Annotated in this window: 42 protein-coding genes (1 of these 42 running past the window's edge); 15 read left to right on the top strand and 27 right to left on the bottom strand. The window is 60.5% G+C overall.

Annotated features, from left to right (window positions below):
• The first annotated feature begins 22 nt into the window (after positions 1-22).
• The 3 genes from lptC to QZ460_RS00685 all read left to right on the top strand — a co-directional run bounded on the left by lptC (position 23) and on the right by QZ460_RS00685 (position 4,334).
• Positions 23-874 (top strand): LPS export ABC transporter periplasmic protein LptC, encoded by an 852-nt coding sequence (lptC, locus tag QZ460_RS00675; protein ID WP_290539658.1) that lies wholly within the window; start codon positions 23-25, stop codon positions 872-874.
• Between the two features lie 5 nt (positions 875-879).
• Positions 880-2,142 (top strand): hemolysin family protein, encoded by a 1,263-nt coding sequence (locus tag QZ460_RS00680; RefSeq protein ID WP_290539659.1) that lies wholly within the window; start codon positions 880-882, stop codon positions 2,140-2,142.
• A gap of 161 nt (positions 2,143-2,303) precedes the next feature.
• On the top strand, positions 2,304-4,334 hold the full coding sequence (locus QZ460_RS00685; RefSeq protein ID WP_290539660.1) for a peptidylprolyl isomerase: 2,031 nt from the start codon (positions 2,304-2,306) through the stop codon (positions 4,332-4,334).
• 965 nt (positions 4,335-5,299) lie between these two features.
• Here QZ460_RS00685 and QZ460_RS00690 read toward each other — a convergent pair.
• The 4 genes from QZ460_RS00690 to panC form a co-directional block, all read right to left on the bottom strand.
• Complete coding sequence (locus QZ460_RS00690) at positions 5,300-8,200, bottom strand: insulinase family protein (protein ID WP_290539661.1); 2,901 nt, start codon at positions 8,198-8,200, stop codon at positions 5,300-5,302.
• A gap of 12 nt (positions 8,201-8,212) precedes the next feature.
• Positions 8,213-8,725: a DUF456 domain-containing protein gene (locus QZ460_RS00695; RefSeq protein ID WP_290539662.1), complete on the bottom strand. Its 513-nt coding sequence runs from the start codon at positions 8,723-8,725 to the stop codon at positions 8,213-8,215.
• Between the two features lie 324 nt (positions 8,726-9,049).
• Positions 9,050-9,409 (bottom strand): aspartate 1-decarboxylase, encoded by a 360-nt coding sequence (panD, locus tag QZ460_RS00700; protein ID WP_290539663.1) that lies wholly within the window; start codon positions 9,407-9,409, stop codon positions 9,050-9,052.
• A complete protein-coding gene (gene panC, locus QZ460_RS00705) occupies positions 9,406-10,245 on the bottom strand; it encodes a pantoate--beta-alanine ligase (protein WP_290539664.1) in 840 nt (279 codons plus the stop codon). Before panC ends, panD begins: the two co-directional genes overlap by 4 nt.
• A gap of 399 nt (positions 10,246-10,644) precedes the next feature.
• Between panC and QZ460_RS00710 the strand changes: the two genes are divergently transcribed.
• The 6 genes from QZ460_RS00710 (at position 10,645) to QZ460_RS00735 (ending at position 23,354) form a co-directional block, all read left to right on the top strand.
• Entirely contained in the window at positions 10,645-12,642 is a 1,998-nt protein-coding gene (locus tag QZ460_RS00710; protein ID WP_290539665.1) for a dihydrofolate reductase, read from the top strand.
• A gap of 548 nt (positions 12,643-13,190) precedes the next feature.
• The gene (locus QZ460_RS00715; protein WP_290539666.1) at positions 13,191-14,492 is read left to right on the top strand and encodes an MFS transporter; all 1,302 of its coding nucleotides are present in this window, start codon (positions 13,191-13,193) and stop codon (positions 14,490-14,492) included.
• Between the two features lie 9 nt (positions 14,493-14,501).
• On the top strand, positions 14,502-16,550 hold the full coding sequence (locus QZ460_RS00720; RefSeq protein WP_290539667.1) for a family 20 glycosylhydrolase: 2,049 nt from the start codon (positions 14,502-14,504) through the stop codon (positions 16,548-16,550).
• 10 nt (positions 16,551-16,560) lie between these two features.
• Positions 16,561-17,568: a glycoside hydrolase family 130 protein gene (locus QZ460_RS00725; protein ID WP_290539668.1), complete on the top strand. Its 1,008-nt coding sequence runs from the start codon at positions 16,561-16,563 to the stop codon at positions 17,566-17,568.
• A complete protein-coding gene (locus QZ460_RS00730) occupies positions 17,568-19,820 on the top strand; it encodes a GH92 family glycosyl hydrolase (RefSeq protein ID WP_290539669.1) in 2,253 nt (750 codons plus the stop codon). Before QZ460_RS00725 ends, QZ460_RS00730 begins: the two co-directional genes overlap by 1 nt.
• Entirely contained in the window at positions 19,821-23,354 is a 3,534-nt protein-coding gene (locus QZ460_RS00735; protein WP_290539670.1) for a GH92 family glycosyl hydrolase, read from the top strand. It abuts the gene before it with no gap.
• A 271-nt stretch (positions 23,355-23,625) separates the two neighbouring features.
• Here QZ460_RS00735 and rd read toward each other — a convergent pair whose 3' ends face one another.
• Genes rd through QZ460_RS00755 form a run of 4 tightly spaced genes read right to left on the bottom strand, consistent with a single transcriptional unit; the run spans position 23,626 to position 26,470 of the window.
• Positions 23,626-23,790 (bottom strand): rubredoxin, encoded by a 165-nt coding sequence (gene rd / locus QZ460_RS00740; protein ID WP_290539671.1) that lies wholly within the window; start codon positions 23,788-23,790, stop codon positions 23,626-23,628.
• A gap of 56 nt (positions 23,791-23,846) precedes the next feature.
• The gene (locus QZ460_RS00745) at positions 23,847-24,380 is read right to left on the bottom strand and encodes a PH domain-containing protein (protein ID WP_290539672.1); all 534 of its coding nucleotides are present in this window, start codon (positions 24,378-24,380) and stop codon (positions 23,847-23,849) included.
• On the bottom strand, positions 24,364-25,161 hold the full coding sequence (locus tag QZ460_RS00750; RefSeq protein ID WP_290539673.1) for a 2-C-methyl-D-erythritol 4-phosphate cytidylyltransferase: 798 nt from the start codon (positions 25,159-25,161) through the stop codon (positions 24,364-24,366). Before QZ460_RS00750 ends, QZ460_RS00745 begins: the two co-directional genes overlap by 17 nt.
• Positions 25,162-25,174: 13 nt before the next feature.
• Complete coding sequence (locus tag QZ460_RS00755; protein WP_290539674.1) at positions 25,175-26,470, bottom strand: peptidoglycan DD-metalloendopeptidase family protein; 1,296 nt, start codon at positions 26,468-26,470, stop codon at positions 25,175-25,177.
• Between the two features lie 369 nt (positions 26,471-26,839).
• Here QZ460_RS00755 and lpxK point away from each other — a divergent pair, with 369 nt between their 5' ends.
• The 3 genes from lpxK to ssb are packed head-to-tail and all read left to right on the top strand — an operon-like array spanning position 26,840 to position 29,182.
• Positions 26,840-27,883, top strand: coding sequence for a tetraacyldisaccharide 4'-kinase (gene lpxK, locus QZ460_RS00760; protein WP_290539675.1), 1,044 nt, complete (start codon positions 26,840-26,842; stop codon positions 27,881-27,883).
• Entirely contained in the window at positions 27,867-28,673 is an 807-nt protein-coding gene (locus QZ460_RS00765; RefSeq protein WP_290539676.1) for a purine-nucleoside phosphorylase, read from the top strand. The genes lpxK and QZ460_RS00765 overlap by 17 nt, the downstream gene beginning before the upstream one ends.
• 5 nt (positions 28,674-28,678) lie before the next feature.
• Positions 28,679-29,182 (top strand): single-stranded DNA-binding protein, encoded by a 504-nt coding sequence (gene ssb / locus QZ460_RS00770; protein WP_290539677.1) that lies wholly within the window; start codon positions 28,679-28,681, stop codon positions 29,180-29,182.
• A gap of 178 nt (positions 29,183-29,360) precedes the next feature.
• Here the strand turns inward: ssb and QZ460_RS00775 are convergent, their stop codons facing one another.
• From QZ460_RS00775 to QZ460_RS00835, 13 genes are all read right to left on the bottom strand, one after another.
• Complete coding sequence (locus tag QZ460_RS00775; RefSeq protein ID WP_290539678.1) at positions 29,361-30,113, bottom strand: LytTR family DNA-binding domain-containing protein; 753 nt, start codon at positions 30,111-30,113, stop codon at positions 29,361-29,363.
• A 91-nt stretch (positions 30,114-30,204) separates the two neighbouring features.
• The gene (locus QZ460_RS00780) at positions 30,205-31,575 is read right to left on the bottom strand and encodes a RagB/SusD family nutrient uptake outer membrane protein (RefSeq protein ID WP_290539679.1); all 1,371 of its coding nucleotides are present in this window, start codon (positions 31,573-31,575) and stop codon (positions 30,205-30,207) included.
• A gap of 13 nt (positions 31,576-31,588) precedes the next feature.
• The gene (locus QZ460_RS00785) at positions 31,589-34,963 is read right to left on the bottom strand and encodes a SusC/RagA family TonB-linked outer membrane protein (RefSeq protein WP_290539680.1); all 3,375 of its coding nucleotides are present in this window, start codon (positions 34,961-34,963) and stop codon (positions 31,589-31,591) included.
• Between the two features lie 150 nt (positions 34,964-35,113).
• The gene (locus tag QZ460_RS00790; protein WP_290539681.1) at positions 35,114-37,744 is read right to left on the bottom strand and encodes a zinc-dependent metalloprotease; all 2,631 of its coding nucleotides are present in this window, start codon (positions 37,742-37,744) and stop codon (positions 35,114-35,116) included.
• A 131-nt stretch (positions 37,745-37,875) separates the two neighbouring features.
• The gene (locus QZ460_RS00795; RefSeq protein WP_290539682.1) at positions 37,876-39,408 is read right to left on the bottom strand and encodes a histidine kinase; all 1,533 of its coding nucleotides are present in this window, start codon (positions 39,406-39,408) and stop codon (positions 37,876-37,878) included.
• A gap of 77 nt (positions 39,409-39,485) precedes the next feature.
• Entirely contained in the window at positions 39,486-40,220 is a 735-nt protein-coding gene (locus QZ460_RS00800; protein ID WP_290539683.1) for an SDR family NAD(P)-dependent oxidoreductase, read from the bottom strand.
• Positions 40,221-40,591: 371 nt separating this feature from the next.
• Complete coding sequence (locus QZ460_RS00805) at positions 40,592-41,029, bottom strand: dCMP deaminase family protein (RefSeq protein ID WP_290539684.1); 438 nt, start codon at positions 41,027-41,029, stop codon at positions 40,592-40,594.
• 234 nt (positions 41,030-41,263) lie between these two features.
• The gene (gene secA, locus QZ460_RS00810; protein ID WP_290539685.1) at positions 41,264-44,557 is read right to left on the bottom strand and encodes a preprotein translocase subunit SecA; all 3,294 of its coding nucleotides are present in this window, start codon (positions 44,555-44,557) and stop codon (positions 41,264-41,266) included.
• A gap of 66 nt (positions 44,558-44,623) precedes the next feature.
• Positions 44,624-45,574 (bottom strand): DUF2851 family protein, encoded by a 951-nt coding sequence (locus tag QZ460_RS00815; protein ID WP_290539686.1) that lies wholly within the window; start codon positions 45,572-45,574, stop codon positions 44,624-44,626.
• 1 nt (position 45,575) lies between these two features.
• On the bottom strand, positions 45,576-45,896 hold the full coding sequence (locus QZ460_RS00820; protein WP_290539687.1) for an iron-sulfur cluster assembly protein: 321 nt from the start codon (positions 45,894-45,896) through the stop codon (positions 45,576-45,578).
• Positions 45,897-45,929: 33 nt separating this feature from the next.
• The gene (locus QZ460_RS00825) at positions 45,930-46,346 is read right to left on the bottom strand and encodes a SufE family protein (protein WP_290539688.1); all 417 of its coding nucleotides are present in this window, start codon (positions 46,344-46,346) and stop codon (positions 45,930-45,932) included.
• 22 nt (positions 46,347-46,368) lie between these two features.
• Positions 46,369-47,934: an alkaline phosphatase family protein gene (locus QZ460_RS00830; RefSeq protein ID WP_290539689.1), complete on the bottom strand. Its 1,566-nt coding sequence runs from the start codon at positions 47,932-47,934 to the stop codon at positions 46,369-46,371.
• 24 nt (positions 47,935-47,958) lie between these two features.
• Positions 47,959-48,924: a GSCFA domain-containing protein gene (locus QZ460_RS00835; protein WP_290539690.1), complete on the bottom strand. Its 966-nt coding sequence runs from the start codon at positions 48,922-48,924 to the stop codon at positions 47,959-47,961.
• Positions 48,925-48,960: 36 nt separating this feature from the next.
• Here QZ460_RS00835 and ispE point away from each other — a divergent pair, with 36 nt between their 5' ends.
• On the top strand, positions 48,961-49,773 hold the full coding sequence (gene ispE / locus QZ460_RS00840) for a 4-(cytidine 5'-diphospho)-2-C-methyl-D-erythritol kinase (RefSeq protein ID WP_290539691.1): 813 nt from the start codon (positions 48,961-48,963) through the stop codon (positions 49,771-49,773).
• 378 nt (positions 49,774-50,151) lie between these two features.
• Here the strand turns inward: ispE and QZ460_RS00845 are convergent, their stop codons facing one another.
• Positions 50,152-50,595, bottom strand: a complete 444-nt coding sequence (locus QZ460_RS00845) for an RpiB/LacA/LacB family sugar-phosphate isomerase (protein ID WP_290539692.1) — start codon at positions 50,593-50,595, stop codon at positions 50,152-50,154.
• A gap of 94 nt (positions 50,596-50,689) precedes the next feature.
• On the opposite strand from QZ460_RS00845, the gene QZ460_RS00850 reads away from it, so the two are divergent.
• Positions 50,690-51,055, top strand: coding sequence for a YbaN family protein (locus QZ460_RS00850; protein WP_290539693.1), 366 nt, complete (start codon positions 50,690-50,692; stop codon positions 51,053-51,055).
• Between the two features lie 186 nt (positions 51,056-51,241).
• On the opposite strand, the gene QZ460_RS00855 is transcribed toward QZ460_RS00850, so the two are convergent.
• Positions 51,242-51,556: a hypothetical protein gene (locus QZ460_RS00855; protein ID WP_290539694.1), complete on the bottom strand. Its 315-nt coding sequence runs from the start codon at positions 51,554-51,556 to the stop codon at positions 51,242-51,244.
• A gap of 12 nt (positions 51,557-51,568) precedes the next feature.
• Positions 51,569-53,371 carry a translational GTPase TypA gene (typA, locus tag QZ460_RS00860; protein ID WP_290539695.1) on the bottom strand — a complete coding sequence of 601 codons (1,803 nt, stop codon included), beginning with the start codon at positions 53,369-53,371 and terminating at the stop codon, positions 51,569-51,571.
• Between the two features lie 89 nt (positions 53,372-53,460).
• Here typA and aroB point away from each other — a divergent pair, with 89 nt between their 5' ends.
• On the top strand, positions 53,461-54,474 hold the full coding sequence (gene aroB, locus QZ460_RS00865) for a 3-dehydroquinate synthase (RefSeq protein WP_290539696.1): 1,014 nt from the start codon (positions 53,461-53,463) through the stop codon (positions 54,472-54,474).
• A gap of 80 nt (positions 54,475-54,554) precedes the next feature.
• Here the strand turns inward: aroB and QZ460_RS00870 are convergent, their stop codons facing one another.
• From QZ460_RS00870 to QZ460_RS00880, 3 genes are all read right to left on the bottom strand, one after another.
• Entirely contained in the window at positions 54,555-55,835 is a 1,281-nt protein-coding gene (locus tag QZ460_RS00870; RefSeq protein ID WP_290539697.1) for a malic enzyme-like NAD(P)-binding protein, read from the bottom strand.
• Between the two features lie 330 nt (positions 55,836-56,165).
• Positions 56,166-57,173, bottom strand: coding sequence for a Holliday junction branch migration DNA helicase RuvB (ruvB, locus tag QZ460_RS00875; protein WP_290539698.1), 1,008 nt, complete (start codon positions 57,171-57,173; stop codon positions 56,166-56,168).
• 204 nt (positions 57,174-57,377) lie between these two features.
• A protein-coding gene (locus QZ460_RS00880) for a NigD-like N-terminal domain-containing protein (RefSeq protein ID WP_290539699.1) crosses the window boundary here: on the bottom strand, positions 57,378-57,671 show its end. Its footprint extends 438 nt past the window's final position; the window shows 294 of its 732 coding nt (coding positions 439-732); its start codon lies beyond the right edge, outside the window; its stop codon occupies positions 57,378-57,380.

Genomic DNA, 57,671 nt, shown 5'->3' on the forward strand with positions numbered 1-57,671 from the left:
GAGGTTTCCGATGGGAAAACGCATGACAAGAACGATCAGGGTAGCACTCTCCGTGATGGGGAGTGCTATCTTGCTATTCTCGTGTGCGGACGGGGATGCGGACCGAAGCACGGCTTCCGAGGAGACGATGATGACCGTATATGTCGAGGATCTTTCGGTCGTGATGTCGCAAAACGGCCGCCGGTCGTACCATTTCACCGCGCCGCTGCTCGAAGGTTATTCGCTGGCCCGCGAACCCTACCGTGAATTTCGCAAGGGTCTGAAAATCACTACCTACCAGAACGATTCGCTGACTAAGGTGGACGCCGTGCTGACGGCCAACTACGGCATCTATTACGAGAACCGCGAACTGTGGGAGGCCAAGGGCAACGTCGTCGTCGAGAAATCCGACGGCAAAACCCTCTACACCCAGCAGTTGTTTTGGAATGCGCAGACCAAGAAAATCTATTCGAACGTCGATTCGAAAATCGTGCAGAACGACGGACGAGATGTCTTCATTGGCGAAGGCTTCGAATCGGACGAAGAGTTCAAGGACTGGCGTTTCCGCCGGATGAAGGGGCGCATGGAGGTCGAGATGAAGCAGAGAGCCGACTCCGCGGCCACGGATTCCACGGCCGTGCGTCCGGTTGCGGAGCCCTCCGGCCGCCGATCAGCCGCCCGGGCATCCGAATCCGGGAGACGGACTGAAGCGCCTGCGGCCGTTCCGGCGCGGGGAAGTTCCGCCGGGAGGGCTGGACAGTGGGCCGAAAATCCCGCAGGTCCCGAAGGCGCGAATCTTCGCCAGCCTCTGAAAATTTCGGGCGACCTCCGGGAGGAGCCGCGCCCGATTCCGCGGGAGGAACAGCTCTTGGCCGAACCCAACCTCAAAAACTGAATGCGATGCTTACCACCGTTGTCCTGATCGTCGTCATGTTGCTGCTGTCGGCTTTCTTCTCGGGAATGGAGATTGCCTTTACGAGCAAGAACCGTCTCAAGTTGGAACTCGACCGCAAGCAGAACCGCATGTTCGATCGCATTGCCGAGGTTTTCGCCCGCCATCCGGGCCAGTATATCACCACGATCCTCGTGGGCAACAACATCGCGCTGGTTGTCTACTCGCTGTCGATGTCGCTGTTTCTGCGCAGCATCTACGCGCTGCTGGGCTGGGAGGAGCTTGCCCGGAGCGGCTCGGTGGCTGTGGATACCGCCGTTTCGACGCTCATGATCATCTTCTTCGCCGAGTTTCTTCCCAAGTCGATTTTCCGGAACAACCCCAATTTCTATTACCGCGTGCTGGCGCCGGTGATCTATTTTTTCTACATCGTCCTCTACCCGGTGGCACGTTTCACGACGCTGCTCTCCCACGGGATTCTGTTCCTTCTGGGGCGCCGTGTCGAGGAACGGGACATCACCCCGAGTTTCGACCGCGAGGACCTCGCGGCGCTGCTCGACACGAACAGCCCCGAGCCCCATTCGGAGCCGGACAACGAGCTGAAACTCTTCCAGAACGCACTGGATTTCGCCGACCTGCGTGTCCGGGACTGCATGGTTCCGCGTGTGGACATCGAGGCCGTGGACATCGACGACACCACGATCGAGCAGCTCACGGCGCGTTTCGTCGACTCGAAATATTCGCGTATCTTCGTCTGGAGCAAGTCGATCGACAACATCGTGGGCTATGTCAATTCGAAAAGCCTCTTCACGCGGCCCCGGCAGATTGCCGACGTGATGATGGAGGTCAATTTCGTGCCCGAGACCATGCCCTTGCAGCTGATGCTGGAGAATTTCATCAAGCACCGTTCGAACATTGCCGTCGTGATCGACGAATTCGGCGGCACGGCGGGGGTCATTTCGCTCGAAGACGTCCTGGAGCAGATTTTCGGCGAGATCGAGGACGAGCACGACATCCCGGACCTGACCGAAAAGCAGGTCGGTCCCGACGAGTATGTTTTCTCGTGCCGCCTGGAGGTGAAATATCTGAATGAAAAGTACAACCTCGGTATCGAGGAGAGCAAGGAGTACGACACGCTGGCCGGTTTCATCATCTTCAATTACGAGGGCATTCCCACGGCCGGGGAGACGGTTTTCATCGGCAGTCTGCAATTGCGGATCCTCCGGACGACGCGTTCGCGCATCGAACTGGCGCGGGTGAAGAAATTGTAATGCCGGGCAGCTTCCGCCCCGTTTGGTGTAAATTCCCGTTTCGGCGGGGATCAGGGCGGTCGAGCGATCGTATATTTTTACTTTTATTCTGTTCTTTTTCCAATTAATTTTTACTATCTTTGGCTGATAATTCGAAACAATACGAATAATTAACAATTTATATGGCAAGTTTAAACACTTTACGAACCAAGTTCGGCATCGTGCTTTCGATCATCATCGCACTGGCCCTCTTGGCATTCATCCTCTCTCTGAAGACAGAAATGGGCTTCTCGGGCAACGACCCGCGTGTCGGCGTGATCGACGGCGAGAAGATCAACTATTCGGAGTACTACGACCAGTATGAGCAGATCAAGACGCAGAACAACGTGCAGGAGAGCGGCGAGCAGCAGTCGGCCATGCTGGCCAATGCCGCCTGGCAGGCGTTGATCGCCAAGCATGTGCTGACGCCCGGCTTCGACCGGATGGGCCTTTGCGTCACCGAGCCGGAGCGCCTGGCAATGGTCAGCGGCGAGCACCCCTCGCAGGCTTTCTACAACGCGTTTGCCGATCCCCGCACGGGAGAGTATAACGTTGCGGCCATCAGCCAGTTCCTCACGCAGGCCGAGACCAATCCCGAGGCGGCTCACGCCTGGGCCCAGCTCAACGAGCAGGCCCGCCTGGAGCGCGAGGTACAGAAGTATTTTGGGCTGGTGAAGGGCGGCGTTTACGTCAATTCGCTGGAGGTTGCCCGCGGAGTCGAGGCTGCCAACAAGTCTTTCTCGGGCAAGTGGGCCGGCAAGAAGTTCTCGTCCGTTCCCGATTCACTCGTCAAGATCTCGTCGGGAGACGTGAAGTCTTACTACAACAGCCATAAGAACCAGTTCAAGCAGGCTCCGTCGCGTACGATTTCGTATGTCGTGTTCGAGGTGTCCCCCACGGACGACGACCTGCTGGCCCTCGAGAAGAGTGTGGCGGAAGTCGGCCGGGAGTTCGCCGCCGCCGAGGAGGTGAAGACTTTCGTCCGCGCCAACCGCAACGGCAAGATCGCCGACAGCTACGTTTCCGCCGCACAGCTTTCCGATGAGGAGGCCAAGATGCTGATGGCGGGCGAAATGTACGGTCCCGTGCTGAAGAACAACGAGTGGACGATGGCGCGCGTGCTCGATTCGAAGATTGTTCCCGACTCGGTGGGTGTACGCCACATCGTGCTGCCCTATACGCAGGAGGCGCTTGCCGACAGCCTGCTGACGGTGCTGAAGCAGGGAGGTGATTTCGCACAGACCGCTTCGCGCTATTCGGTTTACGACGCTACGGCCGCCAACGGCGGTGATGTGGGCGTGCTGCCTTTCTCGGCCTTCTCGGGTGAGTTTGCCGCCGCTTTGGCCAACGCCAGACAGGGCGACATCGTGAAGGTCGCTTCGGGCGATGCCATCCAGCTGATGCAGGTGTACCGCGCCGACAAACCTTCGAAGCACGTGCAGGTGGCCACGATCACCTATCCCGTGGAGGCTTCGTCCGCCACGCGCCGCGACGTGCACAACCAGGCCGGTTCGTTCATGGTCAACGCCAAGGGTTCGGCCGCTGCATTCGCTGATGCCGCTTCGACGGCAGCCGTGACGCCCCGCGTGGCCGTGATCGCCCAGGGTGACCGTACGATCCGCGGCCTTGAGGATTCGCGCGAGGTGGCTCGCTGGGCCTATGGTGCCGAGGAAGGCGAACTTTCGGCGATCTTCAACGTGGGCAAGGACTACGTGATCGCTACGCTGACCGAGATTGACGACAACGAATATGCTCCGCTGGACAAGGTCTCGGCGCAGATCCGTTCGCAGCTTCTGCGCGACAAGAAATACGATTATATCGTCAAGAACCTTTCGGGCTCGACCCTCGCCGAGCAGGCTGCAAGCCTCGGCTCGGAGGTGGAAGACTTCTCCGACGTGACTTTCGGCTCGTTCTATGTAAATGGCGTGGGCATGGAGCCTCGTCTGGTCGGCTCCATCGCGTCGGCCGAGAAGGGCGCCCTGTCGGCTCCCGTGAAGGGCCTTTCGGGTGTCTATGTTTTCGAGGTTGAGGACATCAAGACCGACGAGAAGCAGACCTCCGAAGGAGAGAAGGTCCGTGCCCAGGCCATGGCCGAGGGTATGGCCCAGCAGTTCGCCGTTCCGGCTATCCAGCAGATGGCCAAGATTCAGGACCTGCGCGGCAAGTACTTCTAACCGACTGCTTTTGCTTCCGATCCCTGCGCACCCGCGGGACCGTAAGAAGGGGGGGGAGGCACTCCGGTGCCGTCCGGTGCTACAAATAGAGTTGTAACTTTTTAAGTTACAACTCTATTTGTATTTGTATATCTCGGGCAAGGCCCCGGAGCATAATGTAAACATCCCATCTGCTCCGACCTGTCGCCGACACCCGCACCGACCTGCCGCCGACATCTGCACCGACCGCCGATCCTCGCGCCGGCCATCCGGTCTTTTGCCGGGGAGCAGTGATGTGGCTATCTGCTGTGCGCGCTTTTCCGCCGGTCCGGGATCGTTGATTCGATCTCCATCCGCACCAACCTGCCGCCGACCATCCGCATACTCCATCCGAATGAGGCCGTTGACAAGGCGATTTTCCCGAGTCTGTCCCAGACTTCCCGTCGCCCTGACAGCGACGGCGACAATGGGGACTTGGGAGGTGCAACGCCCGTATGACCACGGGTTTTTCTTGAGGGAGGGTCGGATTTTGTAAGGAGGTCCGGTCCCCGGGGCGGACTGGACAGGCGAAATGAGCTTTTCATCGCACAACCTTTTTCGATGTCACCGAATCTGATGGAACCGCTACAGTCTGCACGAAGGTGCAAGTCCGATGACCCCCAATCGGATGGACCCACTGCAGTCTGCCCGAAGGCGCAGGGCCGTTGAAATCCAATCGGATGAACCCGCTGCAGTCTGCACGAAGGCGCAAGGCTGTTGAAATCCGATCGGGTGGATACCTCCGTAAAGCAATTCGACGGGGTTGCGGCTTGGTAGCGCAACTCCGTCGAATTCTGCTTGCTCAGGCCGGGGAGCCTGAAATCCATGCACAGGGCCTGTTTCAAATCTGCTGCTTATCTGCGACTGGCGCTTTCTGCAGCCCTCAGTCCTCAGCCCCCCCCCATCCCGCGAAGGCGGGAGGGGCTGCAAGGCCCCTTTGGGGCGGGTTAATACCCGAATATCTCCTCCAGCGAAACGGTCCGGATCGGCCCGAGTGTCTTGAGGTAGTTGAGGTCGAGATCCTGAATGTCGCCCAGGATGCTGTAGACGTATCTGCGGTTCTTGACCCACTTCTCCTGTGCGGCCTTCACGTCGGCAAACGTCATCGCCTGCACCTTCTCGAAAATCCGCTTGTCGCGGTCCTCCTCAAGACCCAGGTCGCGCAGCCTGAGGAAACTCCACAGCACCTGTTCCTTCACCGTGCGGTCGGTGCGCAGACGCGAGATCAAGCCCTCTTTGGCGATTTTGAATGCGGCCTCTGATTCGGGCATGTTGTTGATGATTTCGTCGAAGGCTTCAACAGCCATCCGCATCTTGTCGTTCTGTGTGGCGATGAAGGCGATGTAGCTGTAGTTCGTGTCGGCGTAGCTCGGCTGTATGATGCTGGCCTGCGCGGAGTAGGCCAGGCCGCGGGCCTCGCGCATCTCCTGGAAGACTATCGAGTTCATGCCTCCGCCGAAATATTCGTTGTAGAGCGTGATCTCGGGGTCGGCCGCGACGTCGAACTGCTTGCCGAGATTCGAATATTGCATGTAGTAGAGCTGCTTGGCTCCGTATTGTGCCATCAGCACCTTGCTTTCGTCCGTGGGCAGCATTTGCAGGTGCTTCTTCTCGAGCGGCAGAAGGGCTTCCGGCGTTTTGTGGTGCATGGCCAGCGCTTCCTTCACCTCCTGCTCCGATTGCGGGCCGTAGTACAATACCTTGTGTTGCTTGCCCATCAGATCGGCGATCTTCGCCAGCAGCATTTCGGAACTCATCGCTTCGAGTGCCGGATTGGTGAGCGTCGTGCGGCTGATGAAGTCGGGCCCGTAGACCATGTAGTTCTGCAAGGCTCCGAAACAGCGGCCCTGGTTGAGTTTTGCGTCGGCGCGGCTTTTGATCATGTCGGCCTTGAGGTTGGCGAGAATCTCCTCGTCGGGCTCGGGGTTGTTCAGCAACTCCCCGACGATTTCCATGGCCTCGGTCATATTCTCACCCAGTCCCTCGATCGTGATGCGGCACGAGGAGGCCGTTGCCTGCATCCCGAACGAACATGCTATGGCGTACATCTTCGAGGCGATCTGCTCGGCCGTCAGCGACCCGGAACCGAGATAGCCCAGGTAGTCGAAGGCCAGATTGAGCGCCGGATCGTTCTCCGTGCCCGTGTCGAACACATAGGAGAGCGTGAAGATGTCGTTCGATTCGTTTTTCTTGTAAAGGACGTCGATTCCCTTGCGGGCTTCGAATTGTGACATCTCCGTTTTGTAATCCACGAACACCGGTTCGATGGGTTTCACCACGCTGTTCTGTATTTCGCTCAGGAAGGCGCTCTGCGCATTGCGGTTGGTGGCTATGGGCGTGATCTTCGGGGCTGTGATCTTCTGCTCGCCGGGATCCTTGCCCTCGCGTTTGTAGACGATGGCGTAGCTTTCGGGTCCGAGGTACTTGTTGGCCCAGTCCACCACATCCTGCTTGGTGATCTTCTCCATGCGCTCCAGCCTGCCGACCTCGTCGGCCCACTCTCTGCCGTAGATGAACGAGTAGACGAAGAGCATGGTGCGCCGGTCGTATGCATCAGCCTCGTTCATCATCTGCATCTTGTAGTTGTTGACCGAAGCCGCGATCAGCCCTTCGTCGAAGGCTCCGGTGCGAATCTTCGCCGCTTCCTCCAGCAGCAGGTCGCGCACTTCGTCGAGCGACTGCCCGGCCTTCGGGCTTCCCGCCATGAAGAACGTGCCGTAGTCGGGCTGCGACGAGGTAAAGGCGTATGCCGAGAGCACCTTCTGCTGCTGATTCAGGTCGAGGTCGATCAGTCCGGCCTGCCCGTTGTAGAGGATCGAGCCGACGATGTCCGCCACATCGGTCGAGGGGGCCGTTGTGGCCGGCAGCCGCCAACCCAGCATGACGCGCTCGGCTTCGGGACCATAGACCTCCCTCACCACCGGGGTTGTGATCGGCTCTTCGGGTTTGAATTCCAGCTTCGGCAGGTCGGGGTTGGGCTGCATGCCGCCGAAGTACTTGTCGATCGTTGCGATCATCTCGTCGGGGTCGAAGTCCCCCGAGACGCAGACGGCCATGTTGTTGGGCACGTAGTAGGTCCTGTGGTAGTTCTTGACATTGGTGATCGACGGATTCTTGAGGCTCTCCTGCGTTCCCAGCACGGTTTGCGTGCCGTAGGGATGGTGGGGGAAGAGCGCGGCGTCCATCGCCTCCCCGATTTTGCGGTTGTCCTGCGTCAGCGACATGTTTTTCTCTTCGTAGATGGTCTCCAGCTCGGTGTGGAAACCCCGGATCACGGGATTCAGAAAGCGGTCGGCCTGAATTTTCGCCCAGTTGTCGATCTGGTTCGAAGGGATGTCTTCGACGTAAACGGTCATGTCCTGCGACGTGAAGGCATTGGTTCCATTGGCGCCGATGGCTGTCATCAGCTTGTCGTATTCGTTGGGGATTGCGATCTTCGACGCCTCGTAGCTTATCGAGTCGATGCGGTGGTAGATCGCCGCGCGCTCGGCTTCGTCCCCGGTTCTGCGGTAGATCTCGAAGAGTCGTTCGATTTCGTCGAGCAGGGGTTTCTCGGCGGCGTAGTCGGACGTTCCGAACTTTTCGGTTCCCTTGAACATCAGGTGTTCGAAGTAGTGGGCCAGTCCGGTCGTTTCGGCAGGGTCGTTCTTGCCGCCGACCCGCACGGCGATGGCCGTCTGGATGCGTGGCTGCTCCTTCATGACGCTCATGTAGACTTTCAGCCCGTTGGGAAGGGTATAAATCCGGGTTTTAAGCGGATCGCCCGACACCGTTTCGTACTTGTATCCGGAACAGGACGAAGCGAGCATCGCGAGGATGGCTGCAGTTAGCAGTAGCAATCTTTTCATGTGTGTTATGTTTTAGAAAGTGGTTAAGAACCAGTCCCGAATAGCGGGGTAGGTGTCGGCCGTGACATGGATCAGCATGCCCGCCGATGCGGCGAGCTTGACACCCGTTCCGACGACGAAGGCGAGGAACGAACCGAATCCCACGAGGAAAGCCTTCGGGACATCGTTCCTGTCGTTGATCAGTTCGCCCAGCACGGCCCCCGCGAACGGACCGAGGATGATGCCCACAGGGGGGAAGAGGAAGAACCCGGCGAAGACGCCTGCGGTGGCCCCGATGGCCCCCGAACGGGATCCTCCGAAGCGCCGTGTCATCCATGCGGGCAGGAAATAGTCGGCGGCGCTCACGGCCACGGCCACGGCGAGCCACAGCCAAATCGCCCCGGAGCTCATCTGGGAGTAGGAGGTGAACCAGGCGCATAGAAGTCCGGCGTAGCTCAGTACCACGCCCGGCAGGGCCGGTACGATGCAGCCGATGATGCCCAGTATCGAGAGCACGAAAGCTGCTATGGAGAGGGTTATGTCCATCGAAGCGAGTTTTACCCTGCGGCGGCGGATCCGGGCGGCGATCCGGGCGAATCTGTCCGGACCGGCCGGGGGCTCGGCCTTTGCAGAGGGATTATCTACGGCAAAGATAACGGATTAAACGAAAAAATCTCCCTTTTCGGGGAGATTTTGTGTCGTGACGGTCTGCCGCCGCACCTCTTTGTATCACTGCGTCGCTAAGCCGCATTACTGTGCTTCTCGCACCTCCTTGCTGCTGCGCCAGGGTTCCTGTGCGCCGGGCCGCTGTGCTATTGCTCTGCCGGCCATGCGCGCCGCGCCTCTCTGCGCCGCCGCTCTGCCGGGGGATTATTCCACGAGCCGGTTGGTCGCCGTGTCGGGGAAGATGATCCACGGGCGGAATTGCTTGGCGTCCTCGAAATCCATCAGCGCATAGGATGCGATGATGATTACGTCGCCCACCTGCACCTTGCGTGCCGCGGCGCCGTTCAGACACACGCAGCCGCTGCCGCGCTCGCCCTTGATCGTGTAGGTTTCGAAACGCTCTCCGTTGTTGATGTCCATGATCTGGACCTTCTCGCCTTCGATCACATTGGCCGCTTCCATGAGCGCCTCGTCGATGGTGATGCTTCCCACGTAGTTCAGGTCGGCCTGTGTGACCGTTACGCGGTGAATCTTCGATTTGATGACTTCAATCTGGAATTTCATGGTCGAATACGGATATTATCGATTAAACGGATCTCCCCGGCCTGTACGGCGATGCAACCCTGTATGCGTTCCGAGTCGCTCCATGCGGCTACCTCCTGCATCGTCAGCGCGTCGACCGACTGGTAGTAGATGACCTTGAGCAGCGGGTTGCGCTCCACTTCGGTCGTGACCCAGGCCTTCAGCTCGGCAGGGGCCATTTCGTGTGCCTTCTCCACGGCCTTGCGCAGCGTGGCGTAGATGTGCGGCGCAGCGGCGCGGTGCGCCTCGTCGAGCAGCGTGTTGCGCGACGAGAGGGCCAATCCGTCCTCTCCGCGGACGATGGCGCATTCGACGATCTCCACCGGCAGCTTCAACTGAGCCACCATCGCCTTGATCACGGCGATCTGCTGGAAATCCTTCTCTCCGAAGTAGGCGCGTGCCGGGCGCACGATATCGAACAGGCGGCTGACGACCTGCGCCACGCCGTTGAAGTGTCCGGGACGCGTTGCGCCCTCCATCACCTTGTCGATCTGTCCGAAGTCGAAAATCCGGGTGTCTTCTTCGGGATATATCTCTTCGACCGAAGGCATCAGCACAAAATCCGCTCCGGCCTCTTCCAGCAGCTGCCGGTCGGCCTCCGGGGTGCGGGGATAGTGCCGCAGGTCATTCTTGTCGTTGAATTGCGTGGGGTTCACGAAGACGCTCACGACGACCGTGTCGTTCTCCCTGCGGGCACGCTCCACGAGCGAGCGGTGCCCTGCATGCAGGGCGCCCATCGTGGGTACGAAGCCGATTCCCGACTGTTCCGTCCGGTCCAGTTCGGCGCGGAGTTCCTTGACGCTTGTAAATACTTTCATCTCTTTTTTGAAACGAGTTGCGGGGCAAAGGTAGAAAAGATAATTAAGATTGGAAAGTGAAAAATGAAAAATTATGAAAGCTCCGCAGGCTATTCCGAAAGGTTTGTGCTATCTTTGTAAGCGATATGGACTGTTGGGCGTGCCTGCATCCTGACCGGTAACGGCCGTTTTTGCCGGAAACCCGCCGCCGTCCGGATCGGACTCCGAATCGGGGCGCATGCTCCGGCTGCCAGATCCCTGCCAGCACGGCCCGGACCCGCACTCGGGCGAGCCGCCCGGCGGCAGGACCTTCGCAACGTCCGCTTTCCTGCGCTGCGATGCGGCTCCGCGGTCCGATTTGCACCGTTTTTGACGAATTAATTTTATACTATTATGAAAAGGCCTTTAATCCTTGCATCCATGACATTTCCCATTTTCGCACTGACCTCGTGCGGCAACGGCCCCGGCGGCGAGGCGCCGTGGATCGTCGACCGTTTCGACGACATCAAGGTCATCCGTTACGAAGTTCCCGGCTTCGAGAGCCTGCCGCTCGAAGAGAAGGAGCTGATCTATTACCTTTCCGAGGCTGCCAAATGCGGCCGCGATATTCTTTTCGACCAGAACTGCCCGGCAAATCTTCCCGTGCGCCGTACGCTGGAGACGGTTTACGAGCACTATAAGGGCGACCGCACGACCTCCGAGTGGAAGGCGTTGGAGAAATACCTCAAGAAGGTGTGGTTCGCCAACGGCATCCACCACCACTATTCGAACGACAAGTTCGTGCCCGAATTCAGCGAAGGCTACCTGCTTGACGTCATCGAGACGATCCCCGAGGATAAGTTCGGTCCACTGAATTCGCTGCGCGGCGACGTCTGCCGGGCGATCTTCGATCCGGCGCTCTACCCGACGAAGCTCAATCAGAAGGCGGGTGACGACCTGCTGCTCACCTCGTCGAGCAACTACTACCGCAACGTGAGCCAGGCCGAGGCCGAGCGCTTCTATGGCGACATGGCGGCCGCCGATGCGGGCAATCCCGAGCCGGCCTCCTACGGCCTGAACTCGCAGCTGGTGAAGGATGAGACGGGACGCATCTTCGAGCGGGTCTGGAAGCTGGGCGGCATGTACTCGCCGGCCATCGAGCGCATCGTCTACTGGCTCGAAAAGGCCCGGGACGTGGCCTCCGAACTGCAGAAGACCAACATCGGGGCGCTGGTCGACTATTACAGGACGGGCGATCTGAAAGCGTTCGACCGCTATAACATCGGTTGGGTGAAGGATACGGTTTCGAACGTCGATTTCGTCAACGGCTTCATCGAGGACTACGGCGATCCGCTGGGGCGCAAGGCTTCGTGGGAGGCCAACGTCAACTTCATGGACAAGGAGGCTTGCCACCGTACGGAGGTGATCTCCGACAATGCGCAGTGGTTCGAAGACCATTCGCCCGTGGCCGAATCCTTCCGCAAGCCGGTCGTGAAGGGAGTATCGGCCAAGGTCATCACCGTGGCGATGCTCGGCGGCGACTGCTATCCCGCGACGCCCATCGGCATCAACCTGCCCAATGCCGACTGGATCCGCAAGGAATACGGCTCGAAATCGGTCACCATCGACAACATCACCTGTGCCTACGACATGGCCGCCCACGGCAACGGTTTCAACGAGGAGTTCGTGCTCCGCGCCGAGGACCGCGAGCGGATGGACCGCTACGGCAAGCTGGCCGACGACCTGCACACCGATCTGCACGAGTGCCTGGGGCACGGCTCGGGACAACTGGCTCCCGGGGTCAAGGGCGGTGAGCTGAAGAGCTACGGCTCGACGCTCGAAGAGGCCCGGGCCGACCTGTTCGGGCTTTACTACCTGGGCGATCCGAAACTGGTCGAACTGGGGCTGACACCCTCATTCGACGTTGCCAAGGCGGGTTATGCCAAGTATGTCCTCAACGGCATGATGACCCAGCTGGCGCGCATCGAGCCGGGCAAAAACGTCGAGGAGTCGCACATGCGCAACCGCAAGCTGATCTGCGAGTGGTGCTACGAGCGCGGCAAGGCCGACAAGGTGATCGAACTGGTGAAGGAGAACGGCAAGACCTACGCCGTGGTCAACGACTTCGGCAAACTGCGCGAGCTGTTCGGGCAGATGCTCCGCGAGGTGCAGCGCATCAAGTCCGAGGGTGACTACGAAGCCGGCAAGGCGCTGGTCGAGCAGTATGCCATCACGGTCGATCCCGAGTTGCATCGTGAGGTCCGCGACCGCTACCAGGCGCTCCACATCGAGCCCTACGGCGGTTTTGTCAATCCCGAATACGAACTGGTGGAGCAGGACGGCAAGGTCGTCGACGTGAAGATCTCCTATCCGGCCGACTACGTGGCCCAGATGCTCGGCTATGCGAAGAATTATTCGTTCCTGCCCAATGTCAATTAGCGCTTGATTTTCGCGGGCATCCTGCCCCTGTCTTGTCCGGCCCGGACGGGAGATACGCCATCGTATTCCCCGCTCCGGGCCGGATTGCGTCGGGGCTTTGTCTGCTGCAATAACCTGCAATCATCTGCGACGTCCTGTGCCCCGCTCCGCCACTCGTTCCGCCCGCTGCCGTCCGCCCGGCTTGCTCCTGCTCGCCGCCTTCCGCGCACGTCCTGCCCGGTGCCGCTTGGCGGTGCCGGAAAAAACGCCTTAAGTGCTAAATTTCCGTGCTCGTTGGCTAAATTCCCTGCAATCTGTTTGCAGATGTCGGGATATTTTGCGAATATTGCATTCGGGTTGTGCATGTGAAAATTGGACACCAACGGACTGGATGCCTTAATGTGTTGATATTAAGCTATATGATGGTTTTTTGCCCGTCGCGCGTCGTCTGTTGCTTCCGTTTCGCCAACGGGTTCTCCTGCAAAAAGTGGGACTCCCGGGCACGACCGCCAGTATGATATGAAATTTTTGCATTCCACATTCCGTATTTCAAAAAAATGTAAAACCCGATGACGGATAAATTACGTTCCCCCCTCCGCTGGGTCCCGAGTTTGTATTTCGCTATGGGCCTGCCGTTTGTCGTTCTGAATATGGTCTCCGCGGTCCTGTACAAGGATCTGGGCATTTCGGACGCTCAGATCGCATTCTGGACCTCTTTGATCATGTGGCCCTGGACAATCAAGTTCCTGTGGAGCCCTTTTCTGGAACTTTACCGCACAAAGAAATTCTGGGTCGTGGGGACCCAGTTGCTGAGCGGCATCCTGTTCGGCGTTGCGGCGCTGTCGCTGCACCTGCCGATCTTCTTCGCCGTTAGTGTTGCGGTCTTTGCCGTTGTCGCTTTCAGCGGGGCTACGCACGACATCGCGGCCGACGGTGTCTACATGTCGGAACTCTCGCCCGCCTCCCAGGCGAAATATATCGGTTGGCAGGGTGCGTTCTACAATCTTGCGAAACTGGTCGCCACGGGCGGCCTGGTGTGGTTTGCCGGGTGGCTCTGGGAGGGCTTCACGGCGGACGGTGCGGCTGCTTACGACGCCTCCGTGCGTGCGTGGACGGTCGTCCTGTCGATCCTGTGCGCCACGCTCATCGCTTTGGGGCTTTACCATAGCCGGGCGCTTCCTTCGGAGGGCTCCGCAGCCGGAGGTCACTCGCTGCGGGAGGGCCTTTCGGGTCTGCGCGAGGTCATCGGAGCGTTTTTCACGAAGAAACATATCTGGTATTATATCGCCTTCATCATCCTCTACCGCCTGGGCGAGGGCTTCGTGATGAAGATCGTGCCGCTGTTCCTTAAGGCCGACACGGCCTCGGGCGGTCTGGGGCTCACGAACCAGCAAATCGGACTTTACTACGGTACGTTCGGTGCGGGGGCCTTCCTGCTGGGATCGCTCCTGGCGGGCTACTACATCGCCCGTCGGGGCCTGCGGCGCACGCTTTTCACCTTGTGCTGCATCTTCAACCTTCCGTTCGCGGTTTACGCACTGCTGGCCTGGTTCCAGCCTTCGAACATGTGGCTCGTGGGCGGCGGCATCGTCGTGGAGTACTTCGGCTACGGCTTCGGCTTCGTGGGCCTTACGCTGTTCATGATGCAGCAGGTGGCCCCGGGACCTCACCAGATGGCACACTACGCCTTCGCTTCGGGCATCATGAACCTCTCGGTGATGGTGACAGGCATGGCTTCGGGTTTCTTGAGCGATCTGATGAGCTACCGGATCTTCTTCATCGCGGTCATGCTGGCCACCGTTCCGGCGTTTGTGATCACCAAGCTGGTGCCCTTTACCTATGACGACCGCAAACCCAACGACGTCCAATAAGTGAACGCCATGTTTCTGCAACGTATTTCGGTCCTTTTCCTGCTGACAGTTTGCGGCATGTCCTGCTGCCGGACGCCGGATTTGCCGGCTGTGATCCCCTGTCCGGTGTCGGTGGAGCCCGGTTCCGGGACGCTCGACCTGACCACGCCGCTGACCCTTGCCGCCGACCTTCCGGATTCCGTGGCGCGCCCCCTCTCGGACTTTCTGCTGGCCTCGCCGCTTCCGCTTCGGACCGACGCGGACGATTCTCGGACACATTACCTCCGGTTAAGCCTCGGGGATGCCGCGACGCTTCCCGCCTCGGAGGAGGGCTATTGCCTGACGGTCGGTTCGTCGGGTGTCGATCTGCGCTCCCGGGGTGTTCCCGGACTGTTCTACGGTCTCCAGACCCTTCTGCAGCTGCAGCATCAATACGGGGAGCGTCTCCCGGGGCTGCAGATAACCGATGAACCCCGTTTTTCATGGCGGGGACTACACCTGGACGTTTCGCGCCATTTCTTCGACAAGGAGTTTGTCAAAAAGCAGCTCCGGATGATGGCCTCCCTGAAACTCAACCGCCTGCATTGGCATCTGACCGACGGAGCCGGATGGCGTGTGGAGATCGACCGTTATCCGCTGCTTACCCAGGTCGCGGCGTGGCGTCATGGCGCGACCTGGCGCGAGTGGCGCAATCAGGGCGGGCGTTATTGCCGTTTCGACGATCCGAATGCTTCGGGAGGCTATTATACGAAGTCCGACATCCGCGAAGTCCTCGCCTGCGCCGATTCGCTGCATATCACGGTTGTCCCCGAGATCGAGCTGCCGGCCCATTCGGAGGAGGTGCTGGCAGTCTATCCGGAGTTGTCCTGCCCGGGGCATCCCGCTGCGAACGGCGATTTCTGTATCGGCAACGAGCAGACGTTCGAGTTTCTCGAAAACGTGCTGACCGAGGTGATGGAACTCTTCCCTTCGGAATACATCCATATCGGGGGCGACGAGGCTTCGAAACAGGCGTGGGCCACCTGCCCGAAGTGCAGGTGGCGCATGAAGCGCGAAGGGCTGCGGACGCTCGACGAATTGCAGTCCTATGCCGTGGGGCGTATCGATCGTTTTCTGAATGCGCACGGGCGCAAATTGATCGGATGGGACGAGATTCTCGACGGGGGGCTGACCCCCGGGGCCGCCGTCATGTCGTGGCGCGGCGAGGAGGGCGGCCGCCGAGCTGCAGCCTTGGGACATCCGGTGGTGATGACGCCGGGGGCCTATTGCTATTTTGACGGTTATCAGGATAACCCGATGACCGAGCCGCAGGCCTTCTCGGGCTACCTTCCCCTGTCGAAAGTCTATGGCTACGATCCCGCTCCGGCCGATATGCCGGGCCGTGAATTGGTGCTGGGCGTGCAGGCAAATCTCTGGACCGAGTATATCTCCACCCCGGAGCAGGCCGAATACATGCTTTACCCGCGCCTGTATGCCCTGGCGGAGGTCGCCTGGAGCCCTGCCGGGAGCCGGAATTACCCGGATTTCCACCGACGGGCCCTGATCCGCAACGCGTCGGCCCGCCAGCGAGGATACCATACGTTCGACCTGACCTCCGAATTCGGCGAGCGCCCGGAAGCGTCAGCTCCGGCCCGACACCTGGCCGTCGGCTGTCGGGTTGCCTATGCCACCCCCTGGCATGCCTCCTACCCGGCTGACGGGGCGGCGGCGCTTGTCGACGGCGTGCGCGGCTCCTGGAGCTACAAGGAGCGCTGGCAGGGATTTCTGGAGAGCGACATGGAGCTGACGCTCGACCTGGGATCGGTCCGTCCGATCCGGTCGGTCGTGGCCGACTTCATCCAGTGGCATTCGGCGTGGATCTGGCTGCCTTCGCGGGTGGAGATCGAGATTTCGGACGACGGGCAGACCTTCCGCAGCCTGTGCACGGTCGGGAACGACTACCCGGAAGAGGCCGAGCGTCCCGAATACCGTGCTTTCGGCTGGCAGGGCTCGGCCGAGACCCGTTACGTCCGCTACCGGGCCGTATCCAACGGTCGGCCGGGAAGCTGGCTTTTTACCGATGAAATTATTATCAACTAAATTTACCGATATGAGTACACTGAAAATTGCGGGCGCGAATCTGCCCGATATGCCGTGGGAGGATCGTCCTTCGGGAAGCAAGGAAGTTCTGTGGCGTTACAGCGCCAATCCGATCATCGGGCGCGATGCGCTTTCGACCTCGAATTCGATCTTCAACTCGGCGGTCATTCCCTTCAAGAAGGGTCCGTATAACTACGCCGGAGTCTTCCGCTGCGACGACACGAACCGGCGCATGCGTATCCACACGGGCTTCTCGGTCGACGGCCTGAAGTGGGATATTTCGGAAGAGGATTTCCGCCTGACGGGCGGCGACGGCGAGATCGGGGAGTGGGTCTACGGCTACGATCCGCGCGTTGCGAAGATCGGCGACAAGTATTATGTTACGTGGTGCAACGGCTACCACGGACCGACGATCGGCATCGCGTGGACGGATGATTTCGAGACGTTCCACCAGCTTGAAAACGCCTTCCTTCCCTATAACCGCAACGGCGTGCTGTTCCCGCGCAAGATCGGGGGCAACTTTGCGATGCTGTCGCGCCCGAGCGATACGGGACATACGCCTTTCGGTGATATCTTCTACTCCGAATCGCCCGACATGGAGTTCTGGGGCCGCCACCGTCATGTGATGTCTCCCGCAGCGTTCGAGGTTTCGGCCTGGCAGTGCATGAAGATCGGCGCAGGTCCCGTTCCCATCGAGACTTCGGAGGGATGGCTTCTGTTCTACCACGGCGTGCTGCGCTCGTGCAACGGCTATGTCTACGCCTTCGGATCCGCGCTGCTCGACCTGGACGAACCTTGGAAGGTCCTGGCCCGCAGCGGTCCCTACCTGATCTCTCCGCGCGAGATCTACGAACTGACGGGCGACGTTCCGAACGTCACGTTCCCCTGCGCGGCCCTGCACGACCCCGCCACGGGGCGTGTGGCCATCTACTACGGATGCGCCGACACGGTTACGGGTCTTGCATTCGGCTATATCCCGGAGATCATTGAATTTACGAAGAAAAACTCGATTCTCTGATGCGACTGCGACGAACGCTTCTTACCCAGGCGCTCGCCGCAGCCGTTTTCGGCGCTGCGGCTTCGGCGCAGACTCCGGCCGACCGGGTCGATCCGTTCATCGGGACGACGAATTTCGGGACGACAAACCCCGGGGCTGTGACGCCCAACGGGATGATGTCGGTGGTTCCGTTCAACGTCATGGGTTCTGAGGAGAACCTCTTCGACAAGGACGCGCGTTGGTGGTCGACACCCTACGAGTGGTGCAACAAGTTCTTCACGGGCTTTGCGCACGGCACCCTGAGCGGTGTGGGATGCCCCGAGATGGGCGCACTGCTGACGATGGCGACGAGCGGACCGCTGAAGGTGGATTACCGGGAGTACGGCACGGCGTATAGCGGCCAGAAGGGCACTCCGGGCTACTATGCCGTGACTCTGGACCGCTACGGCATTCTTGCCGAAGCTACCGCCACACCGCGCACCTCGGCCGAGAGGTACACCTTCCCGGAGGGTACGGGCCACATTCTGCTCAATCTGGGCGAGGGCCTTACGAACGAGAGCGGGGCGATGGTGCGCCGCGTGAGCGCCACGGAGATTGAGGGAACGAAACTGCTGGGCACGTTCTGCTACAATGCGCAGAAGGTCTTCCCGGTCTATTTCGTGCTTCGGGTGACGAAGACCCCGTCGGCGAGCGGCTACTGGAAGAAACAGCGGCCGATGACGGGCGTCGAGGCCGAATGGACGCCGGACAACGGGACGTATAAACTCTATACGGAGTACGGGCGCGAACTTGCGGGCGACGACGTGGGCTATTGGTTCACGTTCGACGACCTGCGGGCAGGCGAGCAGGTCGAGGTGCGTATGGGCATCTCGTATGTCTCGACGGAGAATGCGCGCAGGAACCTCGATGCCGAGCAGGCGGCGGACGCGACGTTCGACGCGATCCGGGAGAAGGCCCGTGCGCAGTGGAACGCCGATCTGGGCCGTATCCGGATCGAGGGCGGCACGGACGAGCAGCAGCGGGTGTTCTACACGGCGTTGTACCACGCGCTGATCCACCCCAACCTCGTGAACGACGTGAACGGCGAGTATCCGCTGATGGAGCACTCGGGTCTTACGGGTGTCACGGACGGCGAGCGCTATACGGTCTTCTCGCTGTGGGACACCTGCCGCAACCTGCACCAGCTGCTGACGCTTGTCTACCCGGAACGCCAGCAGGAGATGCTGCGCTCGATGGTGGGCATGTACGAGGAGTGGGGCTGGCTTCCGAAATGGGAGCTCTACGGCCGGGAGACCTTCACGATGGAGGGCGACCCCGCGATTCCGGTGATCGTCGACAGCTGGATGAAAGGCCTTCGCGATTTCGATGTGGCCAAGGCCTACGAGGCGATGCGCAAGTCGGCTACGACGCCCGGAGCGCAGAACCGCGTGCGTCCCGACCTGGATCCCTATGCCGAGCGGGGTTATATCCCGCTGGGATTTTATAGCAAGGACCTTGCGGGCGACACCTCCGTGTCGCATGCGCTGGAGTATTATATGGCTGATGCGGCGCTGTCGCTGCTGGCCGATTCGCTCGGATATGACGACGACGCACGCCTGTTCCGCAATCGCTCATTGGGCTACAAACACTATTATTCCGCCGAGAGCGGGACCCTCCGGCCGCTCAATTCAGACGGCACGTTCCTGAGCCCCTTCGACCCGAAGGCGGGTGAGAACTTCACGGCGGCCCCGGGCTTCCACGAGGGGAGTGCGTGGAACTACACGTTCTACGTTCCGCACGACGTGGAGGGCCTTGCGAAGCTGATGGGCGGCAAACGCAAATTCGTCGACAAGTTGCAAATGGTCTTCGACGAGGGCTTGTACGACCCTGCGAACGAACCCGACATCGCCTATGCCTACCTGTTCAGCCGTTTTCGCGGCGAGGAGTGGCGCACGCAGCGCCAGACACGGCTTTTGCTGGACAAATACTTCACCACGAGGGCCGACGGCATCCCGGGCAACGACGACACGGGGACGATGTCGGCCTGGGCGGTCTTCACGATGCTGGGGCTCTATCCCGACTGCCCGGGAGAACCGTACTATACGCTGACGGCCCCGACCTTCGACCGGGCCGAAATCGACACCGGCCGCGGCACCCTGATCCTTGAGAAAACCGGCGAGGGCTATGTCCGGCGGATGACTCTGGGCGACAAACCGTTGAAAAACTATCGGATTTCGCACGGCGAATTGCTCAAGGGCGGCAAACTTACTTTTGAACTTCAAACTGACAAATAAATGAACTATTCCGGATTATTATTATTCGCCACGCTGCTGCTGGGTTCCTGTACGCAGCCCGCTGCCGAGGAGGGCTACACGCGCTATGTCGATCCGAAGATCGGCACGGGCGGCCACGGGCACGTCTTCGTGGGCGCAAACGTTCCGTTTGGCTTGGTGCAGGTCGGTCCTACGAGCATCCCGCAGGCGTGGGACTGGTGCTCAGGCTACCATCAGAGCGATTCGACCGTCATCGGCTTCTCGCACACACACCTTTCGGGCACCGGCATCGGCGATCTGTTCGATATCACGGTCATGCCCGTCACGGGCGAGGTGACCTGCGCCCGGGGTACGGAGGATGATCCGGCGTCGGGCATGTGGTCCTACGCCGACCGTCGCCAGGAGATCGTTCGCCCGGGCTATTACTCCGTTCCGCTGACCCGCTACGGCATCCGTGCCGAGATGACGGCTACGGAGCGCGTGGGTCTGCACCGCTATACGTTCCCCGCCTCCGAGGATGCCGGTGTGGTTTTCGACCTGGAGAACGGCGGCTGCTGGGACAAGGCGACCCAAACGCACCTCGAAAAAGAGGGGGACCGTATGGTGACGGGCTGGCGCCACTCGACGGGCTGGGCGAAGGATCAGCGGGTCTACTTTGCCGCGGAGTTTTCGAAACCGTTCACGGAGTTCAGGACCGAGGGCGCCCAATATGCCCGTGCGTCGTTCCGAACGACCGAGGGCGAGCAGCTGCTCCTGAAGGTGGCCCTGTCGCCCGTGAGCGTCGAAGGCGCGAAAGCGAACCTCGCCGCGGAGCTCCCGGACTATGATTTCGACGGGACGGTGAAGGCCGCCGATGCGAAATGGAATGCCGAGCTGTCGAAGGTGAAGATCGAGACCGCGGACGAGACGGCCCGCCGGATCTTCTATACGGCCCTTTACCATACGATGATCGCTCCGTCGGTGTTCTGCGACGTCAACGGCGACTACTACGGTTCGGACCAGGAACTCCACCGCGGCGCCGATTTCGTGAATTACACGACCTTCTCGCTGTGGGACACCTACCGGGCCGCGATGCCGCTGATGACGGTGCTGCATCCCGAAAGGATGCCCGACATCGTCAACACGATGCTGCATATCGCCGACGAGCAGGGCCGCCTTCCGGTGTGGCACCTGTGGGGCAACGAGACCGACTGCATGGTGGGCAACCCGGGTATCGTAGTGGTGGCGGACGCCATCGTGAAGGGTATCGGGGGCTTCGACCGGACGAAGGCTTTCGAGGCCATCCGGAAGACGGCCTGGAATCCCGACCGGGGCAACGGCTTCAGAATGGATTACGGCTATATTCCGTGCGATCTGTTCAAGGAGGCTGTGGCCTACGACATGGAGTATGCCCTGGCCGATGGTGCCGCGGCGCGGGCCGCCGAGGCGCTGGGCAGGATGGACGACGCGAAGTATTTCACCGACCGCAGCCATAGCTACCGCAACTATTTCGACCCTGCGACGCGATTCATGCGGGGCCGGGACTCGAAAAAGGGCTGGCGCACGCCGTTCAACCCGTTTGCTTCGAAACACCGCGACGACGACTACTGCGAGGGCAATGCCTGGCAGTATACATGGCTGGCGCCGCACGATGTTGCGGGTCTTGTCGGATGTTTCGGCGGGCGGAAGCAGATGCTCGAAAAGCTCGATTCGTTGTTCACGGTAAGTTCCGTGGTCGAGGGTGGCGAGACTTCGCCCGACATTTCGGGTCTCATCGGCCAGTATGCCCACGGCAACGAACCCTCGCACCATATTTTGTACCTTTATACGATGCTGGGCCAGCCGTGGAAGACGGCCGACCGGGTCCGCGAGGTGCTCTCTACGCTCTACCACGATGCTCCCGACGGACTTTCGGGCAACGAGGACGTGGGGCAGATGTCGGCCTGGTATGTCCTCTCGGCGCTGGGCATGTATGAGGTTGAGCCTGCGGGCGGAAGATACTGGTTCGGTTCGCCGCTGTTCGACCGGGCCGAAGTGAAGGTCCCGGGCGGGACCTTCACGATCGTTGCCGAGAATAACTCCGCCACGAACAAATACATCCAGCGGGTGTGGCTCAACGGACAGCCCTATACGAAAGCCTATCTGCAGCACGAAGAGCTGATGAAGGGCGGGGAGCTGCGTTTCGAGATGGGTCCCCGGCCGAAGGTGTGGTATTGCCCCGACGAACCGGCGGAGTATGTCGACCAGCGTCCCGCTCCGGAAAAGCGGCTTTTTACGTCGGAAGCCGTGGAGACGGAGATCGGTCGCGTGTGCGGGCTTCTGACCAATGAGCGCCTCCGGTGGATGTTCGCCAACTGCTTCCCCAACACGCTCGACACCACGGTCCACTACCGCGAGGACGAGAACGGCAATCCCGACACCTATGTTTATACGGGGGATATCCCGGCCATGTGGCTCCGCGACTCCGGGGCACAGGTGTGGCCCTACGTGCAGCTGTGCAAGGAGGAGCCTTCGTTGCAGCGGATGATCGCGGGCGTGATCCGCCGTCAACTGAAGCTCATCAACATCGACCCCTATGCCAATGCCTTCAACGTGGAGCCCACGGGGATGTGCGACAAGACGGATTTCCCGGAAGCCGACCCCATGGTTTTCGAGCGTAAGTGGGAGATCGATTCGCACTGCTATCCGATTCGCCTGGCGCACCATTACTGGAAGACTACGGGCGACACGTCGGTCTTCGACGGGGCGTGGACCTCGGCGATGCACAACATCCTGAAAACGCTCCGCGAGCAGCAGATGAAGGAGGGGCCGGGCGATTACATCTTCCTGCGCACGACGGACCGTCAGCTGGACACCCGCTGCCATGTGGGGCGCGGCAATCCCGTGAAACCCGTGGGGCTGATCGCCTCGGCATTCCGCCCCTCGGACGACGCCACGACCTTCGGATTCCTCGTGCCCTCGAACTTCATGGCCGTCACGTCGCTGCGCAAGGCGGCGGAAATCCTGACGGCGGTGAACGGCGAGACGGCGCTGGCCGCGGAGTGCACGGCTCTGGCCGACGAGGTGGCTGCGGCCCTGCAGAAATACGCCGTGGTCGCGCATCCGGAGTTCGGTCAGATCTACGCCTTCGAGGTCGACGGTTTCGGCAGCGCACAGCTCATGGACGACGCCAATGTCCCGTCGCTTCTGGCAATGCCCTATCTGGGCGACGTGGAGCGTACGGACCCGATCTATGAGAATACCCGGCGGTTTGTCTGGAGCACGGAAAATCCCTATTTCTGGCGCGGTGCGGCAGGAGAGGGTATCGGCGGCCCGCACATCGGTGTGGAGATGATCTGGCCCATGAGTATCATGATGCGGGCGTTCACCTCCACCGACGATGACGAGATCCGCGACTGCATCTGCCAGCTGATCACCACCGACGCCGGCACGGGATTCATGCACGAATCCTTCTCGCGCCACGACGCCGCGGATTTCACCCGGCCGTGGTTCGCCTGGCAGAATACGCTGTTCGGCGAGCTGATTCTCAAGCTGGTCAACGACGGAAAGGTGGATTTGCTCAACTCCATCCGTTAGGGACGAACTCGCGGTGCAGGCGTCATTCGCCGAGCCCTCCCCGGGCCGTTGCGCACCTCCGGGCCCCGAGCCGCACGCCGTGTGAGTTCCTCTTGCGGCGCTCGCCGAGTGGGCCCCTTTTGCGGTCCAGCCGCTTTCCTGGCTGGAGGTGGCTTGGACGGGGCCGGGCCGGCTGTCCCTGCGAAAGGCCGGGGCGGAAAACCTCGGATTTGTTCACAAAAAAGATGCGCTCCCTTTCGGGGCGCATCTTTCGTTTCATCGAAACGCGGGTTTATTCCTGAACCTCTTCGAAATTGCTCTTGTCGACGCCGCAAAGCGGGCATACCCAGTCATCGGGAATCTCTTCAAACGGCGTTCCGGGGGCGATTCCTCCGTCGGGATCGCCGACTGCGGGATCGTAAATCCAGTCGCAGACTACACAACGATACTTTTTCATCTTTTATCTATTTTTTATTTATAAGGTGAATAATGCGTATGCAAATTATCTGCCGTCTATGCTTCCTCCTCCTCCGCTTCTTCGTCGGGACGGTTTCCTCCCGGCGGGGTGAGTTCGGCCACCAGACGGTCGGCATCGGCACATGAGACGTAAAGGCGGTCTTCGTAGATGTCCGTGATCTCGACGAAATTCCGCCACTCCGAGACATAGAGCCGCACGCGGTCCAGCCTTCTCAGGTCGATGAAGTGGCCGTAGTATCCGAAGAAGCCGCATCCGCCGAAGATCGGCAGAAACCATTTCATGCGCTTGGGGTCCACCCGGCGCACCGATGCGATTTCGTCGCGGCGTATTTCGGTGATGTCCAGCAGACAGCGCACTTCGACCGTCTCGTCCGACACGACGATCTTGCGGGGAATCGACAGCGACATCAGGGCCACGAGGGCCACGATGAACGAGGTGAACCACGCCGAGAGGTAGCCTCCCTCGTAGAGATGATACAACAGGGTGCCCAGCAGGACGAAGACGATGATGTAAATCAGCGTCCAATAGATCGTGCTGTGATCGAAATGGTATTTATACGTGCTCTGCATCGTTCCTCCTTTCTTCGTTTTCGGCGTCTTCGCGTGCTGCGATCAGCGCTTCGGCGATGATGAAATCTCCGGGGGTTGTGATTTTTAGGTTTTCGCGCTCGCCCTCCGTGAGGCAGATCGCCTGCCCGATGGACTCGACCACCGAAGCGTCGTCGGTGAATTCCGCGCGGTATGGGGCCTCGTAGGCGCGGCGCAGAATCTCCGCACGGAAGATTTGCGGGGTCTGCACGATGCGCAGGATGCGGCGGTCGACGATATGCGATCTGCCATTCTCCGCCGATCTGCCATTCTCCGCTGATCCGCCATTCCCTGCCGATCCCGTTCCTTCGTCCAGCCTTCCGTCTGTCCCTTTGTCCATTTCGCGGAACGAATCCACCGGCTCCACAACCGGAATTGCCGCCCCCTGTTTTGCGGCGGCTTCGGCCACGCGGCGGATCATCGCGACGCTCCCCAGCGGGCGCACGCCGTCCTGCACGGCGATCAGCCCGGGGGCGGACTCCAGTGCCGCCAATCCGTTTTTCACCGAGTGGAAGCGCTCCGCACCTCCCGCGGCGATTTTGTGTTCGGCGACTTCGAAACGCGCCGCGAGGTTTTTCCAAAACCCGATGTGCTGTTCGGGAAGTACCGCCACGATCTCCGCGCCGGGCAGTGCCGCGGCAAACGTGTTGATCGTGCGTGCCAGTACGGGCATACCTCCCAGAAACCGGAACTGCTTGGGCAGATTGCCGCCCGTGCGGCGTCCGCTGCCCCCTGCTACGATGATGACTCCCGTGTGTTCCATTCTCCTTGTCGCTTTATTGTTTGTCGGGCTCCTGCACGCTTGCGGGCAGGACGAGCGAATCGAGCTGCGTGATCTGCTCCTCGGGCTTGACCGGGCCGTTGAGTTCTGCCAGAATGCGGTCGCGGACAAATTCGAACAGCGCGCGGTTTTCCCGCGAGATCGGCTCGGCGGGTTCCGACGGAATCTTCAGCGGATCAATCGGCGTGCCATTCTTCCAGACACGGTAATCGAGGTGCGGTCCGGTCGATGCTCCCGTCGATCCGACGTATCCGATCAGCTGTCCTTGCGACACGCGCACACCTTTGGCAATCCCCTTGGCATAGCCGCTCAGGTGGAGATAACCCGTCATCAGGTTGCCGGCATGCTTGATCTTGAGCGTGTTGCCGCCTCCGCCTCCCCAGCCTTTGAAGATCACCGTACCGTCGGCCACGGCGTGCACGGGCGTGCCCTTCGGTGCGGCGTAGTCGACACCTGTGTGGGGTCGGTATACCTTGTATATCGGGTGCTTGCGCGCGTAGGAGAATTTCGAACTGATGCGCGAGTATTTCAGCGGCGCCTTGAGCATCTGCTTGCGCAGACTGGCTCCGTCGGCCTCCCAGTACTGGATTTTTCCGCCCTGACGGAACGGAATGGCATAATACTCCTTGCCTCCCTGGGCGAACTTCGCGCCCCAGATGCGCCCGATGCCCACCGACACCGTGTCGTCGATGAAGCGCTCGTCGTAGATCACCGTGAATTCATCACCCTTCTGAATGCCGAAGAAATCCACCGTCCACTGGTAGATGTCCTCCATTTCGGCCGCCAGGGCGTAGGGCAGCCGCTGCTCCATGATCGCTCCCCAGAGCGAGGAGTTGATCACGGCGCTGTTCTTCGTGCGGCGCAGTGTGTATGCCTTGGCGTCCTTGCGCACGGAGACCGAGTCTTCGTGAAATCCGAAGACCACGTAGTCGGTCACCGATATTTCATAGGCGAGGTAGTCGAGATGGGGTGCATAGAGCGAGTCCTCGTGGATAAATGCCGTGTACTTGTGCCCGGCGCGGATGTTGCGCAGCGGGAAGACCTCCTTCGAGGCTTTGTCCAGCCGGTCGACCGCCAGGGCCGACACGCCGAAGCCGTTGAGTATTTTCCCCAGCGTTTCTCCGTTTCCGACCTCCCCGGTCTCGGTGCGGTAGTCGTCGGCGTTGATGCCGTAAAGTATGTTGTGGGGCTCCTCTGCCTCCTCCGTTTCCACCGCCGGGCCCTGGGTCCGGTTGCAGGCGCCGGCCGCTGCGAGCAGCAGGGCGCATATCGCTATTTTCAGATTTTCCATAAGATGAAGACAAAGATAGTGCATGGCGGGCGCAAATGCAAACTTGTTTGCAAATTGCCGGGCCGCAAACGACCCGGGACCCGGTCAAAGATAGTGCAAGAGGGGGTGTAATCCCAAATTTTTTTGTTTCTTTCCTGCCGTTGCGCGCCGTGACTGCCGTGGGAGCGGCTTTTTTGCGGCCGGAGAATGCACGCGCGGACGCGGCCGGAGAATGCACGCGCGGCCCCGCTCGGAGGACGCATCCGGGTGTCCGGATCCCGCCGAACAGACCGCCATTTTCCGCCCGGAAATCAGATTTGCGGCTTTTGGTTTGGTGATCCCGGGAAAAAACGCTATCTTTGAAAGTTATCTGTTCAAACCGATCGAAAGATGCTCAAATGCCTGCTTGCGCCTGCGGCCTTCCTCTATAAAGCGGGGGTGACATTCCGTCACCGCCTCTTCGACTGGGGCATCCTCAAAAGCGAGAAGTTCGACATTCCGATCATCTGCATCGGTAACATCACCGTCGGCGGCACGGGCAAGACCCCGATGGCCGAGATGGTGATCGCCTACATGTCCCAGATGCACAACGTGGCGTTGCTCTCGCGCGGCTATGGACGTTGCACGAAGGGCTACCTTGAAGTCCGGACCGATTCCCACTACCGCGACGTGGGTGACGAACCGCTGCAAATCAAGCTCAAGTTTCCCGATACGCTGGTCGCCGTGTGCGAGAAGCGTTCCGAGGGGATCCGCCGCATTTGCGCCGAGCATCCCGAGGTCGATCTGATCATCATGGACGACGGTTTCCAGCACCGCTACGTGGAGCCGAAGATCAATATCGTGATGATCGACGCCACGCGGCCCATCCAGCACGATCGGATGCTGCCTGCGGGGACCCTGCGCGACCTCCCGGAGGAGCTGCACCGGGCCCACTATTTCGTCGTCACGAAATGCCCCGAGCGGATGGCTCCGATCGACCGCCGCATTCTGCGCAAGGTGTTGATCCAGGTGGCCTACCAGCGGGTCTATTTCACGCGTTTCGAGAGTTTCATGCCCCAGCCGCTCTATGCCGACGAGGCGTCCGGCGAGCCGCTGGCCCAGGGTCGTCCGGTGATCGCCCTTTCGGGCATCGGCAATCCGAAGCCCTTCCTGCAGACGCTCCGTGAGCGTTACGAGGTTGTGGCCGAGATGACGCTCGACGACCACCATGTCTACAAGGTCCGCGACATGAACGCCCTTGCGGCGCTTCTGGAGAAGCATCCGGGCGCGGTAATTGTTACCACCGAGAAGGATGCCGTCAAGATGATCAATCGGTCGAAAATCCCTGACCTGGTCCGCCGCAACCTGTACTATTTACCGATAAATATTTCATTCATAGAGGATTCGGCAACGGATTTTCTACAAAAACTAGAAGAAGATGTTAGAGGAAATTAAGCAAACCGCCGCTTTTGTCAAGAGCCGGACCGAAGATTTTGCCCCCGAAGTGGGTATCATACTCGGAACCGGACTGGGCGATTTCGCCGATAAGATCGACGCCCGGTTCATCATCGAATACAAGGACGTTCCCGGATTTCCCGTTTCGACGGTCGAGGGGCACAAGGGCCGCATGATCTTCGGTCTGATCGAAGGCCGCCGGGTCGTGGCCATGCAGGGCCGCTTCCACTACTACGAGGGCTATACGATGCAGCAGGTCACCTTTCCGGTGCGCGTGATGCAACAGATCGGCATCAAATACCTTTTCGTGTCGAACGCTTCGGGCGGCATCAATACCTCGTTCCGCGTGGGTGACCTGATGGTCATTACCGACCACATCAACCTGATGCCCAATCCGCTGATCGGTCCCAACCTGTCCCAACTCGGGCCTCGTTTCCCCGACATGCACAACTGCTACGACAAATCGCTGATCGCCGCAGCTACGAAGATCGCTGAGGAGGAGTCGATCAAGCTCCAGTACGGGGTCTATGTCGGCGGCACGGGTCCCACGTTCGAGACGCAGGCTGAATACCGCTATTTCAAGGCCATCGGCGGCGATGCTGCGGGCATGTCGACCGTTCCCGAGGTGATCGTGGCGCGTCACATGTCGCTTCCGGTCTTCGGTGTGTCGGTCATCACCAACTGCGGCCTTTCGGACGAGGTTGGCGATCACGAGGATGTGCAGCGGCAGGGCAAGAAGGCGGGAGCGCGCATGGAGATTCTTTTCCGTCGGATGATTGAAAAACTGTAAGCACTATGGTAAACAAAGTCATATTGATCGGCAACGTAGGCCTCGACCCCGAGGTGCGTACGACCGAAAGCGGCGTGAAGGTCGCCCGTGTCCGTCTGGCGACGACGGAGCGCCTGTTCGACCGGGCGTCGAACGAAACGAAGGAACACACCGAGTGGCATACGATTACCTTGTGGCGCGGACTTGCTGACGTGGTGGACCGTTTTGTCCGCAAAGGTTCGCAAATCTACATCGAGGGGCGCCTGCGCACCCGCGAATGGATGGACAAGGACAACAACAAACGCTATACGACCGAAATTCTGGCCGATACGATGAACCTGCTGGGCCGCCGCTCGGACAATCCCGCTTCGGACGGGGCTCCGGCTCCCTCCTATGGAGCCCAGCCGCAGGCTTCCTACGGCCAGCAAGGGGGCTATCAGCAGCCGGCACCGCGTCCGGCAGCGGCTCCTCAGCCCCAGGCGGCAGCCCCGTCGGTTCCGGCCGATGACCCTGATGACCTTCCCTTCTGATTTGTAAGTGGTTTTTCCGCATATCCCCCGGACGGGGCGGATGGAGAGCGTACCGGAGGTACCTTCCGCCGCCCCGTTCTTCGCGATGGGGCAAGCAGCCCGTCGCAAATCAAAAATCGCAGTTTTCCAGGTATCCCCCGTGCTCGTGGGGGCTTTTTGCCCCTCCAACCTTCGTGCGCTACCGGTTGAGCCACTTCCTGAAGTCGGGCACGCGGTCGGTGCTGACGAACGTCTCCTCCCCTTCGGCAAGGGGCGGGTGGAGCACCACCTTGATCCGACTGCCCGAATAGCGTATCATTTCCCGAATGGCGTCGAAGGCGACGATGAAACGGCGGTTGATCCGGAAAAAGAGGTTGGGCGGCAGTTTTTCGCCCACTTCGGTCAGTGTCCGGTCGACTATGTAATCTTTTCCGTCGTGGGTCACGAGGTGGAGGTACTTGCCGTCGGCCATGAAATAGGCTATTTCGGCCGTTGTGACCGATTTCATCCGGGCGCCCATGTGCACCAGAAACCGCTCCTGATAAACCGGCGTCTGTGTCGGCGCCGGGGAGTCCTGCTCCGCAGCATCGCTTCCTCCTCCCGCCAAAAGCCCCAGTTTATCGATCGCCCGCTGCAAATCCTCGCGTCCGAAGGGTTTCAGCAGGTAGTCTATTCCCTTGTTTTCGAAGGCTTTCAGAGCGTAGGAGTCGTAGGCCGTGATGAAGATGACCGGCACGGCGATCTCCGTGCGTTCGAAGATGTCGAATCCGCTGCCGTCTCCGAGATGGATATCCATGAAAATCAGGTCGTGTCCGACGGCAGCGATGACTGCGGCAGCCTCCGCGACCGACGATGCCGTGGCGACAACCTCGATCTGCGGGGCGACCTCTGCGAGCGTCGTGCGCAGTTCCGCGACCGACAGAGGCTCGTCCTCTATGATAATGGCTCTCATGACGTGTAAAATTACAAAAAAAACAGTCCGGTGCAAAAACCGGACTGTTTTTTCAGCGCGTGCCCGAATGTCTCCGGGCCGTTTTCTCGATTCAGTTGTTCAACTCGGGGTTGCCGTCGATGGCCGACAGCGGGAAGGGCAGCGTGTAACGCGCATCGTTGGCATTGAGCGTGTAGGTCCGGTCCTTGTAGGTTTTGATGATGGCCGGACGGGTCGTCCGCCGCAGGTCCATCCAGCGGTGTCCCTCTCCGATCAGCTCGCGTGCGCGCTCGTCGGCGATCTCTGCGCGCAGTTGCTCGGCGTTCATCGCTCCGACCTTGGTGCGCTGTGCCTCCATTGCCTGGGGTTTCAGTCGTTTGGCCTTCAGGTCAAGCAGATAGCCCTTGGCCTTCTCCAGTTCCGCCGGCAGATACGATCCGGCTTCGGCCGCGATGAGGTACATTTCGGCGATGCGGATCGACACGCGGTCCGACGACGAACGGTTCAGACAGTATCCCAGGAGCGTAGGCTTCTGATCGGCGTCGTAGCTGTTCACCGGATTGAGGTAGCTGCGGCGGTTGTCCGTCGCCTCGTCCAGCAGCCCGAGGATTTTGTCCGAGAGGATGCTGGCGCCGCGCAGGTCTCCGTTTCCGCCGCCGAACGGGCGTTCCCAGGCCAATATGGCCTCCGGAGAGGTTGCTTTCCATGGCAGGTCGTCGCTTTCGGGCGAGGCGTTGAAATCCACGAGTTTGTATTTGGGCAGCAGGCTCGTCGCCGCCTCGTAAGCCGCCTGCCAGTTGCGCATGTAGAGCATGACACGGGCCTTGAATGCGGCGAGCGCATCGAGCGAGAAGCGGTAGTTGAGCGTCGGATCTTTCTGTTTCTCCAGGGTCATCGCCTCCTGGGCGGCCTCGATGTCTTCGACGATCTGTTTGTAGACGGCCGCAACATTCGTCGGGCGGTATTTCTGCTCGATGTCGATGTAGGTGGACAGGGGCACACCCCGGTCGGTCGCTGCGGTCTGCGGATCATAGGGTTTCCCGTAGAGATTCACCAGATCGAAGTGGGCGTAGGCACGCATGGCATAGGCCTCTCCGAGAACCTGTCGCTTGTCTTCCGAGGAGTCGTCGTCCGCCTGCTCCACGCCGTCGATCACGGCATTGGCCTGGAAAATGGCCCGGTAATAATACTGGTAGGGATACTCCCACATCTGCGTTTCGTACTGCCAGGTGTAGTTGTAGGAGAGGGCTATGGCGTCGCTGCTGTCGAAGAAGTTGGCTTCGTGGAACAGGCCGACTTCATCGGACAGCAACCCGGTGTAGGCCTTCGAGCTGGCATAGGGAAAGCGGCTGTATCCCTCGGTGAGCAGGGCCCTGTATTCCGAGGTCTTGTGTGGGATCACCTTTCCGACGGGCTCTATTTCCAGATAGTTGCACGAGGCGAGTCCCAGTGCGGCAAGCAGGATATATGCTATTTTTCTCATTTTTTTCAACATGTTAGAAGGTAATGTTCAGTCCGACCGAGTAGGTGCGGGCCATGGGCTGGGCATAGATGTTTCCGTAGGTTTCGGGATCGAAATAGCCGTCGTAGTCCGTTGCTACGACCAGCGGATTCCGAGCTTCGAAGTGTACGCGCAATCCCGCCATGTGCAGTTTTCGCGTGATTCGCTGCGGGAAGGAGTACCCCAGCCGGATGCTGTTCACGCGGAAGTAGTTGATCTTCCTGTGCCAGATGTCGAGGCTGTTGAACAGGTTGACGTTTGTCGGGAAGTTATCCATGATCCAGTAGTAGACCCGGTAGGGATCGGGGTTCTCGGTCCAGTTTTCCCAGGCCGAACCGTCGGCCTGCAGGTTTCCGGCCAGCGAGGGGAAGGTCCCCGAGGGGTTGGAGGGCGACCACACCTTGTTCATCTCGGTGGTGTAGTTCTGCCCGGGATTGGTCTGCGTGGGGTAGTAGAAGGGCGAGCGCGTCACGAGCTGCCCGAATACGAAGTTGCACGAGATCGCCAGGTCGAAATTCTTGTAGTAGAACCGGTTGTTGAAACCACCCGTCACATCGGGGTTGCGGGATCCGATGTAGGTCATGTAGCTGCGCACGTCCTTCTGCGAAACATTCATCGCCGGACCGTATTCGAACGTCTCCGGAATGCCCAGTCCCCAGGGATCGCTGGCCTCCACGCGGAATCCGACGAACTCCTGCAGCGAGATTTTCTTCCCGTCGCGCCAGAACATCGGGATTCCGTTTGCGTCCAACCCGGCGGTCTTGATGGCGAATACGGCGCTCGACGAATATCCCTGCAGCGAGGGGCTCCAGCTGTTGTCGTCGATACGCACCTTTTCGACCTTGTCGGTGTTGTGTGCGATGTTGATCGACGTCTCCCAGCGGAAGTTGCGGGTTCGGATGTTCACCGTGTTGAGCGTGAATTCGATACCCCTGCTCGAAATTTCACCGTAGTTGCTCGATGTCGAGATGAATCCCGTTTCCGAGGGGATCGTGCGTGTGGTGATCAGGTCCTTGCTTCGGCGGCCGTAGAGTTCGAACGAGAATCCGATGCGGTGTTCGCAGGCTGCGAAATCGAGGGCCGTGTTCCACGAATAGGTCGTCTCCCAGCGCAGGTTCTGGTTGGGCGGCGACGTCACATCGATGCGGTCTTCGCTCACACCTCCGAGCGAGGTGCTGTTCCACGTGCCGAGGATGTAGGGCGAGGTCGTGCGGTCGATGTTGCCCTGGGCGCCGTAGGATACCCTCAGGCGCAGGTTGTCGAGCCAGCGAGCGTCGCTCAGGAAGTGCTCGCGGTTGATGTTCCACGCTCCGGATATGGACCACATCGGGTTGAACTTGTATTTGGGATCCACACCGAAGAGGTTCGTTCCGTCGTAGCGCATCGAGCCGAAAACGGTGTATCGGTTGTCGAAGGTGTACGACCCGGTGAAGAAGTAGGACATGTAGCGGTTTTCGTAGAAGTTTTTGGTATACTGCCTGAAACTCTCGTCGTCGAGCAGATCGCTGTCTTCGGGGACGTTGATCGGTTTGGTCGTCATGGTTTTGTGGTCGTATCCGAATCCTTTGGTGTGTATGGTCGTGTTGGTTACGCCGCGCATCTCCAGACCGGCCATCAGGTCCAGTTCGTGCTTTCCGCCGAACGAACCCGCATATTCGGCCTGAGCCTTCCAGTTGTACTGCGAGAGGTCGCCGTCCCAGTTCTGGATGATACCGCCTTTGGGCAGGCGCACGACCTGATCGACCATCGACTTGAGCTGGTATTTTCGGGTGAAGTAGGTGTTTTCCTGTGCCATTTTCTCGGTCGTGGAGTTGTCGACCTGCAGTCCGAACTGGGTGTATAGCTTCAGCCCCTTCACCGGACGATACTCCAGATCGAATATGGCCTTGATCGAGCGTGTCTTGAGCGTGTACTCCGTGCGAGCCCGCTCCTCCAGGAAGTTGAAGTCGAGCACGTCGGCATTTCCCGTGTTGACCGTCATGTCGGGGTCATACGCATAATTTCCATCGGGCCCATAGGCATTGAGATAGGGATTTACCGTCCGGGTGTAGCGCGACGGGTTGGTGAAGACGTCCGTGTCGGACAGATAGGAGTCGTTCTTGTTCTGCCCGACGAACACCGAGGCCCCGAAGTGCAGGTTCTGCAGCAGGTCGTAGTCGGTCTTCATCGTGAGGTTCAGACGCTCGAATCCCGTACCTATGGTCGTTCCCTGTTCGTTGTAGTATCCGCCCGAGAAGTAGTATCCGGTCTTTCCGCTGCCGCCCGAGATGCTGAGGCTGTACTGCTGGTTGAGAGCCGTCCGATAGATTTCGCGGCCCCAGTCCGTGCCGTTTCGGCGCAGGGCCTCGATCGCGCGCTGCGTCTCGGGCGAGAGAGCTGCGAGACCTCCGCCGTTGACGAAGGCGGCACGCTCCCCGGCCTTGTCCAGAATGCGGGCCACGCCGCCCATGCCCGGCAGGTAGTTGAGCCGGGCGTTGGCCGCCAGTCCTAACTCCAGATCCACCTTCTGCGAGGCGTTCATCAGGTTGAGGCGCCCCAGGTCGGGACGGTCGGTCACGAACAGCGATGCCGAGACGTTGACGCGCATCGCCTGGTTGCGGGCTCCTTTCTTGGTGGTGATGATGATGACTCCGTTTGCAGCCCGGGCGCCGTAAATGGCCGTAGCTGCGGCGTCTTTCAGTACGGATATGTCCTCGATGTCCGACGGGTTGAGTCCGGCGATCGACATGTTGTAGAGGTTGTCGACGCTCTCCTTCGACGACCAGTCCTTCGGGATGTCGTTTCCTTCGAGCGGCATTCCGTCGAGCACCCACAGCGGGTCGGTGTTTCCGTTCAGTGTCACGGTGCTTCGGATCTTGATCTTGCTGGCTGCACCCGGTCCGCCGGTCGTGGGAGTGGACACGAGTCCGGCGATCGATCCGGAGAGCATTTCGTCGACGCTGGCCACGCCGTCCCGCGAGATGTCCGACATCTTGACGGAGGCGATCGACGAGGTCAGCTTGCGTTTCTCGATGCGCTGGTATCCGGTCACCACCACGGCGTCCACCTTGTTGTCCGACGTCGAGAGGTAGACCGTGAAGTCGCTCTGGCCCGCAATATCCAGGGTCCGGGTCTCATAGCCGAGGTAGCTGACGACCACCTTCCGGACACTGACGGGCAGCCTGAAGGAGAACCGGCCCTGTTCGTAGGCGATCGTTCCCTGTGGATTGTAGTCTTTGGCCTGGGTTTCCTCGGGAGCGATGAAGACGGTTGCTCCCACGAGCGGTGCGCCGTCGGCACGGTCGAGTACCTGGCCCGTAATCTGCCGGGTCTGCTGTGCGAGCGCCAGCAGGGGACAGACCAGGGCGCATAGCATAAAGAATTTTTTCATATTACAAATATAGAAGTGTTTGATCTGTTTTTCTGTTAAATCGAATCTGTTTTTCCGATATTGATTTGAGATTGTAACCTGATTGAGAGTCCCTTCAGTTGCCGCAAAGCCGTCTTTCCGGATCGGAAGACGGCTTTGCAGCGTTGGGTTTTATAACATTCTCAAGGCTTCTTTCAGCCTCAGCTCGAGGTCTCGGTAATGGTTCCGGGTTGCCTGGTCGCCGCTTTGGAAGCGGCCCTGGACAATGGTCAGCAGCCTCCGCATTTCGGCCCTCTTGGCCGATGTGGTTTCGCTCACGCGCTGCATCATGTCGTAGTTGCGGGCGGTGCGCAACCCGATCTGTTCGGGCCTCGGCAGCGGTTCGAGATCCAGCTCGGGGGTGTCCTGCATGAGCGAGCAGGAGCATCCGCGCCCGTCGTGCGCGTGGTCGTGGAGCGTCGATCCCATCTTGGTGGTCTTCACCATCGTGATGTTCGACGAGACGATCAGTGCGTCGACATAGTTCTTCTGGCTCATCCGTTCCCAGATCGAGAGCGTACGCCCTCCGGGGCGGATAAATATGGCGCGCGTGATGTCGTCCATCATCTGCTCGGGCGTGTAGGTCTTTGCCCCGCGTCCCTGCCGGGCCTCCACCTCATACATGCGCACCATCCGCTGGTCGGCCAGCAGTTCGTAGTAGGTCTTGTACTGGAGTTCGCGCGCGAAGTTGTAGGGGGCATACTCCATCTGTCCCACGGGTGAGGAGCGCTGTGCATAGGCCTTGTCCCAAGCCTTGGCGCCGAACAGCCATTCGGGTGTGGTGAAGACTTCGTCGATGAGGTATTCGACGCTCTTTCGCTGGTAGTCGGCCGGAACCGGTACATATCGGTCGATGTCGTGCCCCGCCACCACGTTGTTGAGGTGGAATCCGCCGACATTGGTCTTTACATGGTCGGCATAGGTCATCCACTGGAAGACGATGGCCATCAGGAAGCGTCCGGCTTCGTATTGCAGTTCGCCGTCCTCCGAGGTCCAGTCCCCCACGTGGGGAATGATGCGGCGCAGGTTCTTCGTGCCGTATATGCCGGCCTGCACGGCGTCGTTGCCGAGGTCTTCCGACTGCGACCGCGGATCGATTCCTTCGTGCGACTGTTCGCCATACCAGTATTCGGGGTCGTTCTCATGCTTGCGCAGCCAGGCGTTGAGCGTCGGCAGCTCCTCGTGGGGATCCTTCACGTCGAGCCAGCGGTATCCCCAGTTTATGGCGTGCTTGTCGTAGGTTCCGATCTTGGGGGTCAGTTGGGTGATTCCGTCCTCGGGCTGTGCCACGTAGTTGAATCGGGCGTAGTCCATGATCGAGCTGGCGGTTCCGTTGGTTGCGGTGTAGCTCTTCGAGCGGAGCGAATCCACCGGCACGGAGTACGAAGCCCCGAAGTTGTGCTTCAGTCCGAGGCTGTGTCCCAGCTCGTGCGACGATACGAACCGCACGGCGTTACCCATCACCTCCGTGGGCAGCTTGTTGGCGCGGGCTGCGGGGTCCACGGCTCCGGTCTGGAGGCGGATCCAGGCCTGGAGGATGCTCATCACGTTGTGCCACCAGATGATGTCGGCTTCGATGATCTCGCCGCTCCGGGGGTCGATCACCGAGGGGCCCATGGCGTTGGCCATCTCCGAGGCGGCATAGGTCACCACCGAATAACGCACGTCGTCGATGTCAAACTCCTTGTCGTCGGGAGTGACCTCGCGGGCCAAGATGGCGTTCTTGAAACCTGCGGTTTCGAAGGCCTCCTGCCACTCGACGATCCCCTTCTTGATGTAGGGCACCCATACGGGCGGGGTCGCCGGATCGATCCACAGGACGATCGGTTTGCGCGGTTCGACCAGCTCGCCGCGCTTGTAACGCTCCACATCCTCGGGTTTGGGCTCCAAACGCCAGCGGTTGATGAATGCGCGCTCCTCGGCCTTCTGCTGTTCGTCGTTGAAGTAGAGGTGCCCGATCTCGAAGTAGCCCACGCGGTCGTCGGAGAAGCGCGGACGCATCGGCTCCTTGTCGAGCAGCACCAGATTCGAGGTGATGTCCACACTCAGCGCTATCGTCTCTCCCTCCTCGGAGTGCGAGGTCGAGAGGAGCGATTTGACGATGATGTTTTTGGGGAACGACTTGGCGGATTCGATCTTCGACAGCTCCTTTTTGGGCGATCCGGAGAGTCCGATGGCTCCGAACACGTTGTTGAAACTCTTTTCGCTGCCGTCGAATACCTTGTTGACCTTGATGACCACCGACGCCGAATCCTTGCCGTAGGCTTCGATCGGGAACTGCTCGATAGCCGTTTCGCGGTAGTTGTCCTTCACGGAGCGGGTGATGCGGTCGTCTTCGGGCGAGGTGATGCGCGGGTCGTAGGTCATGACCCATACCTTTTTATGAAGGGTGTCCTTGCGGAACCGCACGATCTTCTCGCCGTAGCCCATTCCCTTGTTGATTCCCGCATCGTTCAGGGCGTAGGGTACGCTCGAAATCTTGTTGACAATCAGAATTTCGCGCCCCAGCAGCGAGTCGGGGATCTCGAACAGGATGTCGGTTCCCTTGCGGTGCACGTCGAACATGCCCTTGTCGGTCACGGCGCCTTTCAGCAGTTCTTCGTAACCTTTTTTCTCTTTTTTGGTCGTGTCGGCCTTCTGGGCCGCGGCTTCGGTTTTCTTCGACTTGCGGCCCGGCTTTCTCTTCGCTTCGGCTGTCGGGACCGTCAGCAGGAGGAGTGTTGCCAGTGTCAGCAAGCTCGCGATCAATCGTCTTTTGTTCATCGTTTCTTATTGCAGTTATCGCGCGAATCGGTAGAATCCGCAGGATGCAATAATAAAATTAAAATTTTTAAATAAAAAGCGATCGGGGGCGAATGCCCGGATCGGAGGGGTGAATGCCGCAATCAGGCGGATTACTTTTCGGGCGGCAGCATCGGCATCCGGCAGCGGAAGGTTCCCTTGTCGATCGAGATCGAGATGTTCTCTTCCGTGTAGAAGCGATATACCGATCGGATTCGTTCCAGTCCCAGTCCGAGCGACTCCTTGTCGCCGTCGTTGCGCGGCGTGTAGTTGTTCTCGATCAGGAGGCTTTCGCCCTCGGTGCTGATGCGGATGTGCAGCGGGTTGCCTCCCGTGATGCTGTTGTGCTTCACGGCATTCTCGACCAGCGTCTGGAGGCTCATGGATGGAATCCGCCAGTTGCGCAGTGCGGGGTCGATGGCCGTGGTGAGTTCGATGCGGTCGTCGAAGCGGATTTTCTGGAGCGTGTAGTACTGCCACGTAAAATCGATCTCCTCGGCGAGCGTTGCGAGTATCTGCTTGCGGTGCTCCAGCACACGGCGGTATACGCGCGAGAGGGTGAGGGTGAACTCCCGGGCCTGCTCGGGGTTGCTGCGGATCAGCGCATAGAGCGAATTGAGCGAGTTGAACAGGAAGTGGGGGTCGATCTGTTCCAGGAGTTGCTGCAGATGGAGCTGCGCCGACTCCTGTTCCGAATGGCGGCGCAGGTCGTATTCGCGACGCCAGCGTCGTTGCGCCAAGACGAGCAGCACGGCGAAGAACAGCACCGAGATCACCGATGCGAAGACCGTGTAGAAGTGGAATTCGTCGATCTCCTGCTCGATGACCAGCCGCGGGATGCCGATGCCCGCCACCCAGCGCTCACCGCCCAGCCGCATGGGGTAGTAGGTGCGCTCCTCGTCGATGTCGAGGTAGTCCGAGATGGCGTGAACGGTGAGGCTCCGTCCCGTTTTGACCACCTTCCGGAATGCCGCCCGACCCGCCGGGTCGTTTGCCGGATGCCCCATTTTGAGACTGTCGGGGTGGTAGACGATCACCCCTTCGGGGTCGAACAGCATGGCATATCCGCTGCTGGCCGGATTCTGCGTCATGCGGGTGTAGATTTCGGACAGCGGGAAGTCGATGCCGCAGATATGCCTGCGCCCTGCCCGGTCCGTCACCGTTCGGGCCATGCTCCAGACCTGAATCCGCCCCGAATCGGTCACGCGGCTGTACACCGAGTCACCGTCCGTCGTGGCGATGAGCTGCTGCCGGAAATCCCGGTCTGTTGCCGTGGTGCGGGGTTCCGCTGCGCGCGGGTAGCTGCGGATCGTGCGGCCCCCTGCCTCCGCAAACCAGACACACCCGGCTTTGGGGTCCATCCGCATGAGCGTCGCCGCGAGCACATGCCGTTCGGCTTCCGTCGGCGCGGATTGCTCGCGCATGAATTGCGCCGAAGCTTCCAGCACCCCCTCCGAACGCTCGAATTCGACCTGCAACAGCCGGTAATGATACTCGCTGATGTGCGTGACGATCCGTTCGCTCATCTGCATGGCCACGCTGTTGATCGTGCGTCCGGCGATCAGGATGCCCGCCACGAGTAGAATCAGGAGGATTGTTCCCGTTATCAGAAGTCGCCCTTTGGGCCTGTGTCGCTGTCGTGCCATGCGGGACAAATGTAGTGATTTTTTCGCCCCGGCGAAGAAAAACCCCGCGGAAAATCTTTCTGCGGGGCCTTGTCCGATCAATTCTCCCTGCGGATTTTCAGCCGTTCCCAGAGCCACTCCGGAATCAGCTTCCAGAAGAAGACCAGTACGGCATAGCGGCGGTCTATAATCACCCTGCGGCGGGGATGCCTCAGGATGTGCATGATGCGTGCGGCGACCTTTTCGGTTTGCATCAGCATGGGGTAGTGGCCGTCGCCGGAGAGCAGCGGCGTCGCTACGAATCCCGGGCGGATGTCCGTAAATCGGATGCCGCAGTTTTCCATGCGTGAAAGCTGTGCCAGTGCGTCGATGTAGGTGTTCTGCATCCGCTTGGTCGCCGAATAGGCCGGGGCAGTCCCGAGCCCCTTCGTGCCGGCTATCGAGCTGATGACGGCGATCCGTCCGCCGCCGTGGCTGCGGAAGTAGGCGAAGGCAGCCGTGACCATCCTGACGAATCCTTCGCCGTTGGTGCGCAGGGTATTCAGTTCGATGTCGGGGCGCAGTTCGGTGTTGCGGCTGCCGATTCCCGATGCGTGGAAATAGATCTCCATGCCACCCAGCCGTTCGATCAGTTGGCCGAGAAGTTCGGGCGCGTCGTCGCGGGTGATGTCGATGGGGAGGGTCTCTACCTGCCCGGGGGCTTCGGCGCGGAGTGCTTCGAGGGCATCCTTGCGACGCCCGGCGGCTCCGACGCGCCATCTTGCACGGATGCAGAGCCGGGCGACTTCGAGTCCGATGCCCGACGTGGCGCCCATGATGACGATACGTTTCATGACGGTTCGATTTTCAGGGTTTCACACAGCCAATATACGAAAGCTATGCCGGAAAAGCAAATCTTCCCGAAAACTGCGCGCTATCCCGACTACTCCGACTACTCCGGCTGTTCTGGCTGTCCCGGCAGTTTGGCTGCCCCGACTGCCTCGATTGCCCAACTGTTCGGCTGTCCAACTCTCCCGACTGCCCGGCAGTCCCGATTGTCCCGGCCGTTATGCTGTTGTCGCGGTGTGCGGAGCGGCTGCAGAACTCAATTCCGCAATAAAAACGGAACAGCGTCTACTGCGGTCTCGGCGCGGTCTCCTGCGCCGGTCCGAATCCGGCGTGCGTCACGACTGTGAGCCGGCAAAGGTCCTTTTTCCGGCGACCGTCATTTTTCGTCCAGCCCGTACTGCACACACTCGATGCCTACGCGCCGCAGCAGGTTCAGCCCCTCTTCCGAACGGTAATCCTCGGCATACACCACCCGCTTGATGCCCGCCTGAATGATCAGTTTCGAACATTCGATGCAGGGTGCCGCGGTGATGTAGAGCGTCGAACCGTCGCAGTTGTTGGCCGACTTGGCGACTTTGGTGATGGCATTGGCCTCGGCATGGAGCACATAGGATTTGGTGTGCCCCTCGTCGTCCTCGCAGACGTTTTCAAACCCCGAGGGCGTACCGTTGTATCCGTCCGAGATGATCATCTTGTCCTTGACGATCAGCGCACCGACCTTGCGGCGTACGCAGTATGAATTTTCGGCCCAGATACTCGCCATGCGCAGATAGCGCAGGTCCAGCTGGCGCTGTTTCTCCTCCTGATAAGCCATATTTTATAGGTGTTGCTAATGCAATGCGGTCCGTTTTTCCTGAAAAAGCCTCCCTCCCGGGTTTCCGAGTTCCGGGGCGTGGCGTGTTGCAGTGCGACCTGTCTCCGCCTGCCCCTCCCCTAAAAAGGTCCCCTCCCGGGTTCCGGGGCGTAAGACACTGCGAAGCGCAGTGCGACCGGCCTCCGCCTCTGCCTACCTGCCTATCTGCCCCCCCCCTCTCTGGAAAAGACTCTTTTAGAGCCCTTTGCCGCAACAGTTCTTGTACTTCTTGCCCGATCCGCAGGGACACGGGTCGTTGCGTCCGGCCTTTTTCCCGACGTGCAGGGGCATGGGTTTCTGCTGTTCCTGCTGCCCGGCCTGAGCCGCCGCCTGCATGCGCGAGGCCTGCAACTTGTTGACGTCTACCTTGGCGCGCTCCTGCTGCTGACGCTGCACCGCTTCGGCGTTCTGGTCGCGCACGGGGATGTAGGCCTTGTTCAGGATGGACAGCACGTCGCGGTTGACCTTGATGATCATTTTCGAGAACAGCCCGAACGACTCGAACTTGTAGATCAGCAGCGGGTCCTTCTGCTCGTAGGTGGCGTTCTGCACACTCTGGCGCAGGTCGTCCATCTCGCGCAGGTGCTCGCGCCATGCGTCGTCGATGGTGGTGAACATCACCACTTTAGAGAATACCCTGTAAATCTCGGCGCCGTCCGTGCTCTGGCATTTCCGCAGGTTGACCGGCACGTTGTATCCCAGGTGTCCGTCCGTCAGCGGGAAGTAGATGTTCGAATCGAGCTGGTCCTTGCGGTCTTCGTAGATGCGTTCCATCACCGGACGCACCGTGTCGGCCACGGCCTTCGCACGGCGTGCGTATGCCTCCTTGAGGGCCTTGACGATCACCTCGACCAGTTCGGCGGGCTTCGCCTCCTTGTATGCCGCCTCGTCGATTTCCGGTTCTACGGCCACCTCGCGGATCAGCTCCATGCGGAAATCCTCGAATTCGATGCCGCGGTTCTCCTCCACGAAGTTGTCGGCGTAGTCGTACATGATGTTGTTCAGGTCGATCTCGATGCGTTCGCCGTAAAGCGCGTGGCGGCGGCGGGTGTAGATGACCTCGCGCTGCGAGTTCATCACGTCGTCGTATTCGAGCAGTCGCTTGCGGATGCCGAAGTTGTTCTCCTCGACCTTCTTCTGTGCGCGCTCGATGGCCTTGGTCATCATGCTGGCCTGAATCACCTCGCCCTCTTTCAGTCCCATGCGGTCCATCATCGACGCGATGCGGCCCGACCCGAACAGACGCATCAGGTCGTCTTCGAGCGATACGAAGAACTGCGACGATCCGGGGTCTCCCTGACGTCCGGCACGTCCGCGCAGCTGACGGTCGACGCGGCGGCTTTCGTGACGCTCCGTGCCGATGATGGCCAGACCTCCGGCCTGCTTCACCTCGGGCGTCAGCTTGATGTCGGTACCGCGGCCGGCCATGTTGGTGGCTATGGTCACCTGCCCCGATCGTCCGGCCTCGGCCACGACCTGTGCCTCCAGAGCATGCTGCTTGGCATTCAGCACGTTGTGCTTGATTCCGCGCAGCTTGAGCATGCGGCTGAGCAGCTCCGAGATCTCGACCGACGTGGTGCCGACCAGCACCGGACGTCCCGCCTCGACGAGTTTTACGATCTCCTCGATCACGGCGTTGTATTTCTCGCGCTTGGTCTTGTAGATCAGGTCCTGACGGTCGTCACGAATCACCTTGCGGTTGGTCGGGATCACCACGACGTCCAGTTTGTAGATGCTCCAGAACTCCGAAGCCTCCGTCTCGGCCGTACCGGTCATACCGCCCAGCTTGTGGTACATGCGGAAGTAGTTCTGCAGCGTGATGGTGGCGAAGGTCTGCGTTGCGGCCTCGACCTTCACGTGTTCCTTGGCCTCGATGGCCTGATGGAGTCCGTCCGAGTAGCGTCGTCCCTCGAGGATACGCCCCGTCTGCTCGTCGACGATCTTCACCTTGTTGTCCATCACCACATATTCGATGTCCTTTTCGAACATGGCGAATGCCTTCAGCAGCTGAATCACCGTGTGTACGCGCTCCGATTTGATCGAGTAGTCGTTGATCACCTCGTCGCGCTTGTGCGCCTTCTCTTCGGGGGTCAGGTTGGCCTTCTCCAGCTCGGCGACTTCGGCGCCGATGTCGGGCATCACGAAGAATCCGTCCTCGTTGAAGTATTTCGACAGCACCTCATGCCCCTTGTCCGTGAGTTCCACCGAGTTGAGCTTCTCGTCGATGACGAAGAACAAATCGTCGGTGATCTCGGGCATGCGGCGGTTGTTGTCCTGCATGTAGGTGTTCTCGGTCTTCTGCATCAGAGCCTTGACGCCCTGCTCCGAGAGGTATTTGATCAGCGGTTTGTACTTCGGCAGACCTTTGTGGGCCCGGTAGAGCTTCACGCCGCCTTCGTCGTTCTTGCCGGTCGATATCAGCTGCCGTGCCTCGGCCAGCAAAGCCGTCACGAGGTTCTTTTGCAGGTTGTAGAGGTTTTCGATGGCGGGGCGGTACTGCTCGAACATCTGGTCGTCGCCCTTGGGTACGGGTCCCGAGATGATGAGTGGCGTCCGTGCGTCGTCAATCAACACGGAGTCGACCTCGTCGACGATGGCGAAATGGTGCTTGCGCTGCACGAGGTCCTTGGGCGAGGATGCCATGTTGTCGCGCAGGTAGTCGAAGCCGTATTCGTTGTTGGTTCCGAAGGTGATGTCGGCCATGTAGGCCTCGCGCCGGGCGTCGGAGTTGGGCTGCGTGTCGTCGATGCAGGCCACCGACAGACCGTGGAACTGATACATCGGGCCCATCCACTCGGAGTCACGCTTGGCGAGGTAGTTGTTCACCGTCACCATGTGCACGCCCTTTCTGGCCAGTGCGTTGAGGAACACGGGGAGGGTCGCCACGAGGGTCTTGCCCTCTCCCGTCGCCATCTCGGCGATCTTGCCCTGGTGGAGCACCACACCTCCGAACAGCTGCACGTCGTAGTGAATCATGTCCCATTTCATGTCGTTGCCGCCTGCCATCCAGTGCGTTGCGTAGATGGCCTTGTCGCCCTCTATGGTGACGAAATCCTTCGTTACCGCCAACTTGCGGTCGAAGTCGTTCGCCGTCACCACGACCGTCTCGTTCTGCGCGAAACGCCGTGCCGTGTCCTTCATGATGGCAAAAGCCTCGGGGAGGATCTTGTCGAGCACCTCCTCGATTTTCTCGTCGATGCGCGCGGTTGTCTCGCTGATCTCTTTCGAGACCTTCTCCTTCTCCTCGAGCTGCGTTTCGGGCTTTTCGAGTATGGCCTTCAGCTCGACGATGCGGGCCTCGTCTGCGGCGATGAAGTCGGCGATCTGCTTTTTCAGCGCTTCGCTGCGTGCGCGCAGCTCGTCGTTGGAGAGTTTCTCGATCGAGGGGTAGACGGCCTTTATCTTCTCCAGATAAGGCTCGATCTGCTTGCGGTCCTTGTCGGCTTTCGAGCCGAAGATGGTTTTGATTATACTTGCAACTATATCCATAATGCGTTTGATGTTTTTCCGGTTCGGGTTCTAAATCCTACAAAGATACTCTTTTTTTGCGATTTGTCAATCTTCGGCGCGGCTTTTTGCGATCCTCCGGCCTATGGGACATTCCGCACAGCGGCGTGCGGCGCAGTATTCGGTGGCCAGCTGCAGCAGGGCCTGCGATTCGAAGGTATTGCGCGGACGCACGCCTCCGGCCCGCCATGCGCGCATGTAGCGGTTGTCCTCGGCCGGCAGCCGTTCGAGGAGCGTCAGGGCGCTGTCGCGCAACCGCTCGCTTCCGGTGTGGCTCCCATAGGCGAACTGGAGTACGGCCACGAGGTTGATTCCGATGATGTTGGCCTTGAATGCCCCGATGCGCTTGGGGCTTTCGCCGCTCTCGGAACCGGGGATGTGGTGCGTGCGCCAGTAGTCGGGGGCTTCGATGCAGAAGAGCCGCCTGATGTCCTCCTCAGTGCGGCAGGCCATGGCGCGTTCCATGATGAATTCGTCCTGTGTAAAGAATGCCGTGGCCTGAGCCAGCCGCAACACGGGGTGGTTGGCCGGACGGATTTCCGTGGGGGCCCATTGCGAGACGTCCATGGCCTCGATTCCGTATTTGGCCGCGAGATACTCGAAACTGCGCCTCAGATCGAGCGTGTAGGTGTCGTTGCGGTAGAGTTCCAGAAGCCCCGAGGCTCCGAGGAGCATTGCTTCGACGGCATGCGGGGCCAGACGCTCGCGCAATACGATCCTGTAGGGGACCTTCCGGGCCAGTTGCAGGAAGGCCTCCTGATTCTGGCGGTCGCCCAGCGTGCGGAAATAGAGCAGGTAGAACGTCTGGTTCCAGTTGCTGTCGGCCTCGCCGAACAGCTTCCCGACCGTGTGCATTTTCCGTTGCAGACGGTCGAAGATCAGCGCCGTGTCGATTTCGGAGCGTTGCAGTCCGTCGCGTGTGGCCAGATAGCCGCCGCAGGCATAAGTCCCGGCTCCGGCCTGCAGCCGTTCGATCGTCCGTGCCTCCGCCTCCGTCATCTCAGAACAGGTTGAGTTCCAGCAGTGCCTCCTCGGACATCATGCTCTTGTCCCACACGGGGTCGAACGTGAGGATGACGTTCACCGATTTCACCCCCTTGATCTTGCCGACCTGTATGTTCACATCCTCGACAAGCATGTCGGCCATCGGGCAGTTGGGGGCCGTGAGCGTCATGCGGATCGTAGCCACGCCGTCGGGCGTGTAGTCGATTTCGTAGATCAGTCCCAGGTCGTAGATGTTGACCGGGATCTCCGGGTCGTATATGTTCTTGAGGGTGGCGACGATGTCCTTCTCGACTTGAAGTATTTCTTCAGGTGTCATACCCTAAATTTTAACTTTTGTTTTTTTTGATCTTTAATTGGCCTTGGCCTGAAAGGCCAGGGCGTAGAGCCGCATCTGCTTGACCATCGCGGCCAGTCCGTTGGCCCGCGTGGGCGAGAGGTTGGCCGCCAGTCCGATGGCGTCGATGAAGTAGAGTTCCGTATCGAGAATCTCCTGCGGCGTACGTCCGTTCAGTATGCGGATCAATAACGCGATGATGCCCCGGGTTATTATGGCGTCGCTGTCGGCCGCATAGTAGATCTTGCCGTCCTCGAGTTTCGCGTCCACCCACACCCGCGACTGGCATCCTTCGATCAGATACCGTTCGGTGCGGTGTTCCGGAGCGATGGCCGGGAGCGTTTCGCTCAGGCCGATCAGGTAGTCGTATTTGTCGAGCCAGTCGTCGAATACGGAAAACTCTTCGATGATCTCGTCTTGTATCTTGTCCATGTTGTGTTTGAATGTTTGAGTCTTACAAATCCACGATCTCCTCCAGCACGCTGCCTTCCGATGCCGCCGGCTCGCGAATGCCCGCCAGCCGCGCCAGCGTCGGAGCCACGGCCGTCATGTCCACGCGGCGATTCACCCGCAGCATGCCTGCGCCCTTGCCGTAGAAGACCAGCGGCACTTCGGTGTCGTAGCCGTACATCGATCCCGACATCGACCAGCAGCGTTCCTGCTCCTCGATCCAGCCGGGCATCAGGTTCAGAATCACGTCGCCCGAGCGGCGGGGATAGAAGCTGTTCTGCATCCGGCGCGCATAGCCGCTGCCGAAATAGCTCGTGCGCATGGCCGTGGCTGCCAGGGCGTGGGAGATGCCTCTGAACTGCATGGCGAAGATGGCCACTTCGTTCTGCACCTCGGCGAGGTTCAGGCCCCGTTCGTAAATCAGGTTATGGTTGAGCCACAGACACTTGTCGTTGTAATCCATCACCCAGTTCCCGGTGCCGTAGCGGACGTTCAGGAATCCGTTGACGATCACCTCGAACTGCCGCGGGTTGAAGCGGTCGGCCTCCGTGTCCCCGGCGTCGAAGGCCGGGCTGGTTCCGTGGTCGGAGGTGAGCACTACCGTCACGTTGCCCTCCTTGACCTGGGCGAATACGAAGGTCAGGAAGTCGGCCAGATCGCGGTCCAGACGGTAGTACATGTCCTCGACCTCGATCGATTCGGGGCCGTAGGCCTCGCTGATGCGGCGCGGCGAGTCGAGGCAGACGTTCAGTAGGTCGGGGACCTTGTCGTCGCCGAGACGGTATTGCGCGATGGCCTGCTTGGCCAGCCCCAGGACGGCCGTGTTGCCCGCCGGGGTGTAGAGCATGCGTTCGTAGTCGCTCTGCAGGCGGAGGCGTCCCGCGCCCTCCGCGTCCGGGTCCTTCCGCGTCTTTCCCGACGGCGCGATGTCGTAGCTGCGGGGGTTGAGGTAGCGGCCGCGGTCGAGAAGCGTGCGCCACTCGTTCGAGATGTACGAAAGATTGTAGCGCTCGCGGTTGCTGCGGGCTATCCATTCGGGCACATCGGCGGCATAGTAGGGCGAGGTCACCCAGTCGCAGCGTGCCGTGTCGAGCCAGAAGACCTCTCCGCCGTGCCCGGCCGTCACCACGGCCGAAACGGCTTCCGGGGCGATCGTGACGGCGCGGCTGCCCGGGGCGTGGCGCAGCAGCGTTTCCGCGAGTGTCGGAGCGATCAGGTGGTAGGCGCCGGGACCCTTGTGTCCGTCGGTCAGTTCGACGGACCGGTTGGTGGTGTAATCCACCCAGCGCGAGCCGATCACGCCGTGGGTCGAGGGCATGGCCCCGGTGGTGAGTGTGGCCAGCGAGACGGGGGTTGTGGTCTGCAGATAGTCGTAGCGGCTGTCGGTATAGACCGTGCCTCCCTCCGCGAGGCGGCGGAACCCGCCTTCGCCGAAGTTTTCGGCGTAGCGGGAGAGGTCTTCGCCGCGCATCGAACCGACGACGATCTGGACGATCAGCCGGGGTTGTGCCGCGGCGCATTGAAGCGCCCCGAGAGCGGCGATGGCATATAGGAATAATTTTTTTTGCATTGGTGTCGTGAATTGACCGCAAATTTACGAATTTATTTCGAGACATCGGCGGAAACACTCCGTTTCCGCCTGAAAATCCATCTCCGGGAGCGCGGCGATCCGTTCCAGTTGACGGCGGCAGAAGGCGCGGTGTGCCTCGCCCTGCGGGTTGCGCGGTCGGTGGGCTGCCGCGGCGACGATGGCTTCGGCCTGCGGGAGCAGACGGAGGGCCTCGTCCGTCAGGACTGCCGGGACGAATTTCTCCCAGACGTAGGCCACGGCCTGCGGCGCGGGATGTACCAGGTCGTCGGCATAGAAACGGTAGTCGCGCAGGTCGTCGGTAAGTATCTCGAACGCCGGGAAATAGGCCGTGCACGGAAACCGTTCGGTCAGCTGTTCGGCGGCCAGCCGCAGCGTGGCCTTGCTCACGGCGTTGCCCGCCAGGGTGTCGCCCATGTGCCGTACGGGGCTGACCGTCAGTATGATCTGCTTCCCGGCGAGCGGTCCCCAGATCAACTCCGCGAACGTCTCCACGATCTCCTCCACCGAAAGCCGTCTTCTGGCGAATTCCGCGGCGGGGCGTCGGTGGCAGTTGGCGACCGCTTCGCCCGCATGTTCGTAGACCCATGCCGTGCCGAAGGTCAGGACGATGCGGTCGGCCGTGCGGAGCTTTTCGGCCCCGGTCTGCCGCGCGGCGTTCATCCCTCGCAGGGCTTCGTCGGCCGAGGGGGCCGAGAAGTCGCCGTGGAAGTTGAAATGATACCACACCTCGCCGTCGAAGCCCAGTTCCCCGCGTGTCACGGGTGCCGGGTCGGCATAGCTGCGGATTGCCGCGGCGATGGAAAGCGGATTGAAAAGGATGCCCGAGGGGTTTTCCGTCACCCGGAATTTGGCGCCGGCGAGTTTCCGGGCGATGTGTGCGGCGAAGCACGATCCGAGAGCGAGGATTCGGTTTTCGTAGCCGATTTTCACCCCGAGGGGGCTGGTTTCGATTTCGGTGCGGAATTTCATGGCGTACAAATGTACAAAATTTCTTACCTTTGTTCTATGATTCTGAAAGCAAACTGCAAAATAAATCTGGGTCTGGACATCCTGCGCCGTCGTGCGGACGGTTTTCACGATCTGGAGACCGTCATGTTCCCCGTTGCGGGGCTTTATGACGAGGTGGAGGTGGTGCGCACCGCGGTCTGCGGCGCGACGTTCCAGGCCGAAGGGCTGGTCGTGGACTGCCCGCCCGAGGAGAACATCTGCCTCAAGGCCTTCCGGCTGATGCAGCGGCACTATGGTGTGGACGGGGTGGCCATCCGTCTCGACAAGCGCGTGCCCTTCGGTGCCGGGCTGGGCGGGGGCTCGTCCGACGGAACGGCGGTGTTGCTGGCCCTCAACGAGTTGTTTGCGCTGGGCCTGCCCGAATCGGAGCTGATCGCCCGGGCTGCAGAGCTGGGCAGCGACACGGCATTTTTCGTGCGCAACACGCCGCAGCTATGTAAGGGAAGGGGTGAGGTGATGGAGCCTTTTGCGCTGAACCTGAGCGGTATGACGCTCGTTATAGTCAAGCCCGACGAGGGGGTTTCGACCCGCGAGGCCTATGCCGGGGTGCGCCCGAGGATTCCGGAGCTGCCGCTCGCGGAGCGTCTCGGACGGCCCGTTGCCGAGTGGCAGGGGCTGGTGACCAACGATTTCGAAGCGTCTGTTTTTGCCGCGCATCCGGCCATCTGTACCGCCAAAGAGCGTCTGCTGGCCGAAGGGGCTGTCTACGCCTCGATGTCGGGCAGCGGCTCGGCGGTTTTCGGGCTGTTCGCGAGGACTGCCAAAAGCGACATCCTGCGCCGCCTGTCGCCTTTCGTATTCGCCCTGTAATCCGCCGGGCCGGGGGCTTGGGGGCCGCCTGTTTTGCCGGATAAGAATTCCGGGGGGGCGTCGTGTCGTTTCGGCTCCGGGGTGTCGGGATGTAACTCGCCGAACAGCCGGGCGCCGGCTCGCGGAGCATGGCATCCCGTGGGGACCCTCGGGTTGCACCGGATCTCCACGGGGTTATCACTGGGTTTTTCAGTTTGTTGCGGGTTCCTTCGGTCGACCGCGGGGCGCCTTAAACAGTCTCGGGCTTCCCAACCAGTCGCAGATCTCTCCGGATTGTCACTGGGTTTTTCAGTTTGTTGCAGGCTCCTTCGGTCAACCGCGGGGCGCCTTAAACTGTCTCGGGCTTCCCGACCGGTCGCAGATCTCCCCGGCCGGGGGCTACTTACATCCCGTTACGGGCATCTTGGTGATGCGCGCGATGTGGCGTCCGCCCTCGAACGTGGCGCCAAAGTAGGCGTTGAGCATCGCGACGGCTTCGTCGTTGGTGATGAAGCGCGCCGGGAAGACGATGATGTTTGCGTCGTTGTGGCGGCGGATCAGCGAAGCGATCTCGGTGTCCCAGCAGAGACCTGCGCGGATGCCCTGGTGCTTGTTGAGCGTCATGGTCATCCCCTCGCCCGAGCCGCAGAGCGCGACGCCGCATTCCAGTTCGCCGTTTTCGATCGCTTCGGCCAGCGGGTGGGCGAAGTCGGCATAGTCGACGCTCTCGGGCGAGTGTGCGCCGAAATCGAGCACCTCATAGCCCATGGCGTTGAGGTAACCCACCAGAAATTCTTTCATTTCGTAGCCGGCGTGGTCGCTGGCGATACCTATTTTTTTCATCGTATTCGGTTTATTCGTGTCCGATATTACAAAGATACGCAAAAAACCGATCGTACGGCATGTCCCGGTCACGAATTTGTGTTAATTTTACGCCGTGAAGATTTTTCTTGCCATATTGGGCGGCGTGGCGTTCGTGCTGGGAGTCGTCGGCATCTTCGTGCCGCTGTTGCCCACGACACCGTTTCTGCTGCTGGCCGCAGCCCTCTGGGTCCGCTCCTCGCAGCGGCTCTACGAGTGGCTCCTGACCCATCGCTGTTTCGGCGAGTATATCCGCAACTTCCGTGAGAACAACGCCATACCCCTGCGCGCCAAGGTCGTTTCCATCACCCTGATGTGGGCCACGATGCTTTACTGCATCTTCGTGCTGCTCGATGGGAGGTGGTGGGCCCAGGTCGCTCTGCTGGCCGTGGCCGTCGGAGTCACCTGGCACATCCTCTCGTTCGCAACCCTGCGAAAGTGATTTCAGGGCTATTTCGGATTCCTCCGGAGGTCTTTCCGTCCGCTTGCAATCGGTTTCGACGTCCGCTGCGGCAAATGCAGGACAACGCATTTGCTCATTGAGGCAGGAGGTTGTCCTGCAATCGGGACCAACACCCTGATGCTCCAATTGTTCTGATACAAAAAAACGGACCGAAGTCCGTTTTTTTTATGCCAGATAGCGCTCTGCAACGCTTATCAGGAATCCGACCAGTGTGGCGTTGAGCAGCGTCGGCACCAGGCGGCTCTCCTTGCCCGAACTCACGATCGCCACGGGGATGGCTGTCATCAGCGTGACGCCCATGCCGTCGGCCCACCAGGGCAGGTAGGGCAGGTTGCTGTAAAACGTAATGACGGCGGCGAACAGGTAGATGCAGAACGCCGCGAAGCAGGGGCGCAACGACGCTTTCTGGGCGATCATCGGGATGGTCACCAGCGCTCCGGCGGCGGCGCCCACGGCCAATGAGAGGGTGAAATGGTCCATTGTCCCGGGGAGCTATTTCGCCGCGCGTTTGCGGTCGTTCTCGTCGAGCAGGATCTTGCGCAGGCGCATCGAGTGGGGCGTAACCTCGACATACTCGTCGCCCTGGATGTATTCGAGCGCCTCCTCGAGCGTGAAGACCTTCGGAGGTGCGATCGACGCCTTGTCGTCCGATCCCGAAGCGCGCATGTTCGTGAGCTGCTTGGACTTGGTGACGTTGACCGTGATGTCGTTCTGGCGCGTGTGCTCGCCGATGACCTGCCCGGCGTAGACCTGATCCATCGGGTTGATGAAGAAGCGGCCGCGGTCCTGCAGCTTGTCGATCGAGTAGGCGAAGGCCGTGCCGGTCTCGCCCGAGATGATCGAGCCGTTGGTGCGCATCTCGATATCGCCGACCCACGGTTCGAAGCCCTTCAGGCGGTGTGTCATGATGGCTTCGCCGGCTGTGGCGGTCAGCATGTTCGACCGCAGGCCGATGATGCCGCGCGAGGGAATGTCGAATTCCAGACGTGTGCGTTCGCCGTCGGAGGACATGTTCGTCAGCGTGCCCTTGCGGCGCGTCGTGAGGTCGATCACCGTGCCCGAGTACTCCTCCGGGCAGTCGACGGTCATCTCCTCGATCGGTTCGCATTTCTTGCCGTCGATCTCCTTGACGATGACGTGGGGCTGGCCCACCTGCAGCTCGTAGCCCTCGCGGCGCATGGTCTCGATCAGCACCGAGAGGTGCAGCACGCCGCGCCCGAAGACGTTAAACGAGTCGGCCGACGGCCCGGGCGTCACGCGCAGGGCGAGGTTTTTCTCCAGCTCGCGGTCGAGGCGATCCTTGATGTGGCGCGAGGTGACGTATTTGCCGTCCTTGCCGAAGAAGGGCGAGTTGTTGATCGTGAAGAGCATCGACATCGTCGGTTCGTCGATGGCGATGGGAGGCAGCGGTTCGGGATTCTCGTAGTCGCAGACCGTGTCGCCGATCTCGAAGCCGTCGATGCCCATGATGGCGCAGATCTCGCCGCAGGGAACCTCCTCGACCTTCTTCTTGCCGAGTCCCTCGAAAACCATCAACTCCTTGATGCGCGTTTTCTGCATCGTCACGCCGTCGCGCTTGGCGAGGGTCACCATCTGTCCCGCCTTGAGCGATCCGCGCGTGAGCTTGCCCACGGCGATACGGCCCGTGTAGGCCGAATACTCGAGCGATGTGACGAGCATCTGGGGCGTGCCCTCGACGATTTTCGGCTCGGGGATCTCGTCGATGATGGCGTCGAGCAGCGGGACGATCGAGTCGGTCGGCTCGTTCCATTTGTGCGACATCCAGCCCTGCTTGGCCGAACCGTAGATGGTTCTGTAGTCGAGCTGCTCCTCGGAGGCGTCCAGCGAGAACATCAGGTCGAAAACCTGCTCGTTGACCACCTCGGGGCGACAGTTGGGCTTGTCGACCTTGTTGATGACCACGATGGGCTTCTTGCCCAGCGCCAGGGCCTTCTGGAGGACGAAGCGCGTCTGCGGCATCGTGCCCTCGAAGGCATCGACGAGCAACAGCACGCCGTCGCACATGTTCAGCACGCGCTCGACCTCGCCGCCGAAGTCGGCGTGGCCCGGGGTGTCGATGATGTTGATTTTGTAGTCCTTGTAGATGACCGAAACGTTTTTCGAGAGGATCGTGATGCCTCGCTCGCGTTCCAGATCGTTGTTGTCCAGGATGAGTTCGCCGGTCTGCTTGGCGTTGTCGCGGAGGATGTGTCCGGCCAGAATCATTTTGTCGACGAGCGTCGTCTTGCCGTGGTCGACGTGGGCAATAATCGCAATATTGCGCAGTTTTTGCATAAAAGTATATTTTGTGGTGCAAAGGTAACAAATTCTCGGGAATTTATACTACTTTTGCTTGTTTCTTAAATTTCTTAAAAAGTTAACTAATGAAACCTGCCTTCAATGTGCGCCGTCAGAGCGATATTTTCATCGGTCCGCTGGCCGACATTCTCCCCGGGGTGCTCCCCAAAGGGCGGGTGGTGGTGGTCTCCGATGCCACGATCGACCGGCTTTACCATCCGCTGCTGGCGCCGTACGATTCCGTGCTGATCGGGCTGGGCGAGAGCATCAAGACGATGCAGAGCGTAGAGATGATCTACCGCCGTTTCATCGAGTTGGGCGTCGACCGGTCGACCTTCGTGCTGGCGATCGGGGGCGGTATCGTGACCGACGTGGCGGGATTCGCCGCTTCGACCTACATGCGCGGCGTGAAATTCGGATTTGTCCCGACGACGCTGCTGGCGCAGGTTGACGCTTCGGTGGGCGGCAAGAACGGCGTGAATGTCGATGGCTACAAGAACATGGCCGGGACCTTCACGCAGCCGCAGTTCGTCGTCTGCGACCCCGCGCTGCTGCGCACGCTCTCCGAGCGGGAGTTCCGGGCCGGGCTGGCCGAGGTGGTCAAGGCGGCGATCATTGCCGATGCCGATCTGTTCGGCCGCATCGAGCGGACGACCTTCGAGGCGCTGCGTACGGATACCGATCTGTTGTCGGACGCCGTTTCGGCGGCGATCCGCGTCAAGGCCGACATCGTCGAGCACGACGAACGCGAGGCGGGCGACCGCCGCAAGCTGAACCTCGGGCACACGCTGGCGCATGCCATCGAGAAATGTTCGAACCGCATGAATCACGGCGAGGCCGTGGCGGTGGGAACGGCCTTGATCGCCGGGGCGGCCGTGAAGCTGGGGGTGCTGACCCGGTCCGACTGCGACCGGATCGTGCAGGTGCTGACGGCGCTGGGCTTCGACCTGACGCCTCCGGTGGAGGTGAAGCGGCTGCTTAAAGAGGTCGGCAAGGACAAGAAAAACGAAGAGGGCGTGCTGCGGATCGTCCTGCCGGCGGGCATCGGCGACTGCGAGGTGCGGCCAATGACGGCGGAGGCTTTTGCGGCGTTGTTTTAGAGTGACCCCGGCGTGTTCGGGACAGCGGCCGGGCGCGGCCGATACAAAAAATCCGGTCGAATCAATCGACCGGATTTTGTTTATTCCTGATAGTGCTTCCGCAGACTTTCCGCATAGGCGTTCCAGTCCGTGATCGGCTTTTTGGCGACGCCCGATTCGACGGCCGCCTTCGCTACGGCCGGGGCGACGGTGCACAGCAGGCGCGGGTCGAGCGGTTTGGGAATCAGGTAGGTGCGCCCGAATTCGAGCGTCTCGACCCCATAGGCACGCAGGACTATGGTCGGAACCGGTTGGCGTGTCAGCTCGGCCAGCGCGTGCGCCGCGGCGAGTTTCATCTCCTCGTTGATCTTCGTGGCGCGCACGTCGAGTGCTCCCCGGAAGATGTAGGGGAAGCCCAGGACGTTGTTGACCTGGTTGGGGTAGTCCGAGCGGCCCGTGGCGAAGATGATATCGGGACGCGAGACGATCGCCGTGTCGTAGGCGATTTCGGGATTGGGATTGGCGAGGGCCATGACGATCGGGTTGCCGGACATCGTGCGCAGCATCTCGGGCGTCAGCGTGTCGGCCTTCGAGACTCCCAGGAACACGTCGGCGCCCTGCAGCGCTTCGGCCAGGGTCGAGATGCGCCGTGAAGTGGCGAATTCGCGCTTCATCGGGTTGATGTCCTCGCGGTAGACCGTGACCGCCCCTTGGCTGTCGCAGAGGACCATGTTCTCGCGGCGGATGCCGAGTTCCACGAACAGACGCGCGCAGGCGATGGCGGCGGCTCCTGCGCCGTTGACCACGACCCGCATCTTGTCCAGCTCCTTGCCGGCGATCTTCGCACCGTTCAGAAGTGCCGCCGAGGAGATGATCGCAGTGCCGTGCTGGTCGTCGTGCATCAGGGGGATGTCCAGCTCCTCGCGCAGGCAGTTCTCGATCTCGAAACACTCCGGGGCCTTGATGTCTTCGAGGTTGATGCCTCCGAAGGTGGGGGCGATGGCCTTCACCGTGCGGATGAACTCCTCGGGGTCGGTCGTGTCGAGCTCGATGTCGAAGGCGTCGATGCCTGCATAGGTCTTGAAGAGCATGCTCTTGCCCTCCATGACGGGTTTGGCCGCCAGGGGGCCGATGTTGCCCAGTCCGAGTACGGCCGTGCCGTTCGAGATCACGGCCACAAGGTTGCCTTTGCCCGTGTATTTGTAGACATCGTCCGGCTCTTCGGCGATGGCCAGCGACGGGGCCGCCACGCCGGGTGAGTAGGCCAGCGACAGGTCGTATTGCGTATGATAGGGTTTGGTCGGGACGATTCCGATCTTACCGGGGCGGCCTTCGCTGTGGTAGCGCAGCGCCGCTTCGTCGAGTTGTATTTTTGTGTTCATCTCTCTCATTTTCCGTTATTAACCTAATAGCATGAACGGCAAATATAACACAAAAATTGCTCCGGTCTTAACAATTTTTAGAATTTTCGGGGATTTTTTTAGAAACGGGACCTCCGTCCGCCGCCGCGGTCCGGGCGGGTGCGGGCGGTGTTTTCGGGGAGGAGGGGCTGGTGTTTTGGTGTGTTCGCTGTAGAGTTTCCGGGGAGGCGGGGGAGCGGGCATCGGTAGAATGGGTGCAGCGTTTCCGGCAGGGCTGCAGCGGTTATTTCGGCGCGGAGGGGGACGGTGCGCCGGGGCGTTTCAGCCCCCCCCCTCCGTCCGCCGCCGCGGTCAGAAGAGCGAGGCGGCTTCGTCGCGCGGATGGGTGAATCCGAGGTGCTGGTAGGCCAGCGGGGTCGCTTCGCGGCCGCGCGGCGTGCGTTTGAGGAAGCCCTCCTTGATCAGGAACGGTTCGTAGACCTCCTCGATCGTGCCGGCTTCTTCGCCCACAGCCGTGGCCACGGTGTTCAGACCCACGGGTCCGCCGTTGAATTTCTCGATGATCGTTCCGAGAATCTTGTTGTCCATCTGGTCCAGTCCGCGCGAATCGATGTTCAGCGCCGTGAGGGCGATGCGGGTGATTCCGAGGTCGATGTGTCCTTCGCCCTTGACCATCGCAAAGTCGCGCACGCGGCGCAGCAGCGCATTGGCGATACGCGGCGTGCCGCGCGAACGCAGGGCCACTTCGTGGGCCGCGTCGTCGTCGATCGGGACATCGAGGATGCCCGCCGAGCGTCGTACGATGCCCGCGAGCACCGGAGCGTCGTAGTATTCGAGGTGGCACTGGATGCCGAAGCGCGCCCTCAGGGGCGAGGTCAGCAGGCCGCTGCGCGTTGTGGCGCCGATGAGCGTGAAGGGCGCCAGCTCGATCTGGATCGAGCGGGCCGAGGGGCCTTTGTCCAGCACGATGTCGATTTTGTAGTCCTCCATCGCCGAGTAGAGATACTCCTCGACGATGGGGCTGAGGCGGTGGATCTCGTCGATGAAAAGTACATCGCCCGGATTGAGGTTGGTCAGCAGGCCCGCCAGGTCGCCCGGCTTGTCGAGTACGGGGCCCGACGTGACGCGCAGCTGCGCCCCCATTTCGTTGGCAATGATGTTCGCCAGGGTCGTCTTGCCCAGTCCCGGGGGGCCGTGCAGCAGGACGTGGTCGAGCGAGTCGCCGCGCATGAGCGCCGCCTTGATGAAGATATGGAGGTTTTCGACGATCTTGTCCTGCCCGGAGAAGGTTCCCAGCTCCTGCGGGCGGATTTTGTTTTCGAATTCGAGATCGCTCTCCGTGTTGCGTACGATTGACATGATGCAAAGATAGCGATTTTCGGCAAATCTGCGCCCTTGAGGCGAAAAAACAATATGCCGGGGACCGCCGGTTCGGGGATGGTGCCGCAGACGGGGCCGGAGAACGTGTGCCAGAGAACGTGTGCCGGGGACGAGTGCCGGGGCAGGGCATAAAAAATCCGGTCCGCAACGTGGCGAACCGGAACGACTGTCGTGAGGGAGCGGCTACTTCTCCCGCGGCAGGTCGAGCTTGATCTGCTGGCGGCCGTGCTCGTTGGTTTCGATGTGCAGGACAACGCCCTTCTTGCCTTCGAGCCGCTGGGCGAGCGGTGTGAGGTCGAACGAAACGTAGTAGCCGCCGGTATAGCCGATCGTGTCGCCGCCGGGATTGTGGCGCAGCTCCAGTTGCAGGTAGTCCGCGTCGGTGGCTTCGGGCTGCCCGGCGTCGGCGCTTCCGGCTCCCTGTTCGCCGGAATCCTTCACCTCGTTGACGATCACCGTGAACGAGTGTTTCGAATT

The sequence above is a fragment of the Alistipes sp. genome, from assembly GCF_020026455.1.
Lineage (GTDB): Bacteria > Bacteroidota > Bacteroidia > Bacteroidales > Rikenellaceae > Alistipes.

Excerpts from the sequence above, each read along its gene's own strand:
- QZ460_RS00745 (WP_290539672.1), bottom strand. The coding sequence starts at position 24,380 with ATGCAGAGCACGTATAAATACCATTTCGATCACAGCACGATCTATTGG.
- QZ460_RS00795 (WP_290539682.1), bottom strand. The coding sequence starts at position 39,408 with ATGGCACGACAGCGACACAGGCCCAAAGGGCGACTTCTGATAACGGGA.
- QZ460_RS00710 (WP_290539665.1), top strand. The coding sequence starts at position 10,645 with ATGACATTTCCCATTTTCGCACTGACCTCGTGCGGCAACGGCCCCGGC.
- QZ460_RS00775 (WP_290539678.1), bottom strand. The coding sequence starts at position 30,113 with ATGAGAGCCATTATCATAGAGGACGAGCCTCTGTCGGTCGCGGAACTG.
- QZ460_RS00685 (WP_290539660.1), top strand. The coding sequence starts at position 2,304 with ATGGCAAGTTTAAACACTTTACGAACCAAGTTCGGCATCGTGCTTTCG.
- ssb (WP_290539677.1), top strand. The coding sequence starts at position 28,679 with ATGGTAAACAAAGTCATATTGATCGGCAACGTAGGCCTCGACCCCGAG.
- QZ460_RS00720 (WP_290539667.1), top strand. The coding sequence starts at position 14,502 with ATGTTTCTGCAACGTATTTCGGTCCTTTTCCTGCTGACAGTTTGCGGC.
- QZ460_RS00690 (WP_290539661.1), bottom strand. The coding sequence starts at position 8,200 with ATGAAAAGATTGCTACTGCTAACTGCAGCCATCCTCGCGATGCTCGCT.
- QZ460_RS00730 (WP_290539669.1), top strand. The coding sequence starts at position 17,568 with ATGCGACTGCGACGAACGCTTCTTACCCAGGCGCTCGCCGCAGCCGTT.
- QZ460_RS00870 (WP_290539697.1), bottom strand. The coding sequence starts at position 55,835 with ATGAACACAAAAATACAACTCGACGAAGCGGCGCTGCGCTACCACAGC.
- QZ460_RS00820 (WP_290539687.1), bottom strand. The coding sequence starts at position 45,896 with ATGACACCTGAAGAAATACTTCAAGTCGAGAAGGACATCGTCGCCACC.
- lptC (WP_290539658.1), top strand. The coding sequence starts at position 23 with ATGACAAGAACGATCAGGGTAGCACTCTCCGTGATGGGGAGTGCTATC.
- QZ460_RS00855 (WP_290539694.1), bottom strand. The coding sequence starts at position 51,556 with ATGGACCATTTCACCCTCTCATTGGCCGTGGGCGCCGCCGCCGGAGCG.
- QZ460_RS00805 (WP_290539684.1), bottom strand. The coding sequence starts at position 41,029 with ATGGCTTATCAGGAGGAGAAACAGCGCCAGCTGGACCTGCGCTATCTG.
- QZ460_RS00695 (WP_290539662.1), bottom strand. The coding sequence starts at position 8,725 with ATGGACATAACCCTCTCCATAGCAGCTTTCGTGCTCTCGATACTGGGC.
- ruvB (WP_290539698.1), bottom strand. The coding sequence starts at position 57,173 with ATGTCAATCGTACGCAACACGGAGAGCGATCTCGAATTCGAAAACAAA.
- secA (WP_290539685.1), bottom strand. The coding sequence starts at position 44,557 with ATGGATATAGTTGCAAGTATAATCAAAACCATCTTCGGCTCGAAAGCC.
- QZ460_RS00785 (WP_290539680.1), bottom strand. The coding sequence starts at position 34,963 with ATGAAAAAATTCTTTATGCTATGCGCCCTGGTCTGTCCCCTGCTGGCG.
- QZ460_RS00800 (WP_290539683.1), bottom strand. The coding sequence starts at position 40,220 with ATGAAACGTATCGTCATCATGGGCGCCACGTCGGGCATCGGACTCGAA.
- lpxK (WP_290539675.1), top strand. The coding sequence starts at position 26,840 with ATGCTCAAATGCCTGCTTGCGCCTGCGGCCTTCCTCTATAAAGCGGGG.
- QZ460_RS00750 (WP_290539673.1), bottom strand. The coding sequence starts at position 25,161 with ATGGAACACACGGGAGTCATCATCGTAGCAGGGGGCAGCGGACGCCGC.
- QZ460_RS00755 (WP_290539674.1), bottom strand. The coding sequence starts at position 26,470 with ATGGAAAATCTGAAAATAGCGATATGCGCCCTGCTGCTCGCAGCGGCC.
- aroB (WP_290539696.1), top strand. The coding sequence starts at position 53,461 with ATGAAACCTGCCTTCAATGTGCGCCGTCAGAGCGATATTTTCATCGGT.
- QZ460_RS00815 (WP_290539686.1), bottom strand. The coding sequence starts at position 45,574 with ATGACGGAGGCGGAGGCACGGACGATCGAACGGCTGCAGGCCGGAGCC.
- QZ460_RS00765 (WP_290539676.1), top strand. The coding sequence starts at position 27,867 with ATGTTAGAGGAAATTAAGCAAACCGCCGCTTTTGTCAAGAGCCGGACC.
- QZ460_RS00830 (WP_290539689.1), bottom strand. The coding sequence starts at position 47,934 with ATGCAAAAAAAATTATTCCTATATGCCATCGCCGCTCTCGGGGCGCTT.
- QZ460_RS00715 (WP_290539666.1), top strand. The coding sequence starts at position 13,191 with ATGACGGATAAATTACGTTCCCCCCTCCGCTGGGTCCCGAGTTTGTAT.
- ispE (WP_290539691.1), top strand. The coding sequence starts at position 48,961 with ATGATTCTGAAAGCAAACTGCAAAATAAATCTGGGTCTGGACATCCTG.
- QZ460_RS00790 (WP_290539681.1), bottom strand. The coding sequence starts at position 37,744 with ATGAACAAAAGACGATTGATCGCGAGCTTGCTGACACTGGCAACACTC.
- rd (WP_290539671.1), bottom strand. The coding sequence starts at position 23,790 with ATGAAAAAGTATCGTTGTGTAGTCTGCGACTGGATTTACGATCCCGCA.
- panC (WP_290539664.1), bottom strand. The coding sequence starts at position 10,245 with ATGAAAGTATTTACAAGCGTCAAGGAACTCCGCGCCGAACTGGACCGG.
- QZ460_RS00780 (WP_290539679.1), bottom strand. The coding sequence starts at position 31,575 with ATGAGAAAAATAGCATATATCCTGCTTGCCGCACTGGGACTCGCCTCG.
- QZ460_RS00845 (WP_290539692.1), bottom strand. The coding sequence starts at position 50,595 with ATGAAAAAAATAGGTATCGCCAGCGACCACGCCGGCTACGAAATGAAA.
- QZ460_RS00680 (WP_290539659.1), top strand. The coding sequence starts at position 880 with ATGCTTACCACCGTTGTCCTGATCGTCGTCATGTTGCTGCTGTCGGCT.
- QZ460_RS00825 (WP_290539688.1), bottom strand. The coding sequence starts at position 46,346 with ATGGACAAGATACAAGACGAGATCATCGAAGAGTTTTCCGTATTCGAC.
- panD (WP_290539663.1), bottom strand. The coding sequence starts at position 9,409 with ATGAAATTCCAGATTGAAGTCATCAAATCGAAGATTCACCGCGTAACG.
- QZ460_RS00835 (WP_290539690.1), bottom strand. The coding sequence starts at position 48,924 with ATGAAATTCCGCACCGAAATCGAAACCAGCCCCCTCGGGGTGAAAATC.
- typA (WP_290539695.1), bottom strand. The coding sequence starts at position 53,371 with ATGCAAAAACTGCGCAATATTGCGATTATTGCCCACGTCGACCACGGC.
- QZ460_RS00725 (WP_290539668.1), top strand. The coding sequence starts at position 16,561 with ATGAGTACACTGAAAATTGCGGGCGCGAATCTGCCCGATATGCCGTGG.
- QZ460_RS00735 (WP_290539670.1), top strand. The coding sequence starts at position 19,821 with ATGAACTATTCCGGATTATTATTATTCGCCACGCTGCTGCTGGGTTCC.